The sequence below is a fragment of the Synechococcales cyanobacterium CNB genome (genome assembly GCA_030263455.1).
Lineage (GTDB): Bacteria > Planctomycetota > Phycisphaerae > Phycisphaerales > UBA1924 > CAADGN01.
Genome location: SZOZ01000004.1, coordinates 1 through 57,671, shown reverse-complemented (window position 1 = coordinate 57,671; position 57,671 = coordinate 1). Strand labels below are relative to the sequence as shown.

Below are 57,671 nucleotides of genomic sequence, written 5' to 3'. Positions count from 1 at the left end.
ATCTTCGCGCCCTGTGATCCAGGCCGCGAGCGTCCAGTCGTGCAGCAGCGGGCCGCAGCGCAGGCCCGGCGGCAGCGCGATCAGCGCCCCGGAGGCAACCGGCAGGCGCAGTGCCCACGGCCCGCAGTTGGCGTCGATCGAAGAGGCGGGCGTCGGACCGCGCCGCACCGCCACGCCCGCGAGATCGTGCCCGTTCGCGGGCAGGGGGATCGTGAATCTCGCCGTGCTCAGGCCGGGCACGGGCGTCGGCTCGGGCGCGCCCGTGCCCCCCCCCGCGGCCCGCGTCAGCCAGCCGAGCGTCGCCGCGTCGCGGAGGTTCGCCACGCCGATCGTCGCGACCGCCTCGCCGGTCACGGCCATTTCGCGCCCGGCGTCGTCGATGACCCACGCTGTCGCGCCGGGCAGCGTGTCGAGCCATCGCGTCGCTCGTGCCGCGAGCGCCTCACCCCGCAGCCCCGGGTCGAGCAGGTCGGCGAGAAGCGACTCCAGCGCGGTCCCGTCCTCGGGCCAGACCGGCGCGATCGTGCCGTCGCCGAAGTCCGCAGAGGCGGTCAGCGCGCGGCGCACCCGCTCGGCCGCCGCCGCGTCGGCGTCCCAGAGCCGTGCGAGCGCAACCTGCCACCGCGCCTCCATCTGGCGTGCCAGCGCTTCGAGGATCGACGCCCCCCTCGATTCGCCGGGCCACCCCCCCCCCTCGAAGCCTTCGGCGTTCAGACCCATCGTCGCCAGCCGCCAGCGCCAGCGCAGCGTCGGGCTTCGCTTCTCCGGCTCGATCAGCCGCTGGTAGCGCGCCGACGACCACGCGGCCGCCCCGACCGGACTGGCCCACGCCGGATGCCCCCCCCCTTCGTCGGTGAGCGACGCCGGGACCGGATGCCACGCCGTGGCAAGCCGCACCCCCTCCACGCTCACCGCTCGCCCCTCGGCGTCCGGCGGCAGGTCGAACACCACCGCCCACGCGCCCACGGAGCGAGGCAGCACGCCCGACAAAGGTGGCGTCGCCGACCATTCGCCCGGGTCGGACAGCCAACCGCCCGTCACCGGCTCATGCCGAACGCCGATCCAGACGAGTTCAGCGTCGAGCGCACGCCCGTCATCGAGCCGCACCGACGGCCTGCGACGCGGGTCGATCGCGCCGGAAATCTCGACCGGCACGACCGCTGTGTATCCCGCCAGCAGGTCCACCCGCGGCTCAACGGCCCGCAGGTGCATCGCAACCGACCCGCCGCGCGCGCCATCCCCCGTGCCGCAACCGCCCGCCAAGCACGGCCACAACGCCGCCAGCCCGATCACCATGGCAGCCGCCACCCGACCCATCGCGCCCTCCGTGCCCGTGCCCCCCTGGAGGGCACTCTACCACGCGGAGCGGCGAGCAAAGGGCCAAATCGCCAAAGGGCCAAATCGCCAAACGAGACGAGAGTGCGCCGGAACTGAAGTGGATGAGGTCCGCGCCACGACCGTCGGCCTACCCGCTCTCTCTCCCTACCCGTCCTCTCCGACGGTCGTGCGCTCACCGCACGCCGATCGTTCACCGCGGACGTGCCACCGACCTCGGCTGCTCTGAGCCGAGGTCGGTGCTTTTCGTCATCAACGCCGAACCCCGGAAGCACCGACCTCGCGGAGCCGAAGCCGGCGGCGCGAATCTCTGTGCCAAGTCGCCGATATCCAACGTCACTCTTTGAGTTCTGCTTGAAACTCCTGCAACCACATCTTCAGCTCGTGGCATTCAGAATCGGCAAAGGGCTTGATAACGTGTATCGCACAGATCGCCAAGATGAAATCCATCACCCACGCCAACGCGCAGATGAGGATTCCAATTGCCTTGATCCAGCCCGACTCGCCGCTCAATCCGAACACGAACGCTCCGAGAATCCAAAAAAGCATGGCGAGGGCCAGGTAGACCGGAAAGAGAGTTGCCGTCAGTCTTTCCACTTTGTTCGGTATCGGCCGTGCCTGGGCGAGAGTCCGCTCGTAGTGCCTGAGTTGCTGCTCGGCGTTAGGTGGGAGTGCTGCACGCTCTTCCTGCGAGCGGCTCGCTAGCGCGGCGCGGCATTCCTCGATGGAACTCTTCGCGATTGAAAGCGGCGAGGCCAACATCTCTGAGCAGTGCTTCCCGATCGACGGTCCAAAAGCGACAAACGCGGCGTGACTACCAATCACAACCGCAAATAATGACTCCATGCCAATGTCCCCGTTCAGAGCACAACATCGGCGGGATGGCGCCGAACGCTCAATCGTGTCGGCGCGATTCGCTTTCCGATTTCGGCGCCCCCACGGCAAGAGGCGCGGGCGGTGGGTGCGACGGCGCGGGCGTCGGCGGCACTCCGCTCGGTCAATGTAATCGCCGTGTCAACTGCTTCGATGTGCTCCTTCGGCGCTTTCTGCCTGAAGTGAGCGAAGAGCGGCTGGACGCGGCGGGCGCATCGTGCGGCGAAGGCCACGCGCGCCCAGCGGGGGAGTGCCTGCAGATATTCCTTGGTCGGCAGGTGCGCGCCGTCGGGGCGATCGGGTGTATCGGGCATGGCTGGCCTCCGGCCGCGGCGGGGGACGGGGGAGACGAGGGGGCCGTCCCTCGCCTGGGGAGTATAACGGGGGCGGACGGGAGGAACGCGGCGGGCGCAGAGCGAGGACGTGGCCTTTCCCTGCGGGGCGTGGCCTTTCCAGGCCCCGCGGCGTGCGTCCCACCGCGTCATCTTCGCGCACTTCGCGGCCTTCGCGTTCCGATCCCGCCGATTATCGGCCCGCGCCCGGACCCCCGAGTCGCCGCTGCAACGATCGCAACGCGCGCTTCGGTCCGCGCAGCGCGCGTTTTGGTCAGCGCAGCGGCCGCTTCGACGATCGCAGCGCGCGTTTCGGTCAGAGCAGCGGCGGCTTCGACGAGCGTAGCGAGCGTTTCAGTGAGCGCAGCGGCCGCTCGGACAGCCGCGACGGGGCCTGGAAAGGCCCCGCCCCTCTTCCCTTGATCCCCATCCTCCGCGTCCTCCGCGTTCCTCTCCGCGAACTCCGCGTTCCTTCCTGATCTGCCCATTTGCTATTTGCTATTTGCCCCTTTGGCCATTTGGCCCTTTGCTCCCCGCCCCCTCACCCCCTCCGTCCCCGAACCCCTGTACCATCCGCCACACATGCCGGATCCCAACTCCAATCCCAAGACCCCCGACGAGGCCGCGCAGGCCGCGGAGCGGTTCCGCGCCGATTTCGCAGCCGTCCGCGAGCAGATCGGCCGCGCCGTCGTCGGTCACGCCGACGTCGTCGAGGGCGTCCTGATCGCCCTCTTCGCAGGCGGCCACGTTCTCCTCGAAGGCGTGCCCGGCATCGGCAAGACGCTCCTCGTGCGCACGCTCGCCCGCGCTCTCGACCTCTCGTTCTCCCGCATCCAGTTCACCCCGGACCTCATGCCCGCCGACGTGACCGGCACGACCGTGGTCGTCGAGTCCGAGGCCGAAGGCGGCTCGCGCACCCGCGACTTCGTCTTCCGACCCGGTCCCGTCTTCGCGCAGATCCTCCTCGCCGACGAGATCAACCGCGCCACGCCCAAGACCCAGTCCGCCCTCCTCGAAGCGATGCAGGAGCGGAGCGTCACGGTTGCCGGCACGACGCACCCCCTGCCCGAGCCGTTCTTCGTGCTCGCCACGCAGAACCCGATCGAGCAGGAGGGCACCTACCCGCTCCCCGAGGCCCAACTCGACCGCTTCTTCTTCAAACTGCTCGTCGGCTCGTCCACGCGCGCGGACCTGGCCGAGATTCTGGACCGCACCGCCACCGGCCGCACCACCGAGGTGCAGCGCGTGCTGGAGGCGGGCACGATCACGGCCCACCAGCGGCTGGTGCGACGCGTCGCCATCGCCCCGCACGTACGCGACTACGCCGTGCGGCTCGTCCTCGCCACGCACCCGCACTCGGAGGCGTTTCGGGCCGAGCAGGCACGCGAGCGGTTCGCTACGCCGATGGTCGAGAAGTACGTCCGGCTCGGAGCCTCGCCTCGCGCTGCCCAGGCCCTCGAGCTGGGCGGCAAGGTCGCCGCGCTCCTTGACGGTCGCGCCGCGGTGAGCGTGGACGACGTGCGTCGCGTCGCGCCCGCTTCGCTGCGCCACCGCATCATCCTGAACTTCGAGGCCGAGGCGGAGGGAATCTCCTCCGATGCCATCGTCCGCAACGTGCTCGACACGCTCCCAGTCAGCGCGGCCTGACCCGCATCCCCAGAGCGTAAAGCACCCATTCCACCGCCAGCAGCAGCCCCGCCGCGAGCACGAACCAGGGCCAGATTTCGCGCGGCGCCGCGGGAGTCTCGCCCGGACGCGCCGAGGCCACGGGACGGCCGCTGATCGAGAGGGCATCGGCCGTGCGCAGGAGCGATTCGTTCTCATTCAGCAGGTTGACGGCGATGGGCGCGCCGGACCCCACGGGTCGATGCACGCCCACCCGCGAGATCACGCCGAGGTTCACCGGCTCCCCGCCCGGCACAGGGGGGGGGAGCGACACAGCCTCGTCCGTGCGAAACGCGACGCCCGCCTCCGCCTCGCCCCGCAGCGTCAGCACGTCCACCGCGTTGGCGACGAAGATCGGGAAACTCACGTGAACAGGCCATGTTGATCGCGCCAGTTCGAACCCGACCGCGATCCGCTGCACCCCCCGTTCCCCTACCAAGGCGATCGCCGTGCCGCCCGGTCCCCGGGCCAGCTCCTCGAAGCGCGTTCCCGGCGAGGATCCGTCGTGCGTGAACCATGCCGCAGGCTCGTACCGCACCGCATCGAGCGAGACGTGCCGCATCACCGGGTGCGTTCGCTGCCACGTGAGGAACGACAACAGCCGCGGTTCGGCGGGCGCGACGCGCAGCCCCGGCGTAGGCGGCCCCGGTCCGAACGCCAGCGTTGCCACCGGCGGCAGCGTGCGCGGGCGAGAACCGTCGAACACCACCAGGTCGATCCCCGTCAGCAGCGATGCGCCCAACTCGTCATACCGCGACGCCTCGACCTCGATCAGCGAAGCAGGGTCAAGTTCACGCAGCACGTCCGCCAGCAGCCATTCCCCCGGCGGGTCGCCGTCCGGCCGCACGATGAGAATGCCCGGCCGAGTTGCAGGCGCCAGCATCAGCGACGCGGTGTCGTCCGACGCCAGCAGGTCCGCCCGGTCCAGCCGCACCGTGACGAGCGCTGCCTCGCGCGTCGTGATCTCGAACGTAAGCGAGGCACGCCCGACGCCCGAGCCGTCGTCGTCCGACAGTGCCACGGGCACGCGGTCGTACTCACGCTCGTTGATGAGCAGCACGGCCGGCAGCGCAACCCCCGGCGGCCCCACCAGGCGAGCGAACACCCGCACCACCGCGGGGTCGCGGAAGTCGCGCCGGGCCGCGAGTGCGACGATCCCCACGTTGTCAAAGGGGGGGGCCGGCTCGCCGTCCCGTGCCGGTCCAGCCCTCCGGAACCGCACCTCCGTCGCCGCCACGGCCAGCGGCTCGCCCGCCTCGAACCCGCCGTCGGAGCAGAGCGCCACCAGCATGCGCGCTCCCTCCGTCGTTTCGTCCGAGTCCACCGGGGCGAACGATTCAGCCAGCCGGAGCGCGCCCCGTACGTCCGCCGGCTGGTCCGTCGGCGTGATGCGCCCGAGCGCCTCCCGCACCACTCGCAGGTCCGTCGTCGGTCCCGCGAGCGTTTCCGCCGAAGCCGCGAACGCCACCAGCACCACAACGGGACGCGACGGCGCACGCGCGATCTCGTCGAGGAACGCCGAGGCCGCATGCAGGGCATCCTCCAGCCGCGTGCCCCCGCCCTCCCCGTCGCGGCCGGACATGCTTGCCGAACGGTCGATGAGCATGACGACCATGTCCGGCGCGGTCGCCGCCCCGTGGACCGCCGGTCGCCCCAGCGCGCCCGCCAGCAGCAGCAACGCCGCCAGTTGCAGCAGCAGGAGCCAAGACGGGCGGATCATCCGGAAGGGCACGTTGACCTGCAGGTCGCGCACCGCCCGCGTCCACAGCATCGTCGAACTCACCCGCACGGGCCGGCGCCGCAGTTTCAGAAAGTACAGCAACAGCAGCGCAGGCCCAGCCAGCGCCAGAGCGACAATCGCGGATGCGGGGGCGAGGAAGGTCATGCGTCAGTGCCGAGCGGTCCGTTCATGGTGTGGCCACACGGCTGTCCGTGTGCGGCGGACGGTACCCCTCCGCTACAAGGTACGTCTCGCGCGACGGCCCCCGGCTCGCCTTCGGCTTGAACAGCCGGGCCGACGTGAACCGGCCGCGGGCCTCGCCAAGCAGGGGGGGGGTTTCCGCTCCTTCCAGCGTCTTCATCACCAATCGCCCGCTCGGAGCGAGCAGCCCGGGCAGGGCGTCCAGCAGCGACCGGCACAGCCGGGCAGAGACCAGGTCGTCGCCGTGGCCCGTCGTGCTCGGGGCCATGTCCGAGATCACCGCGTCGAATCGCCCGCCCGCGAGGGTCACGAGGGCCGTGGAGTCCAGCGACCTCACGTCCGCGACCACCGTGCGCACGTTCGCGGGCATCGGGTGCCGGACAGCCGAGAGGTCGAACCCCACCACGACGCCGCGAGGCCCGACCAGTTGCGATGCGACCTGCAGCCAGGAGCCTGGGGCGCACCCCGCGTCGAGCACGCGCTGCCCCGGCCGAAGCAGCCGGAAACGCTCGTTGATCTCCAGCAGTTTGTAGGCCGACCGGGCGAGATACCCTTCGCGCTTGGCGCGGAGGAAATACTCGTCGTGCAGCACGCGGCGGGCCACGCCGGATCGTAGGGTTAGCCGATCGTCTGCCAACAGGCGGCGGGTTTCGGAGAGGCGTCATGCCGAACGCGGGATTGCTGGAAGTCTTCGAATCGCCCGGCGAAGAGCCGTACGTCATCGAACACGTGGCCGAGGAGTTCACCTCGCTCTGCCCCGTGACCGGGCACCCCGACTTCGGCACGGTGACCGTCCGCTACCGGCCGCGCCCGCGTCGCGAGGGCGGCGCATGCGTCGAACTCAAGAGCCTCAAGCTCTACTACCAGTCGTTCCGCTCCGAGGGCATCTTCTACGAGGCCGTCACAAACCTCATCCGCGACGACCTCGTCCGCCTCATGCGCCCCGCGTGGCTGCAGGTCCGCACCGATTGGCGCGGTCGCGGCGGCATCCGCTCCGTCATCCGCGCCGACCACGGCGACGTGCCTGAGGAGTATCGGGGGAAGTGACGGAGGCGATTGGCCGTCGGCCATGTCTCACAGCCCCTGACGCCCCGTGCCTGATCCCCGGCGCCTCTCCGGCTACCATCGACCACGGCGCGGGAGCGCGTCTCGGAGGGCACGGCGGATGCCGAGCGAATCGAACGGGGAGCGGCGCTACATCGCGGAGTTCGGGCCGACCGAGCGCGTCGAGGGTGTCTTCGCCATCACGAACGCCCAGCTCGGCCGCACGCGACAGGACAAGCCGTACCTGCGCTGCCTGCTCAGCGACCGCACCGGCGAACTCCCCGGCCGCATGTGGTCCATCGACGAGGCGACTTTCCGCCGCCTCCCCACCGACGGCTTCGTCTGGGTGCAGGGTGAGACGCAGCCGTACCAGGGAGAACTGCAGTTCATCATCCACTCGATCGACCCGCACGAACCGACCCCGGAGCAGATGCGGGAACTCCTCCCCGTCTCGACGCGCGATCCGGAGGAGATGTTCCGCGAACTCGTCGGCCTGCTCGAAACCGTCCGCCACCCCGCCATGCGTGACCTCGTCGGCGCGTACCTCGAGGACGAGCACCTCATGGAGGCCTTCCGACGTGCGCCCGCGGCGAAGAGCATGCACCACGCCTACCTCGGCGGCCTGCTCGAACACACGCTGAACCTGCTGCGCCTTGCCGACGCCGTCTGCCCGCTCTACCCCAAGATCAACCGCGACATCGTGATGGTCGGCCTCTTCCTGCACGACCTCGGCAAGACCCGCGAACTCGTCTACGACCGGGCCTTCGGCTACTCCGACCGCGGCGAACTCATCGGCCACATCGTCGAGGGAGCGATCATGCTCCACGACAAGGCCCAGCAGGTCATGGCGCGCACCGGCCGTCGCCTTCCTCCCGGCGCGCTCATGGTCCTCCAGCACATCATCCTCTCGCACCACGGCGTCCCCGAGTACGGCGCGGCCAAGGTGCCCTCCACGCCCGAGGCCATACTCGTCTCGATGCTCGACAACGTTGACGCAAAGACCACGATCGCCCTGTGCGCCGCTCGCCCGGACCGGACAGCGGCGTTCGACCTCGGCGGCAACTTCACCGAGCGCCAATGGGCCTTGGACACGAAGTTGTACCGACCGGACCCGCTCGCGGAGGGTTGACCATGTCCGACCAGTCCGCCATCACCGTGAACTTCGGCCGCCCGATGCCGCTCTTCCCGCTGGACGCGGTCACGCTCCTTCCGCAGCAGGTGCTCCCGCTGCACGTCTTCGAGGAGCGGTACCGTCAGATGGTTTGCGATGCCCTCGACGGGCCTGGACAGTTCGCCATGGCCGTCTTCGAGGGCGATCGGTGGAAGCAGGACTACCACGGCCGACCACCGCTCAAGCCCGCCGTCTGCATCGGGCAGATCGTCCAGCACGTGCGCACGCCGGACGGTCACTACAACCTGCTTCTGCAGGGTGTCTGCCGCGCCCGCATCGTCCGCGAGCTTCCCGCCCGCGAGGGCAGGCTCTACCGTGAAGCGATGCTCGCCCCCATCGGCGACGGCGGGGGGGGCGAATGCGGCGAACTCGAACCGATGCGCCGATGGCTCGAAGACGCCCTCGCCGAAGGCCCGCTCGCCGGCATGGCCGCCGCCGAACCGGTACTCGCGCTCGTCCGCGACGAGGACATCCCCACCGCGGCAGTCATCGAACTGGTCGGATTCACGCTCACCAGCGACCCCGCCTTCAAGTACCGCCTTCTCTCGGAAGGCAACGCCGTCAAGCGAGCCGAGATGCTCCGCGTTGAACTCGAGGCACTTTGCAGACTGATCGAGCGAGCCGGTCGCCAGCGACCGGGCGACTGGCCCAAGGGGTGCAGTTGGAACTAGAAGAGTCGGCCTGCGTTAGGCATTCAGCCGCTGAAACCAAGCCTGCAACCTAGCAAACGCTAGCATGTATCGCATGATGGCTGAACCGGCAGGGTGATCCGCCGGTACGAAGTGCTGGGCAGGCAAGTCTCAGGAAAGGAGGCGGCCGTGGGACGGTTCAATCGCATGAAGCAATGTGGCGTGCCGCTTGTCATCGTCGCGGGCATGCTCACGGCCGGGGGGATGGGCGGATGCAGCAACGCGGGTGAGGGCGCGGTCTCGGGGGCCGCCCTCGGTGCGCTCGCCGGCATGGGACTCGGAAGCCTCACGGGCGATATGGGCAAGGGCGCGGCCGCGGGCGCGATCATCGGCGGCGTCGGCGGCGCGATCATCGGCGACCAGAACGAACGGCGCGACAACCGCGGCAGTTCCCGCAGCGACTGGTAGGCCACGATGCGTCCGCTTCGGGCGTGCAACGAACGAGACTCCTTCTTCGGGGACGCGGCAGGAAGCCTGCCGCGTCTTTTTTCCTATCCTCAGAACCCGTAGGGGTCGTCGATCACGTTCCGCCTGCGCCGACCCGTCGGCTCCGGCGCGCCGACCGCCGCCCGGCAGGCCTCTTCCAGACGCTGGTGCATTTTTTCGTGGTCCGGGTGCGCGTCGAGGAACTCAAGCAGGTCGTCGATGCGCCATTGCGGAGGATCGTCCGGCTTCAGGCGCGCGATCGCCGCGTCGCCCAGGGCCTCGGCCGCCATCTCGAACCACGCCGCATGGGGCGCGCCGGTGTCCGAGGGAGGGAGCACCTTCGCCCGGATCGTCTGTGGCCCGACCGCTACCATCGGCCACAATCCCGCCTTCGTTGTCGGCTCGCGGCAGAGCACGAGCGCGGGCACGCGATGTCGGTCAGCGAGCTCGCGCAGCGTACGCGCATCCGCCCCGATCATCGGCGGCTGCACGAGATACCGCCCTGCCACCAGCCCGCGAGGCACGTCCTCAGGGCGGGAGACCACGAACACCCGGCCGGCGTCGATCGCCATCAGCCGCTTCTGCCGGCGTGCCTCCTGCAGCGGCAGGCAGATTCGCGCCATCCGCTCGAAGTCCTCGGCGCGGTGCGCCATGTACAGCGCGCGCAGGCACAGCGACTCGGCCTCGAAGTACTCCGTCCTCGCGAGCGCCTCGGAGGCCCGCTCCATCGTCTCGTCGATCCGTGCGGCGGCGCGTGCGTCGTGCATGGGTCGGAGGCCTTCACTGCTCGCCTTGGGCGTTGCGAATCGCCTCCGCGAGGCCCGTCAGCAGCTCACGCCACCGGCCCGCTTCCTCGCTCAGCTCGTACCGCAGCGCGTCGGCCAGCCCCGAAAGGTCATCCGCCGCCACGCACCGACGCACCTCCTCCAGCTGGCGCGACAGGCTCGCCACCGATTCGTCCACCCTGATCTCTTCCCCCTTCACCACGACCGACGCCTCCGTCAGGTCGAACCCGAGCAGGTGCGAGACCCGCTGCACCAGGTCTCGCACCGCGTCCCACACGCCGAGCGCCACGCCCAGCGCCTGGTACGCCTCCGGCGATCTCCCCTGGTCGATGTGATCGGCGGCGAGCAGTTGCTCCGCCCCGGCCTGCTCCAGCGCATCCGCAGCCTCCATGAGCGTGACGCGCAGGAACACCGCCGGTTCCGCCGAGGTCATGCGCAGTTCCGTGAACGAGCCTGTGTGCGAGGCGGGGTTGTCGAGCAGTTCGCCCGGCACCGGCTCGCCGTCCGCGATCACCTCGACGATCAGCCGCCCCAGTTCCTCCGCGCGCGCCGTCCCGGCGCGCAGGCCCTGCTCCAGCGTCGCGGCGTCGCTCAGCAGCTCGGCCTCGTCGAAGATCACTCGCATGGCTTGCCTCCCGGGTCCGTGTTACCGCTGCGCCGCGACCGGCTCCGGCGCGGCCGCAATCTCCCGTGACTTCGCCTCGTCGCGCCGAACCCGCCGGTTGTGCTTGTGAATCAGCCGAAGGTTGCGGGCGTAGATCACCACGCCGGTGGACTGCCCGAGCACACCGACGATGTCCGTGCGCCAGACGAAGTACGCGAACAGCGTCACGCCCCCGAAGAAACTCATCCACCAGAAGACGGCCGGCACCACCGAGCGGCGCGACTTCTCGCTCACCACCCACTGCACGAGCATGCGCCCGAAGAAGCACGCCTGCCCCGTCAGTCCCACGACGATCCAGACGAAGTTGCCCCACGAGGAGATGTTGAAGAACCCGAGCAGCGTCCGCTCCAGCGCGGGCCGCGCCTGCCATGCCCTCATGCGGTCGTTCACGATCGCCTGGAACCGGCCGTCATCGATCCAGGAGATGGCTTCGAGGTCACGGTCGCCGACGAAGTGGTATTCGAACCCCCCCGCGTCGCTCGCCCGCTGCTCGACGCCGACCCGGGCCGCCCCGAGCGAGAGCTCGATCCGTGCGGCCTCCGGGTCGATGCGCTTGAGTTTCCGCAGCGTGGGCTGCAGAACCAGCCACACGCCCACGAGGAGCAGTACGACCATCGCGATCACCGGCCCCGGCTTCATCGCGAGGCCTCCTGGGGCGTCCGCGCGGCGATGACAGGCGCGGAACCTGCGGCTCGCTCGACCTCGACGCACTCCACCGGCCTCCGGCGCGATCGCATCCACCGGACCGCGAAGCAGTCGATCAGCCCGGGGATCGCCCGCTGCGCGATCCCCATGCCGTACTTCGTCTCGCCCGCCGCACGCGGCCTGTGGTTTACAGGCATCTCGACCACCGTGTAGCCGAGGTGTCGCGCCGTCACCGGGATGAACCGGTGCGCGCCGCGAAACTCGAGCGGCAGTGCGAGGGCGACCTCGCGCCGCATGATCCGCAGCGAGCAGCCCGTGTCACGGATCGTGTCCCCGAGCAGCCATCGCCGGAACACTCGCCCGACCACCGATCCCCATCGACGCACCGCAGAATCGCGCCGCGCCCGCGAGCGATCCCCCTGCACGAGGTCCGCGCCCGACGACCGCATGAGATCGAGCATTGCGGGAAGATCAGCCGGGTCATTCTGCAGGTCCGCGTCGAGTGTCGCGACGAGTGGCCCTCGCGTTGCCCGAAACCCCGCGTGGAACGCCGCCGACTGGCCGTTGCCCTTGCCGGGCGGCGTTCGCAGCATGGACACGCACCGCAGGCTGGGCCTATCCAGCATCAGGTTCTCTACCGTTGCCCGGGTGCCGTCCGTGGATCCGTCGTCCACGATCACGATCTCGTAGCGAATCCCTGCCGGGGCGAGGGCGGCCTCGATCTGGCGGACCAGTTCCGCGATGTTCTCCCGCTCGTTGTGCGCCGGGGCAACGACGGAGAGTTCCGGGAGGGCATGGATTGGGCCGGGCGCGGGCATGATGGGGAGGAAAGGATAGGTCCGGGCTGGGTTGCACCCGGTGTTCGGGGTCATAGGGAGGGCGGCCTACAGTGGAATGAGTCTAAGACGCAGCATCCATGCTTGATTCAGGAGCGCGACTCGATGCACCTGCGACGATCCGACCACGACCACGGCCCCCCGACCGTGCCCGTCAAGTTCATGCTCGAAGACCCGGAGGGCCTCACAGGGACCGAGAAGGCCGAGTGGGACGTCCTCGCCGCCAAGGGCGAACACCTGCTCGAAGTGGCGATCGAGGCCGGCATCAACATCGAGCACGCCTGCGGCGGCGTGTGCGCCTGCTCCACCTGCCACGTCTATGTTGAGAAGGGCATGGACTCGCTCTCCGAGGCCACCGAGGCCGAAGAGGACCGCGTCGAGGAGGCGCCCGGCCTGCAGCGCAACAGCAGGCTGAGTTGCCAGTGCGAGATCGAGGGGGAAGGCCCGATCATCGTGCGCGTTCCGGCATGGAACCGGAACGCGGTGAAGGAAGTGCCGCACTAGCGAGGAGAGCGCACCGATGAGCGACCGTTTTCACTGGCTGGACGTGGACCGCATCGCCGAGGAACTCGCCGGCCGCTTCCCCGACACGGACCCGGAAACCGTCGGCTTCGTGCACCTGCGAGATATGGTCCGAACGCTGCCCGGCTTCTTCGAAGACCCCGCCCACCCCGTGAACGAACGCATCCTCGAAGCCATCCAGGCGGGGTGGACCGAAGAGTACCACGACATGCGCGGCGATGACGACGACGAGTGACCGCGCAAAGCGTCATCCGTACCGCGTCAGCAGTTCCACGATCTTCGGCTGGTTCCGCTCGATTCGCAGCGAACGCCGCAGCGCGTCCAGCGCCTCGTCCAACGCGGCCCGGTCCGTCCGGTCCGACCACAGGTACCTGTTCAGCAGGCACACCGCGATGCCGTTGTGCGCAGGGTAGTGGCTCGGGTCCATGGCGACCGCGGCTCGGAAAGACGCCAGCGCCTGGTCGTAGTGCCCCGCACGGAAGTACGCAGACCCGAGCCGCTCGTGAGCCTGCGCGCTCGGCCGCTGGTGGATGACCTCTCGCAGCGTCGCCGCCATGTCGTCGTAGCGTCCGACCTTGCCGTAGGAATCGGCGAGGTTCAGCATGATCTCAGGCGACATCACCATCAGTTCCGCCGCGTAGTGGTACTGTGTGATCGCGTCCGCGTGCCGGTCCAGTGCGGCGTAGATCGCGCCGAGATTGACCCGCGCCGGACCGTCGGACGGGTCCACCCGCACCGCCTGCTCCGCGTACGGCAGGCCCTGCGCCGCCTCGCCGAGTTGCAGGAACGCCGTGCCAAGGTCGCGGTTGGCGGCGAAGTCCATCGGCCGGATCGCCAGCGCACGAAGGTACGCCCGCACGGCCTCGCTCAGCCGGTTCAGCAGTTGCAGCGTCAGCCCGTGCCCATAGTTCGCGTCGAAGTCCGACGGAGAGAGCCGCACCGCCTCCGCGTAACGCTGCTCGGCGGTGTTGTAGTCGCCACGCTGCCGATAGATTTCCCCGGCGCCGAGGTATGCCACCGTCAGCGTCGGGTTGATCGCGATCGCCCGCTCGAACTCCGCGAGCGCGGCCTCGTCCAGCCCCTGCTCGCGAAGACGCTGGCCGAGGTCCGCCGCCTCCGCGGCCTTGTCGCGCTCCGCTGCGCTGCGCGCCAGCGCCTCCGCGCGCTCTCGCTTCCACCCCGAGCAACCCGTCAGCGGCCCGGCCGCCGCGAACGCGAGCAACACGGCCACAACGCGGGAGTTCGATCGTCTCATGGTGGCGCCTCGGGTTCTCTCAGGATTCCTGCAGCCGTCGCAGCCGGCGGAGGTTGATCGTGTCGTGCGGCGTGCCCCTGGGCGAGTTCCCCTTGGGGGTTTCGAGAATCTTCGGTACGGCACGGAGCGAGGGACGGTTCACCACCGCCGCGAACCCGGACCGCGCCAGCCGGTCGGCCCGCGTCGAGCCGCCGATTGTCCCTTCGCCGATGTGGGCGTGCCGGTCGAGGCGGCTGCCGACCGCTCCCTTGGAATCGTTGAGATGGACCACGCGCATGAGTCCCTCGCCGCAGATCGAGTCGAAATCGTCGAGCACCCGGGCTGCGCTCTCGCGCTCGGACAGGTCGTACCCGCCCGCGTGCGCGTGGCAGGTGTCGAAGCAGAACGCGACCCGTGCAGGGTCCACGCCCTCGCCGAGGATCATCGACCGGAGCCGGGCCAGTTCTTCGAAGGTCCGCCCGAGGTTCGTCCCCGACCCGACCGTGTTCTCCAGGCACGACACCGTGCGATACCCCTTCGTCCGTCGGAAGAGTTCGCGGTACGCCCGGGCGATGCGGGACAGCCCAGCGTCCGTCTCGCCGTCCGTCGCGGCCCCGGGGTGGTGGACCAGGAACGGAATGCCCAGAGCCTCGCACCGCTCGATCTCGACCTGCATCAGGTCGACGGACTTCGCGTGCAGGTCCGCGTCCGGGCTGGCGAGGTTGATGAGGTACGAGGCGTGGCTGACGGTGCGCTCACGCCATCCGAGCCGTGCGACCTCGGCCGTCCAGTCCGCGACCTGTGCGCCGTCCAGCGGAGGCGCCTTCCACTGTTGCTGGTTCTTCGTGAAGACCTGCACGCACTGCATCCCGAGCCGCTCCGCTTCGTGGAGAGCGTTCGTCATGCCACCGGCGATCGAGAGGTGCGAGCCGAACATGGCGGGAGTAAGCGGCGAAGAGGCGGAGTGACGAAGTGGGGGATTGACAACGGGTCGAGCAGTGTAGTCGGCGGCGGCCGTACAACGCGCGGGGCGCTCCCACTCCCGGGGCCGGGCCTTGCAGGCACCGTTCTGCGCTGCTTGTCTCCCCACCGTTCTCGCGCTGCGCTCTCTGTCTCTCGGCGGTGAATAATCCGCCACCCAACGGCGAACACAGGGAGTCAGCGATGCACGAGCGGCTTGACGGGCGGATCGCGGTAGTGACCGGGGCGAGCGCGGGCATCGGCGAGGCCATCGCCCGCGACCTCGCCTCACACGGCGCGCGCGTCGTGCTCAACGCACGCCGCAAGGCGAAGCTCGACGAGGTCGCCGCCCGCATCGGCCCCGACCGTGCCGCCATCGTCCCCGGCGACGCCGCGGACCCCGCGGTCATCAACGCCATGTTCGACGCCGCTCGCCGGCGATTCGGCACGGAGGCCGACCTCGTTGTCGTCAACGCGGGCCGCGGCCTGAACGGCTCCGTCACCACGTCCGACCCCGAGCAGTGGGAGGGGATGATCCGCACGAACCTTCTCGCCGCGGCACGCCTGATGCGCGAGGCCGCCGCTCGCCTGCTGGCCGATATCGAGAACGGCCCCGGCTGGCAGCAGGAAGCCCACGATATCGTCGTCATCGGCTCCAACGTCGGCCGCCACATCTCCCCTTTCAGTTCCATGTACGGCTCGACCAAGTTCGCCGTGAACTCGCTCGCCGAGGCACTGCGCCGAGAGATCGGGCCCAAGGGCGTCCGCGTCACGCTCATCGAGCCGGGCTTCGTTCGCTCCGAGTTCCAGGGCGTCGCCGGCTACGCCGAGGATTGGTTCGCCGGCGTCGTGGACCGCATCGGGCCCGTCCTCACCCCCGAGGACGTCGCCGAACTCGTCAGTTTCATCGTCAGCCGCCCACCCGCCGTCAACGTCTGCGACGCACTCATCAGGCCGACGCGGCAGGACTATCCGTAACGACCGGTGCGAGGATCGCCCACCCGCAGCGTTGCCAGCAACTCCTCATGGATCAGCCCGTTCGTCGACGCCCCGTCCGGCCCGTAGGCCGACGCTCGGCCGTGCCAGTCTGTGTACCGCCCGCCCGCCTCTTCCAGGATCACCGTCATCGGCGCCACGTCCCACGGCTTGATCGACGGCTCCACCGCCGCCTCCGCGCGGCCGGTCGCCACGAGCAGGTGCGCGTAGCAATCGCTCCACCCCCGCGTGCGGGCGAACGCCCGGGCCAGCCGCGCGAACACCGCCTCCCGGCCCGCCTTCGCGAAGTAATCGAACGCCGTCATGACCAGCAGCGACTCGCGCAGCGTCTGTGTCGTCGAGACCCGTGCCGGCGCGGCCTCGCGCGACTCCGGCGTCGTGTGCCACGCGCCGTGCCCGCGTGCCGCGTGCACCGTCTCACCCAGCGCGGGCATATGGATCACGCCCGCCACAGACGCGCCGTCCCGCTCGACCGCGATGAGCGTCCCGTACAGCGGCACGCCGTGCACGAACGACGCCGTGCCGTCGATGGGGTCGATGAGCCATCGGTATCCGGAAGTCCCCGGCCGCTCGCCGTGTTCTTCGCCGAAGACGCCGTCGTCCGGGAAGACCCGTTCGAGGGCATCGCGGATGAGCGTCTCGGCGTCGCGGTCGGCGTCGGTCACGTGCGAGCCGTCGTCCTTCGCATCCACCGCGAACCGGCGCGAGCGGAACGCCCGCAGCGTCAGTTCGCCCGCCTCGCGCGCGCACTCCCGCGAGAACTCAAGGCGAGCGAAGATCGGGTCCACCTCGGGCATGGCGCATGGTAGGGAAACTCGAGTGCCAGGCCCCTCCGACTGTCGCGACCTTGAGGTAGACTCCCCGAGCCGGGGTCTTGAAGGCCCCGCCGCACGAGTGGGGAGAGGTGGGGCATCATGTCGCCCCGCCCGGGAGGCGGCATGAGGCGGGTGGGATCATTCGAGATCGAACGCGACCTCTACCGCCGAGGCTTCTGGACCGTCTCCATCGCCACGCGCGCCGGCGATGCAGGCGGTGCCCGCTACGCCGTCAAGTGGATGGAGCGGCCGGACGACGTGCTCGGCCCCGAGCGTGCCGAGGCATTGGCCGTCGATTTCCTGAAGGCAGCCGAAGCGCAGCGCCTCGCGTGCGCCTCCGGCGGCGAGCACTGGGCGAACGTCGAGGACTACGGCCGCTTCGAAGGCGGCGCCTTCGTCGCGTGGTCGCTCCGACCGCGCTCCGCCGCGGACCTCGCTGCTGGCCGATTCATCTTCAACGACGAGAGCGCGCCTTGGCTGAAGGGCATCGTCCTCGGCGTTCTCGCCGCACTGCGAGAAATGCGCGACGGCGCGGGCCGCGGCCACGGCAACCTCAAGCCCGGCAACGTCCTGCTCGCCACGCGCAACGCCTGGACGCCCGCCGCCGTCGCCCTCTGCGATCCATCCCCGGACCCGCCGAGGGGGGGGCAGCACGCCGACCTCGTCGCACTCGGCCGCCTCATCCACCGGCTGGTCCTCCACCGCGAGTTCGCCGCGCTCGGCGGCTGGCCCATCGAACGATCGGAAGCATGGGACCGGCTCGGCCGCGGCGTGGGAGAGGCCTGGCGAGGCATCTGCGAGCGGCTTCTGGACCCCAACGCCGCCGTGGGATCGCTGCGCATCGAGGAGATTCTCGCCGCCGTCGAATCGGTCCCGGCGCCATGGAGCCGACGCAAGCGCGCCCGCGTGAAATCGGGCATCGGCGTCGCGGCCGCGCTCGTCCTCGCCGTCGCGGGGTGGCAGGGTTATGTCATCGTCGATCGCGCTCTGAACCCGTTCGACCCCGTGCAGTGGCGTGAACTCTGCGAGGCCTGCGATGACTGGCTCCTGCCGCTGAGCGACACCGTGGCGTCGCTCGACGCCGACGCCCGTGCCCTCTGGCAGGCGGACGGGCATCTGCGGACGCGGGTGCTGCCCGTGCTGCAGAACCGGCGCGCGCTCGACCCGGCCGAGATCGCACGCAGGCGCGGTGTCGTTGCTCGCCGCGAACTCATCGATCTTCCCGCGAGGCAGACGCGCGGCTACGGGCGCGATACGCGCGAAGCGCACGAGGCCATGACCGCCATCGCGGATGCGCTCGCGTCCCCGGACTGGGCGTTGCCAGCCTCGCTCGAATCCGCCGCCGCCACGCTCTCTGCGCGCGGCTGGGAAGGCCCGGCGGCCGACGTCCGCCGACTCGCAGAGGGGCTGCGCTCGCCGCCCGGCCCCGGGCTGGGCGAGCGGATCGACCGTGCCCTCCGCGCTGCTTCACTGTCTGAACTGATCGAGACATCGCTCGTGCGCATCGAGGCGGGCGCGAAGGCCGCCTCATCAACCGGCGCGGCCGGCTTCGCCGACTTCGGCGAATCCGCGCGCCGAGCGCTCGACGAAGCCGCCTCCGGCGACGACGCCCTGACGCGCCTCGCTCGCGCCCTGCGCGAATACGCCGCCGTCGCCGACCGACTCGCGTCATTCGTCGAGCGGTCCTGGCCCACGATCGACCGTGCCGCCTTCGACGAGCACTCGCGCCTCGTCCAGGCGCTCCGTGCCGGCGAGCGATCAGCCGATGCCTCGTTCTTCGCCGAACTCGTCTCCGAGGCGTCGCGAGAGGAGTTCCGGGCGCTCCCACCCGAGTCCAACCCGACGCGATCGTGGGAGGCCATCGCCCGGCTCGACCGTGTGCTGCGCGGCCTCGACAGCGCGAAAGGCTCGCCGGATGCCGAGTCCGGACTGCGCGCTCGCATCGACGCCCTCGCCGACCGTGCAGCGTCGATCACCGATCGCGCCGACGAGGCGGGGCGCATGGCGTGGAACTCCTTCACGCGAGAGCGTGTCCTCAGCCTCGTCCGCGAGGTCGACGGCGAGGTGGGGGCGCTCGAACGCGAGGTTTCGGGCGTGGCCGAGGAGATCGCCGCTCTCGAGCGAGCGTGGGTGCGGCGCGAGCGCACGGCCTCGGGACGCCTGAACAACGCCATCCTGGACACGGAGTGGGCGCGTCGCCGCGACGAGCTGATGGCCGAGTACGATGCCTCGGGCGACTATCGCACGCTCCGTGCGCGACTCGACGCCCTCGACGCCGCGCTCCGGGGGCTGGTCGAAGCCGCGGCCGGGTCGGTCAGGCTCGACCCGCCCGAGTCGCTGCTGTACGACAGCGTGCCGTTGCTCGACGCCGTCCGGGTCCGCGCCGGCAGCGCGGCCGAGCCAGCCCTTCGCGTCGCCCGCTGGGAGAACGGCGCGTACGCCAATCCTGAGGAGATGCTGCGCGTCGCGCGCGAAAGCGTCGCCGCGCTCGAAGAGTGGCGTCATGCCGTTCAGGCGATCTTCGGCGAGATGCTCGAAGTCCAGCGAAGCGTCCAGCACCTGCACCTGCTCGACGAGCCGGCCGGTTCGTCCCGTTCCGCTTCCGCCGCGCTCGCCGCCTGCATGGCACGCCCCGAGTTCGAGGAGATCAACGGGCGGCGCGCGTTCGCACGCGTTCTCTCGTGGGTCAATGAACTGCGCACGCTCGGCACCGAGTCCGACCGTGCCCTCCTCAGCCGCGTGGCCAGGACGGGTGGCGAATCGCCCGCAGCTTCCTACGCCGCCTGGCGTCGCCTGGGCGACCTGACCGCGCCGGCGTGGCCGGCGAGAGTGTCCGAACTGGTCGAGGAAGGGGGGGCACGTGCGCACGTTGCCGCTTCCATCGCGTCGGTCGCCGATGACACGCGGCGACGCGCCCTGCAGGCCGAACTCGACGCGCAGGGGCACGAACGCTGGTCGCGGTGCGCCGCCGCGGTGCGCACGGAGGACGACTTCGCCTCGTGTGTCGAACTGCTCGACGGCTTCGCAGTCGTCGAGGGGCGGCTGGACGCGCGCACCCGATACAACATCACGCTCCACAGGTTCCGCGCCTCGCTCGCAGGACGGCCGCCGGACGACGACGCCGAGCGAGCGGCCGCCGTCTTCGTCCCGGCGATGCGCGCCCTCGGAGGCGGTTTCGCCGGGGCCGCCGACGCGCTGAACGCCGCATCCGCCGTCGAGGGCGCCGTGCTGGCATGGAAGCAAGGCCCCCCCCGCGTGAACTTCGCCGCGGTCGGGCCGGGCACCCTCGGCTGGCACGCGGCGCCGGACGCCCGTGACGAGGCCGTTTCGTTCGAATGGCGCGGCGAACGCCGGTCGCGCTCGCGCGGCGCGGTTCCGAAACTGTCCTTCGTCCGCGTGGACGTCAGCGGCGAAGCGGTCTACGTCGCCACCGAGGAGGTCTCGCTCGCGCTGATGCAGGCATGGCTCGGGCCGGATGAATGGACCGAGATCACCCCGCTGCTCGTGCCGACAGCGCTTCAGAACAACGACGTCTGGTCAGGCCCTCGCCTCTGGTCATGGCCCGCGCAGCCGCGCAACGGCCTGGTCTGGAAGCGTGGCCAGACCGCGCTGCGCGACGACTGGCTCCCTCAGAATGTCGAGGTCTCGGCCGCGACACCTCAGTACGCGCCGGGCCTTGGCGATCCCGCCGACCCGGTCCGAATCGCGCCGGCGCACAGGACAACCGAACTGCACCCTGTCCAGCACGTTACCCCCGTCGGTGCGCTGCGCTTCGCCCAGGCGCTGAACTGCCGCCTCCCCACCGAGTCCGAGTGGGTCGCCGCACTCCGGCGGTATGAAGACCCCGATCCCTCGCGCTGGAATCTCCGCGATCGGGCCTTCGCACTCCAGCGGGACCACGTCGCCAGGGTCATCGCGGATCGCATCGCACGCGGTGTGGTGCGCGTCAACTTCCGCTACCCGGACGACGGCGTCTTCGTTCCCGAAGGCACGACAGTCGCGCGCGGCGCGGAAGCAGGCGCCTACGAGACCGACGACGGCGCCCTCTGGTTCCAACCGGTCGATCGAGGCTACGGACGCACGCTCAGGCACCTCATCGGCAACGTCGCGGAGTTCGTCCTCATGGACGCCGGGGGCACGCGCTTCGGCGTCATCGGCGGCTCATCCATGTCCCCCCCCGAGCTGGCTCTCGACCACGCCTACGAGATACCCGCCCGCCAGTCCGCGGACGCGACCTACGCCGACGTCGGGTTTCGTCTCGCCTTCAGCGCGGGTGAGGCCCAGGTGCCCCTCGCCGCGCAACTCGCGCAGGCTATCCGGGACGCACGCCTCGATCTGGGCGGTTGACGGCAGTCTTCAGTCTCGGGCCGTGGCGATCCGCGCACCAGTCCCGCTGCGCGGACCGAAGAGCGCGCTCCCGAGGGCGTCTCCCGCACCGAGCGAGGCACGCGAATCCTTCGCCACGGGGCCGGAGACACGTGCGCTGGAGTGGGATGACGACGAGCAGCCGAAGCCGGCCGCGAGGGCGACGGCGACGGCCGCAAGGGTCAACGAACGGACGGGGCGCTTCATGGTGTGCTCCGAAGCCAGTGGGCGATGTCGAGAGGAGCCGCGCCGTTTCTGGACCGTCCGGGGACGGGATGTCTGTCGATCCTTCGGCCGCCCATGCTCCTGACTTGCAGCGTGCTCGCCCCTCCGCCCGACTCCTCATGCCGCGCGAGCGGACAGCCTGCACAAACCGCGCCGAACGGAAGGTCTCCCATCCTTTCGGACCCTGCGGCAGTGTGGCTGTATGATCCCCGTGCCGGGGCGTGCCCCGGCGGGAGGCCGCCATGAGCGAAGCGCACGGTTCCGGTCGCGTGGACTCGATGGGCGATGCGATGCGTGCCTTCCGCGTCGCCGCTCGTCTCGGCCCCGATGCCGACATCCGACCCGAGCGAGTCGTCGCTCTGGCGGGCACGCTCCTCCGCCTCGCGTACGGCCTCGACCAGATCGCGTGGGGAACGTGGAAGAAGATGGCCCCGACCAGCACGGTTCGCCGCGGCGCGGGACTTGCCGAGGCCGTCGCTTCGGATCTGGAAGGTCGCGGTGCTTCAGCCGACGCCGAGGTTGAACGCCTCCGGATGCTCGTCTTCTCGCTCCTCTCGTCCGTCTCGCAGGTCGGGCACTTCGCCGTGCGCGAACTCGGGAGGCTGGGGCCGGAGCGCATCGAGGACGGCGTCTCCGCCGGAGGGTTCGGCCGCGACTCCGCGTGCTGGCGACGCTACAAGGAACTCGCCGGCGCATACGACGAGGACCAACTCGAAGCCTCCATGCTCGGATCGATGACCGAATACGTGGAGGCAATGCTCGCCGGTGGAGCACGCAGCCAGGTCGCCGCCAGCGGTGCCGACGCATGAAACTTCTCGAACTCACCGAGCCGTACTTCCAGTACGTCTGCCGACTGAACCGGTCGGCACGAAAGGGCGCGCCGCCGGACGAGGCCGTCGTCCGGACGGAGATCCGCGGCCTGCTCTCCGAAATCCGCGGCCGCGTCCTCCGACACGGGCCGCTCGCCACCGAGTACGACCGCATCGAACCCGCGCTCCTCTTCTTTGCCGACGAAGTGATCCGGGGCAGCGCGCTCCCCTTCGCCTCAACCTGGGAACCGATGGCCGCGTCCCTTCCCGATCCGGACGCTTCGCGCGTCTTCTATGTGCTCCTCGAGGAGGCGCTCCGCGACAAAGGCCCATTCGGAATCGAGCGACTCGCCGTTCTCTACACCTGCCTCGGGCTGGGCTTCACAGGCGGGCGATCCCCAGACCAGCTCCGGCGCGTCATGGTTGAAGTCTCCTCACGCCTCCGCCCGATCATGGACGCTGACCCTTCCGCTCCTGTCTGCCCCGAAGCCTACGAGAACGTGGACGGCACGGACCTGATCGAGCCTGCCGGTCGGCCGCTCGTGGCCATCGTGCTCGTCCTTCTCGGGCTGATCGCCGCTCTGCTGGTTGTGAACGGCTATCTGTATGCCAGCGGTTCGCAGGAACTCCGCGAATCGCTCGCGGCGATCGCCGCTGCGCGAAGTGACGCGGGACGCTGATCCCGCCGGAGTCTTCCCGGATGCCCAATACCCCCGCAAAGTCCGGTGCAAAGGGCAGGAAGAAGGCGAACGCGCCAAACCTCCTGCCCCTCAAGATCGGCCTTGCCATCGCCTGCATCGGCGGCATGGGCGGCGTCCTCCTCGTCCTGGTCGGCCCGAAGGGACTGCTCGCAGTCCCGTTGCTCGGCGCCGCCCTCGGCGTCACGCTCCTTGCCTATCGAGGGCTTGTCAAATGGAGCGAGCGACGCAAGAGCAGGCCATTCGAGCGACGCTTGCGCGACGCCGCCACCGTGACTCCGCGCGCCGGCGCGGACGCCGCAAGGCGCGCACGTCTCGAAGACATCCGCAAGCGATTCGAGGAGGGCATCGAAGTCTTCCGTCAGCACGGCAAGGACCTCTACTCCGTTCCCTGGTACCTCATGGTCGGCGAGCCCGGCTCCGGCAAAACCGAAGCCGTCCGGCACTGCGGCGTCGGGTTCCCCCCAGGCCTCCAGAACACCCTCCAGGGCACCGGCGGCACGCTCAACATGAACTGGTGGTTCACCAGCAACGCCGTGATCCTCGACACCGCGGGCAGGCTCATCTTCGAAGACATCGAGCCGGGCACAGGGAGCGAGTGGACAGAGTTCCTCAAAATGCTCCGCTCCGCGCGCCCGAACTGCCCGATCAACGGCCTGCTCCTCGTCCTGCCCGCCGACAGCCTCATCAAGGACTCCGGCGAGGAGATCGCGCACAAAGCGGACCGCATCGCCGCCCAACTCAACGTCATTCAGCAGGCGCTCGGCGTCCGCTTCCCGGTTTTTCTCCTCGTCACCAAGGCCGACCTCATCAACGGCTTCCGAGAGTTCTTCGACTCCATCAAGGATCCCCTCCTCCAGCACCAGATTCTCGGCTGGTCCAACCCCGCGCCCCTCGGCGAGCCGTTCGAGCCGGACGGAGTCGATCGGTTGCTTGACGGCCTGCGCCAACGGCTCCGGCGACGCCGCCTCGGCCTCCTCCTCGACCCCGTCCACACCGAGGACGCCCTGGCGCGACGCTTCGACCAGGTGGACGCGCTCTACGCCTTTCCCGAGGCGGTCATGCAGCTGGCGCCGCGCCTCAAGCGATACCTCGAATCCATCTTCGTCTCCGGCGTCTGGGGAGAGCCTCCCTTCCTGCGCGGCATCTACTTCACCTCGGCGATGCGAGACGGCTCCGCGCTCGACGCCGACCTCGCCGAAGCACTCGGCATCCCCGTGGACCACCTCCCCGAAGGCCGCGCATGGAAGAAAGACCGCTCATACTTCCTCCGCGAACTGTTCCTCAAGAAAGTGTTCCGCGAGCGAGGCCTCGTCACCCGCGCCACCAACGTGCAGCGACTCCAGCGCGCCCGGCGCACCGCGGTGCTCGCCACGGGGCTTGCCGCCGTGCTCGTCGCCATCGCCGTCACATGGGTGTCCGGCCAGCGATTCCGTGAGACGCTCAACGGGCACCAGCGACTCTGGTCGGACCTCCGCGCCGAGTTCGTGCCCGAGGGCGACCGCACTCCCGCGACCATCGTCGTCGAGCGGAGCGGCGGCCGCCCGGGCTTCGACTACGATGGCGACCGTGAACTCCGCCTCGGCCCGGTGCGAACCGCCGTGGCCCGGTTTGCGCCGGACGTTCTGCCCTGGGTCGAGCGCGAGGTCAGCGTTCCCGCGATCTTTGCGCCGGTGGCGCGCGGATTCGGCGACCTCGACGAGATGCGCCGCAGCGCCTTCCGGGTCGCTGTCGAGCGATCGACGATCGTTCCCGTCGTGGATGCCGCGCGGCGTCGCCTGGCCGCCGAGACCGCGGAGTCGTGGACCGATGACTCGACCCTCGCCCTGCGTCAGCTCATCCGTGTCGAAGCCGGCCTGCTCATGGGAAGTGGGGGGGGGCTTGATCTCGGTGTTCTGGCCCGCTACGCACTGGCCGACACGCCGGACGACGCCGAAAGCGCGGCCAAGGCGATCGGCGAGTCCGCCGCGGCCATCGCGTGGTCGTACAGTCCGACGGGCGGCGGCGTGCCGTGGCCCCCCCCCGCGCTGCGCCGAGGAACGCCCGAGACGGTCGCCGTCCTCACCGCAGGCGTGCAGCGGTTCGTCGAGCGGTGGCGCGCCGAAGTGCGATCCGGTGGCGTCGCCGGAGTGGACCGACTCGCCAACGCCCTGGAGACCCTCGAGCGCGCCGAAACCGCCATCCTCGCGGACGAGAGCGTCGCCCGTGCTGGCTCGGTGGAGGAGTTCGATCGTGCCGCACGGGCCTGGGCGGACGCGGCCAAACGCTGCGACGAGTCCGCCCGCGCGGTCGCGGAGGCTCTCGCACAGCTCAACGCGGACGACGCCGAGACCATTCTCGCTGCGGCTGAGCGCGAGGCGCAGTCTCTCCGCGAGCGCATCCGTCTCGCGTTCACCCCCCTCGAAGCCGAGTTGGGCAGGGTTCCCGATCTTGCCGCTCTCCAGGGCGAACTTTCGACTGGGCGAACCCTGCTCCTCGACTCCGAACTCGCCGAGCAGGCGGGGAGGCTCCGGAAGGCCCTGAGCGGAACCGGCGCGCGCTATCTCGCCACCGACGGCAGCGGACTGCCCGTCTTCGAACGCCGTCGGCTCGCGCTGGCTCGCCTTGCCGACTCGCTCGCGCTCGCGGAGACCCGCACGCCGACCGATCTCGGCGCACGCCTCGCGGAGATCGAGCGGCGCACTCGGCAAGACCGCGAATCCATCGCCCAGGCGGGCTTCAACGGGGCGCAGCAGCGCCTCCTTGCCACCCTCGACGCAGCAGCGAAGCGCCAGCGCAACGCCGCCATCGACGCAGCGCTCGTCTCTCTCTCCGGCGGCCCGGATCGGCTTCGTTCGCTCGTCGCCGCGCGCGCCGCCGGACTGACTCCCCTTCCACGCGCGGCTATCCCACTGACTCCCGTGCAGGACGGCGCCCACGATCCGGAGTTCCATCCCGAGGCCGCGGCGTGGCTCTTCGAGACGGTCTCCGACATCGTCTCGCTCACCCACGCAGACGGCTCCGTGCTGCTGGCGGGCGGTGAGCTGTCGGCGCGTGCCCGTGATCTGTTGGACGCGGCGTCCGCCTACGCCGACGCTTACGTCGCGTACTGGGCGATGCAGGCGCCCGCCGCGTCGGCCGTGAGTTTCGGCGTGCGGGCTGACTGGAACAGCGCCCACGGTTCGCTCTCACGCCTCAATGCCATCGACGTGTGCAACGCCCTGCGTGCCGCCGCGGAAGCCGCGCAGCAGGCCTTGAGCGGCGTGCCCGCGTGGGCATCCGAGCAGGCCCGCAAGCGAGCCGCCGACGCCTCGCTTCTGGCGAGTGATGCACGCGCACGGCTCGCCACGGATGGGCTGGTCCAACGCTGCGAGCAAGGGGTTCGGGAATGGGTATCGCTCGGCGGCGACCCCGAGAAGGCCCGCCAGGCCGTGCTCGCCTTGGAGCCTGACGCACTGACCACGCGGTTCCTCGTCGGCGGGAAGGACGCGGGATACTGGGAAGGCGTCTGGATGGCCGCGCTGCGGACCCTCGCTGAATCGGGACAGTCCGAATCACGGGCCGCCATCGACCTGCTCCGCGTCTCGCGCGGCATCCCGCTCTGCCGCGACTCCGACCGAACCCTGGATGCCGGCCGCGTCGCGGATGCGTTCCGTGCCGCCAACGACGTCCGTGCCGCCATCGCCGGTTCTCCGGCGGATCGTTCCGGCGCACGCACACTCGCCGAGGGCGCGCGAACGAACCTGCCCGACATCGACCGCGAGATCGAGCGCATGCGAGGCGGCGTCGTTCTTCCGGGGCAGCGCGGCCAGGCGTGGTTCCAGGGACTCTGCGCCATCCTCGACGCCCTGCACGCACACGACGATCCGCTCTCATTCCAGGTCATCGCGCTCCCCGCGGATCAACATCCCGACGGCCTCCCCCCCTTTGAAGCGTTCGGGCTGTTCGAAGCGGGCATCCGCAAGACGAACCCCGACGGGCGATCCCGGTTCCGGCTGGTCCCCGGCGCGCCGACGGACACGGTGGGCGGCATCGTCGTCCCCGGCGGCGAGATCGAGGTCAGGTTCTACGACAACGAGGCCGACGGCGCACCCGCTGTCGCCTCCGCCATCATCCCCGCGCCATGGACCATGCTCGGGGCGATCGCTTCGTGGGGGGGGCAGCCGCTGCACGGCGAAGGGCTCGACGGCGCCTGGGGCGTCATCATCCTCGCACGACGAACCGGTGATCCCGACTCACGCATCCCTGTTCGCATCGGCCTGCGCCCGAATCGGTCCTTGCCCCATCCCGCGCAGTGGCCCTCGGAGTCCTCGTGGCCGGAGTGATCGAGCGTTCGTGGGCAGCGAGTGGAACAATGCTCAAACGGCTCGGAAAACTCATCGGAGGCAGAGACGGCGGGGGCGCGTCGGTGCGGCTCACCGTCTTCGGCAAGCACCCGGGCTGGGACGATCACATCGAAGACTTCCCGCTCGAAACCGAGGAACTCGCCTGGGTCAAGCGTCGACTCTACACCGAGGGCATCGCCAACAACATCGACTCCGGCGCGTGGGAACGCCTCGACAGCGCCTCGCGTGTCGAGGGCTTCCGTCACGTCTTTGTCTGGCGGTTGCCGAGGGGTGTCGTCGTCGGCCGTCTCTGGTCGTCGACCGACGGCAAAGGCCGGTCGCAGTACCCCATGGTCGTCGCCGCCCATTGCACCGGCGCGCCTCTCGAATGGTCGCTCGACAAGGTCGTCCGTCGCCTCGAATGGTTCGAGGGCAAGTGTGTTCAGGCGCGAGACCGCGCCGCGGTCGCCGAGGCGCTCACTCGGCTCAGCGACGATCTCCGCCGCGCCGCAGCCAAGCGATCGGACCAGTCCCCGCCGGAGTCCTCGCGTGCGGAGCACGCACAGCCCGCGGTCGTCGAGCTTGCCGCGCGTCCGGAACTCGGGCCGGGCCGGATCGGGATGCACAGGCTGATGTACGAGATCGAACGCGAGCTCTCCGCGTTCCGGCCCCTCGGCGCGGGAGGCTCAACGACACGCGCACGCGCGGCCTCCGCCATGCGTGCCAAGTCGCTCCGCGTCCCGCGTTGCGGCGACTCGCCCGTTGCATCGGCTCTGCTCTGGTCGCGCTTCTTCGCCTCGCAGTTGGCGGAAGCCGTTCCCATGCTCCTGCTCCTTCCCATGCGACACAAGTGGGTGGACGCCGTCATCGGCGACCCCACCCCGCAGCAGTTCTTCTGTCTGCAGGCGTCCGAGTCCGCTGTTCCGCTCACCACCGAGGTGCCCTACACGCTCGAATCAGACTTTGTCGCCGGCGTCGAGGAGGCGATCCGTGCGGCGGCAAAGCCGTGAGTCGCCTCCCACGATCGCGGGAGGGGGGTATTGCGGGCAGAAGAGGCCGCTGATACCTTGAGCGGGCGGTCGGGAGGCTGCCCGCGGACCCCAGGCTCCGCGAGTGCGTGGTTCCTCTGTCACGGGGCGGACGATGAAACACGATCGGCATCGGTTCTCAGGGGTGGGCCGGTGTGTCGCCATGCTCTGCGCGGTGGGGCTGATGGTCCTGGGCCGGCACGCCGCGCTCGCACAGGACGCGGATCCTCCCGTTGACGAGCCCGCGTCGGAACAGCAGCCCCAGCCGGGTAACGAAGTGCCGCCGCCCCTCGCCGAGTTCTTCTATCCGGTGAGCGAACTCCGCCTGCGCTACTTCCGCGAACACCCGGAGCACCCGGCGCTCGACGACTTGTACGCGCTCGAAGTCGATCTCGGGATCGACGACGGCGCCTACGTCGCCCCGCGCGAAGGCATCGAGACGGTGCGCATCCGTGTCCGGGACATCGGCGGTCTCGGCGTCGGCGAGGTCTCCGAGAGTGCGATCAATCAGGTTGCGACCGTCATCTTCGAGGAGTTCCGCTCGCGCGGCCTCATCGGTGTCATCGTCGCGCCGAGCGACGAGGAGATCGACCGCGAAACGAACGAGGACCTGCGCGACCTCGACCTGGATCAGTCGCTCACCCTCGACATCTACACCGGCATCGTCGTGCAGGTCCGCTCGATCGCGTCCGGCACGAGATTCCCGAAGGAAGAACGCCTGAACAATCCCGCCCACGCCCGCATCCGCGACAACTCGCCCGTGCAGCCCTGGCGGCCCCGACAAGCCGAGGGCGAGCCTGCCGGGGACGCCGCCGACGAGCCGCGCCGCGACCTGATCCGCCGCGACCTCCTCGACGCCTACACCCTGCGCCTGAACCGCCACCCCGGCCGCCGCGTGGATATCGCCGTCGCCCCAGCCTTCGAGACCGGCGAGGCCGCGCTCGACTACCTCGTCGCCGAGAGCAGGCCGCTCTCCGTCTACTTCCAGCTGTCGAACACGGGCACCAAGGAGACCGACACCTGGCGCGAACGCTTCGGCTTGATCCACAACCAACTCACCAACAACGACGACATCCTCACCGTTGAGTACATCACCGCGGGTTTCTCCCAGGCGCACGCTCTCGTCGGCTCCTACGAGGCGCCGCTCGGCCGCCTCGAACGCCTCCGCTGGCGCGTCTTCGGCAGCTACAGCAAGTTCACCGCCTCCGACGTCGGCCAGGCCGGCGAACGCTTCACCGGCGAGGGCTGGACCGCAGGCGGCGAACTCATCCTCAACGTCCTCCAGGAACGCCAACTCTTCGTCGATCTCTTCGGCGGCGCACGATGGGAGAACGTCGAAGTCAACAACGAGGTCGTCTCCATCCAGGGACGCGAGGACTTCTTCATCCCGCGCCTCGGTGTCCGCGCCGAACGGCGCACGGACGAGTGGACTCTCGAAGGCCAGCTCGCAATCGAGTTCTCCATGTCGGATGTCTCCGGCGCCGGCGCGGACGAGATGACCAAACTCGGCCGACTCGCCCCGGACGAAGACTGGGTCGTGCTCCAGTGGTCGCTCGGCACTTCCTTCTTCCTGGAGCCGCTCATCACGGGGCGCGACGGCGAGCGAACGAGCACCCTCGCCCACGAGATCGCGCTCGGCGTCCGCGGCCAGTACGCCTTTGACAACCGCCTCATCCCCAACGCCGAGCAGGTCGCCGGCGGTCTCTACTCCGTCCGCGGATACCCGGAGTCCATCACCGCGGGCGACACCGTTGTCATCGCCTCGGCCGAGTACCGCTTCCACGTCCCCCGCGCCTTCGAGGTCGAGGAAGAGCCGCGAACCCTCTTCGGCCGCCCCTTCCGATACGCGCCGCAGCAGCCCTACGGCAGGCCGGACTGGGACCTCATCCTGCGCGGGTTCGTCGACGCCGCGCGCGTCGTCAACAGCGACCGCCAGGCGTTCGAGAGCGACGAGGACATGCTCGGCGCGGGCGTCGGCATCGAACTGCTGCTGTACCGAAACGTCAGCGTCCGGATGGACTGGGCCGCCGCCATCGAGGAGATCGAGGGCAAGGTCAAGTCGGGAAGCAACCGTTTCCACTTCGTGTTCACGTTCCTGTTCTGAGTTCCGGGCGCGCCGGCCGCGAAAGGGCGGAGCCATGTCGAAGCAATCGAGAACCCGTCATGACTGCCCCGCCGTGCGACGCCCCGCGCGCGGAGCGCTGTCGATCAGCCCGCTGCTCAGCGTCCTGTGCGGCCCGCTCGCGCTCGCCGGGCCGGACGGACCGCGCGTCGTCCACGGGTCCGCCTCCTTCTCCCGCAGCGGCGCGACCACGGTCATCCACACCTCGCACACCGCCGTCATCAACTACAACGCCTTCGGCATCGCCCCGCACGAGACCGTCCGTTTCGTCCAGCCCGACGCCTCCAGCCGGGTTCTCAACCGCGTCACCGGTGCGCTCCCGACGCACATCGATGGCACGCTCCTCGCCAACGGCCGCGTCTACATCACCAACCCCGCCGGCGTCTACTTCGGTGACGGCGCGATCGTCAATGCCGGCGCCATCTACGCCGCCGCAGGCTCCATCACCAACGCCGATTTCATCCGCGGGATCGACCGCTTCTACGACCTCAAGGGCGAGGTCGTCAACCGAGGCGTCATCCAGGCCGACGCCGCCTACCTGCTCGGCAGGCGCGTCGCCAACTTCGGGTGCATCGTCGCCGACGGCGTCGTCGTCATGGCCTCCGCCGACGAGATTCTCGTCGGCGAGTCCGGCAGCAGCGTCTACGCCCGCGTCAGCAAGCCCGCCCACGGCGCCACCGGCGGCGTCGAGAACGCCGGCGAGGTCCGCGCGCAACGCGCGCGCCTCGGCGCGGGTGACATCTACGGCGTCGTGCTCTTCGATTCCTCCCGCGTCAAGGCAGCCCACGTCACCGTCGAGAGCGCGGCGACCACGCTCGTCTCCGGCGAGATCGACGCCTCCGCCCGCGCACCCGGCACGAAAGGAGGCCGCGTCGAACTCCTGGGAGATCGGGTCGCCGTCAGCAACGCTCGCGTGGACGCCTCCGGCGACGCCGGCGGCGGCACGATCCTCGTCGGCGGTGAGCTCCAGGGGGGGGGCGACACACGCCGCGCCTCGCAGACCGTCGTCACCGCCGACGCCTCGCTCACCGCGGACGCCCTCACCGCCGGCGACGGCGGCGCCGTCATCGTCTGGGCCGACGACGCCACACGCTTCCACGGCTCCATCAGCGCGCGCGGCGGAACGCTCACAGGCGACGGCGGGTTCGCCGAGGTCTCCGGCAAACGCTCCCTCACCGCCAGAGGCTCCGTCGATCTCGGCGCGCCGGCAGGCGCCACCGGCACGCTCCTCTACGACCCCGACGCCATCGTCATCATCGGCGGAACAGCCGACGGCAGCGACAGCCCCGACGCCTCCGCCGCCAACCTCGAAACCGACGGCGGCAACCCCGGCGAAGTCCTGTTCGCCAGCGTCGGCGATTCCACGGAACCGTTCGAGGTCTACCAGTCCGAAATCGAGGGCACAGACGCCAACATCGTCCTCGAAGCCGGCTCCTCCATCACCGTCAGCGGAACTTTCGACAACGCCGAAGTCCTCCTCGCCAACAACCGCAGCCTCACCCTCCGCACACGCAACAAGAGCGGTGACGGCGATTCCCCGGGCGGCATCGACCTCACCGGCAGCACCCACGGCGCGGACCTCGCCTTTCGCACCCAGGGCACCGGTACGATCACGCTCCACGCGGGCTACGACGCCGCCAACCTCGGCAGCGAGCCCGGCAACCTCGCCGCGAACCTCGTCGTCGGCCGGCTCACCACCGCGGGCGGCGCGATCGAACTCCGCGCAGGCTCGTCCGGCGGCGGCTCGGTCAGCCTCCTCGGCGATGTCGTCATCAACGGCACAGGCGGACTCACCGTCTTCGGACCAGCGTCCCTCGGCGCAAACCTCTCGACCAACGGCGGCTCCGTCAGTTTCGCCAACTCCTCCGCGATCACGCTCATCGCCGACTCGACCATCGACACCGATGCCGCGGGCGGCTCGTCCAACGCCGGCAACGTCCTCTTCGCCAGCCCAGGAACCATCAACGGCGCCTTCGCCCTCACCATCGACGCCTCGGCCGACGGCGGCGGCTCCAGCGGCGGCGTCACCCTCGGTACGCTCGGTGGCACGACACCCCTCGCAGCCCTGGACGTCTCCGCCGCCGCGCTCATCCTCTCCGGCGGCATCTCGCTCGACGGCGGAGGTGCCGTCGATCTCACCGGTGTTTCCTCGATCACGCTCACCGCCAACATCGCCATCGACACCGACGCCGCGGGCGGCGCAACCGACGCCGGCAATGTCCTCCTCGCGCCCGCGGGTGCGGTCAACGGATCACGCACACTCTCCATTAACGCCTCGGCCGACGGCGGCGGCGCGGCCGGCTCAGTCTCGCTCGGCGGCGTCGGAACCTCCACCCCGCTCACGGGCCTCACCGTCAGCGCGGCCTCCCTCACCCTGAACGCGAACATCGCCCTCAACGGAGGCGGCAACGCGGACTTCTCCGCGACCAGCGCGATCACCCTCGCTTCGAGTGTCCTCATCGACACCGACGCCACCGGCGGCAACTTCAACGCCGGCGACGTGCTCTTCGCCTCGGCAGGCACGCTCAACGGCGCTTTCAGCCTCACGATCGACGCCTCCGCGGACGGCGCAGGCGCAGGCGGCGCGGTCGCGCTCGGCTCCGTCGGCGCAACGACGCCCCTCGCCGAGATCGGCGTCTCCGCCGATTCCCTCCAGCTCGCCGGCGATCTCCGCGTCAGCGGCGGCGGAGACATCGACTTCACGAGCGTCAGCGCCGTGGCCCTCGTCGGTCCGGTCACCATCGACACCGACGCCACGGGCGGCAACACCGACGCCGGCAGCGTCCTCTTCGCCAACGCTTCCACGCTTGACGGCGCGTTCACGCTCGCCATCGATACCTCCGCCGACGGCACGGGAACCGACGGCGACGTCCATCTCGGCTCCATCGGCTCCGTGACGCCGCTCGCCGGTTTCACCGTCGCAGGCGGACGCGCCACGCTCAACGGCGACATCCGCACCGACGGCGGCGACGTGGACCTCTCCGGACTCAACGCCATCGTCGTCGCCGCCTCTCTCGCCATCGACACCGAAGCAGGCAACGACGATACCGCGGGGAGGGCGCTGCTCGCCGGGCCGACCATCTCCGCCGATGCCGGCGCGCTCTCCCTCACCATCGACACCTCCACCGGCGCGGCCGGTCTCGACGGCGGCGCAATCGAGCTCGGTGCCTTCGATTCCGCCGCGGGCTTCACGGTCGCCATGCTCGCCCTCGCCGACGCCGCCGGCCCGGGCGGCGCAGCGGGCGGTGTCTCTTTCTCGGGCTCCGCGAACCTAGGCGCCATCGATCTCTCCGGCCTCGAAGGCGCCATCCAGGTTCGCGGCGCGGCTTCCATCATCACTTCCAACTCAACGATCGACCTTTCCCCCGCAGCCGCGATCGAAGGCCAGACCTCGGGCCTGGACACGCTCACCCTCAACGCCGGCGCGGGAGACGTGCGCCTGCCGAGCGTCGGACAGTCCGTCCCGCTCGGCGCCCTCACCGTCATCAGCACGGGCGAACTCCGACTCACCGGCAACATCGCCCTCAACGCCGGCGGCAACGCCGACTTCACCGGTGCGCCGACCGTCGTTCTTGCCTCCAACGCCGTCATCGACACCGACGCCACGGGCGGCACAACCAATGCCGGTGGTGTGTTCTTCGCGCCCTCAGGCACGATCAACGGCGCGTTCGCCCTCGCCATCGACGCATCCGCCGACGGCGGCGGCTCGGCAGGCCAGGTCTCGCTCGGCACGGTCGGCAACTCCTCCCGACTCACCGGCCTCACCGTCAGCGCCGCATCCCTTACCCTCAACGGCAACATCTCCCTGAACGGCGGCGGAAACGCCGACTTCACCGGCGTCAGCGCGGTCACACTCGCGTCAAGCCTCACCATCGACACCGACGCGCCCGGCGGCTCGTCCGACGCCGGCGACGTCCTCTTCGCCCCGGCCGGCACGCTCGACGGCGCGTTCACGCTCGCCATCAACGCCACCGCAACCGGCGGCGGCGCGGCCGGTGCGGTCTCGCTCGGTAGCGTCGGCAACTCAACACGTCTCACTGGCCTGACGATCAGCGCCGCATCCCTCACCCTCAACGCCGACATCCGCACCCAGGGCGGTGACGTCAACCTCTCCGGTGCAGGCTCCATCGCCATCGCTTCCACGCTCGAAATCGACACCGCATCCACACCCGGCGTTGCCGGCGGCTCCGTCGACCTTCGCGGCGCTACCGTCTCCGCAACCACCACCAGCCTCAGTCTCACGATCGACACCAGCGCGACCGGCGCGGCGGGCGGCGCGGTCTTCCTCGGCGTGTTCGACGACGCCGCCGGCGCGTTCGTCCACGACCTCACCATCCGCACCGGCGGCTCCGGCGCGGGCAACCTGAACCTCACCGGCTCCATCCGCATCCGCAATGACTTCTCCCTCACCGGCGACGGAAATGTCATCGTCGCCGCCGGCACGGCAGCGATCATCGACACCAACCCGGACGACGTGGGCGACGCCGGTTCGATCGACCTCGGCTCGGGCCGAATCTACGCCGCAGGCGCGGGCGCATCGCTGACCCTCGACGCGTCGACCGCCGACGCCGGCGGCTCCGGCGGTTCCGTCAGCATCGGACCCGCCGATGACGGCGGCGGCGCGGGGTTCTACCTCACCTCGCTCGACATCGACGCCTCCGGCGGTTCGCTCGGCCCGGGCGACCTGGTCCTCAACGGCGACCTTGTCATCGACGGACCGGTCGTCCTCGCCGGCGTCGTGATCCTCGGCGATTCCATCACGATCGACACCAACCCGGACGACCTCGGTGCTTCGGGCCTCGTGGATCTCAGCGGCGCTGTCGTCACCGCGCCATCCGCGGGACGCGACCTCACCATCGACACCCGCAGCAACGACAACGCGGGAGGAGCCGTCCTCCTCGGAGCCTTCGGTGCGATCGGCGGTTTCCATGTCAACGACCTCACCATCCACACCGGCGGCACGACCGCGGGACTCCTCACGCTCACCGCGGGAGTCTTCCTCGACGCCGACGGCGCGGACACAGGCGATTTCACACTCACCGGCGGAGGCGCGGTCGCCATCGCTTCCGGCGCATCCGCAGTCATCGACACCAACTCCACCGCCTCTGCCGACGCCGGCTCCATCAACCTCGGCGCCGGTCTCATCTATGCGCTCGGCCCGGGCACGACGCTCTCACTCGACACCCGCTCCACCAGCGGCGTCGGCGGCGCGATCACCTTCGGCCAGATCGGCCCAGGCCCCGGCCAACGCCTCGAAGGCTTCACCGCCCGATCCAGCGGCGGCGCCGGCTCCGGCGTCATCTCCATCGCCAGCGACATCGACGTCGCCGGCGACATCCTCTTCGCCAGCGACGTGCAGTTCGGCGCATCCATCGGCCTCTTCTCCGGCGGTGGCGCCATCGACTTCAGCGGAGCGACCGTCTCCGCCTCCGCCGCTGGCGTGGACCTCACCCTCGACTCCAGCAACGGCGCCGGCGCGGGCGGCGATGTCCTGCTCGGCGTCTTCAGCAACAACGGCGGGCACTACATCAACGATCTCGCCATCGACACCTCGGGCACGACCACCAACGGCGCGCTCCGCCTCTTCGGAAACCTCCAGTTCGACAACGACGCCGGCAACGCCGCGGACCTCGGCTCGATCACGCTCGCCGGCGGCGGCGACGTCGTCGTCCACACCTCCATCACCATCGACACCAAGGCCGGTGCGACCGGCGACGCCGGGGCGATCAACCTCGGTTCCTCGAACCTCTACGCCGCGTCGCCGGGCCTCACGCTCACGCTCAACACCACGACCGCCGACGCCGCCGGCTCGGGCGGAGCCATCACGTTCGGCCGCGTGGACGACGGCATCGGGGCGGGCGCCTTCTTCTCCGCCTTCACCGCCGACTCCCGCGGCGGCGCATCCGGCGGCGCGATCACGCTCACTGACGATCTCCTCGCCGACGGCGCGATTACCCTCGCCGGCAACGTCCGCATCGGCGCATCCCTCGCCATCGACACCGAGCAGGGCGACAACGGCTCCGCGGGCACGCTCGACCTGTCGAACGCAACCCTCAGCGCGACAGGCGCGGGCTTCACGCTCGCCCTCAACACCTCCACGGCCGCCGCTGCGACCGCGGGCAACGTCCTTCTCGGCCGCGCCGACGATTCCGGTGGCGCATTCCTTACCGCGCTGAACGTCGATACTCGCGCTCCGATCGGCGCCGCCGGCAACCTCATCCTCAACGGCAGTGTCCAGGCCCTCGCCATCGGGCTTGCCGACGTCACCGGCGCGGTCACCGTCGCCGGCGATTCCTCGCTCACCACCAGCAACAGCGACATCAACCTCGGCAACTCCACCGGCATCAACGCCGCGAGCGCGGGCGAGCAGACTCTCGCGCTGAGCGCAGGCACGGGCACGATCACCCTCCCGGGCGTCGGGCAGAGCGCCGCCCTCGGCACGTTCAGCGCGACCACTACCGGCGCAGGTTCCACCATCCTCAACGGCGACGTTACCACCGCCCCCAACGGCGGCGCGGGAACCACCGGCGACCAGGCCTACGCCGGAACCGTCACCCTCGGAGGCACGCGCACGCTCCGCGCCGGCACGGGCGTCATCTCCTTCGCGGACGCTCTCCAGGCAGGCGCCAACGACCTCACCCTGATCGCCGACGGCATCGAGTTCAACGGCGCGGTCTCCGGCACGGGCATCCTCTCCCTCCGCCCCTCCACCGACGCTACCTCCATCGGTCTCGCCGGCGCCGTCGGCACCCTCCAGCTCACCGCCGCCACGCTCGGCAACATCGGCTCGGGCTTCTCCGAAGTCCGCGTCGGCACGCCCGCCACCGGCACGCACACCATCACCATCAACGCCTTCTCCATCGACGCGCCCCTCCGGCTCTTCGCGCCCGACGGCCTCGTCGTCCTCTCCGGCACGATCACCACCAGCGGCGATGCCGTCCGCTTCTCCGGCCCCGTCCGACTCGGCGCAGCCGCCGGCGTCGTCACCACCAACGGCGTACCGGCAGGCGCGAACATCACATTCGACGACTCCCTCATCGGCACGACCGCCGATACCCAGAGCCTCACGCTCGACGCCGGCACCGACGGCGACATCCTCTTCTCTGCCGCCGTCGGCGCGACACGCCTCGGCGCGTTCACCATCACCAACGCACGCCACGTCACCGCCTCTTCCACCTTCGCCGCCCTCTCCATCACGCAGACCGACGGCCAGGGACTCACCACCTTCGCCGACGTCCTCACGGCCTCCGGCGCGGCAGGCGTCAGCCTCACGGGGAACCAGTTCTCCCTCGCCGCCGTGAACGCCCTCGCAGGCGGCGTCAGCGTGCAGTCGCGTACCGGCCTCAGCGCGGGCGTCATCACCGCGGGCGGCGCTGTCAACCTCGCCCTCGACACCGATGCCAACGACGCCGGCGCGACCGGCACGCTCGCCGCCGTCACCGGCACCGGCATCACGCTCTCCGGCAGCGGCGACGACACCTGGACACTCAACGGCTTCCTCAACGCCACTGGCCCCGGCGGCATCACCATCGCCGGCGGCACGAACAACCTCAACGCCGACGTTACCGCCGACGCCGGCCCAGTCACCATCTCCGGCACGACCGTTATCACCGCCGACCGCGAGATATTCGCCGGCTCCGGCACGCTCTCCCTCGCCGCTACCCAGTTCGGCGCGAACACGCTCACCCTCACCGCCGACGAGATCGACCTTACCGGCGGCGCGGCCAGCATCACCGGCACCGGTTCCATCTTCCTCCGTCCCACAGGCGACGCCGTCTCCATCGACGTCGGCTCCCCCGCAGGCGGCACGGGCACGCTGGACCTCAGCGACACCGACATGGCCGCCATCGCATCGACCGTCGCCGGCGTCACCATCGGCCGCGTCGGCACCGGCGCACACGAGTTCAACGTCGGCTCGCTCTCCGTCACCTACCCCATCACCTTCGCAGCGCCGAACGGACTCATCCGCCTCAGCGGCGACATCACCACCACCGGCGACTCGCTTACCTTCACAGGCCCAGTCCGTCTCGACACTACCCTCGCCATCAACACCACCAGCGGCTCGCCCGCGGGCGCGAACGTTACCTTCGGCGGCACACTCAACGCCCTCAACGCGGGTGTCCAGGGCCTCACGCTCAATCTCGGCACCGGCGGCGACGCGGCCTTCAACGCCGCCGTCGGCGCGACCACACGCCTCGGCGCGGTCAGTGTCGTGAACGCTCGCAACGTCACCGCCGCCGCCGCCTTCAACGCGGCGTCCTTCGACCAGGCCGCCGCCCAGGGCCTCACGTCCTTCCTCAACACGCTGAACGTCAACGGCTCCGGCGGCATCTCGATCACGTCTTCCTCCATCAGCCTCGGCGGTACGGTGACCTCCACCGCCGGTGCGGTCACCTTCACCGGTCCCACAAGCCTCGGCGGCGACGTCCTTACCAACAGCCACGCCGTCTCGTTCAACGGCGCCGTCACCCTCGTCGGGAACCGCTCCGTCAACACCGCGAACGCCGGCTCCGGCGCGAACGTCGCCTTCGCATCCACGCTCAACGGCACGACCGACTCCGCCCAGAGCCTCACCATCAACGCCGGCACCGCCGGGGACATCAACTTCACGGGCGTGGTCGGCGGCACGACCCGCCTCGGCGCGGTCACCATCACCAACGCCGACGACCTCTCCGCCTCGGCCGCGTTCAACGCCCTCTCCTTCCTCCAGAGCGCGGGTCAGGGACTCACCCGCTTCCTCGGCTCGCTCAACCTCACCGGAGCGAACGGCGCAAGCATCACCACCGCCTCCATCAGCCTCGGCGGCGCAGTGACCTCCACCGGCGGCCCGCTCACCTTCAACGCGCCAACCAGCCTCGGCGGCAACGTCGCCACCAGCAGCCGCACCGTCACCTTCAACGGGCCCGTCACCCTCGTCGGCAACCGCACCATCAACACCGCCAACTCCGGCTCCGGCGCGAACGTCGCCTTCGCCTCCACCCTCAACGGCACCACGGCCGGCGGCCAGAACCTCACCATCAACGCCGGCACGGCAGGAGACATCACGTTCACGGGAGTCGTCGGCGGTACCACTCGCCCCGGCGCGATCGCCATCACAAACGCACGCAATGTCACTGCCTCCGCTGCGTTCCGCGCGCTCTCCTTCGCCCAGGCCGCAGGCCAATCCGCAACCATCTTCAACGGCATCCTCGACACATCCGGCCCAGCCGGCTTCGTCTTCACCGGCTCCGCGCTCACCTTCGGCGACGACGCCACCGTCTCCGGCGGCGGCGCGATCACCGCCGCCAACTCCGGCCAGTTCACCATCGCCGCCGGCGCGCCCGTCATCGCCTCCGGCGGCCTCGCGCAGACTGGCAGCGGCGCGGTCAGCATCGGCGCAAACGTCGCTGCCACCGGCGCCCCGATCTCCTTCGCAGGCCCCGTCACCTTCACACAGCCGGTCGAACTGCTCGGCGGATCGATCGCCTTCCTCAACACCGCCGCCGCGGGCAGCCGCGCCATCACCCTCACCGCCGACGAGATCGACTTCCTCGGCGGCGCGAACTCATTCACCGGCTCATCGACGCTGCTCCTCCGTCCCACCGCCTCGACCGTCTCGATCGATATCGGCTCGCCCGCCGGCGGCACGGGCACGCTCGACCTGGGCGATACCGACCTCGCCGCTCTCGCCGACGGCTTCTCCTCCATCACCATCGGCCGCGCCGACGGCCGCCACGCCATCGTCATCGGCAGCGCCACCTTCCGCGATCCCACGACCATCCGCACGCCCTCCGGCGGCGGCATCACCGTCGCCGGCACGCTCACCGGAACCGGCAATGCCTCCTTCCTCCTCCACGGCGCCGGCGCGACCACCTCCCTCCACGCTCCCATCATCACCGCCGGAACGAACGTAACCATCGACGACGCGGTCATCGTCGGCGCGGGCGCGCTCATCGACACCGGCGCAGGTCCCGGCAATGTCCTCATCACCGGCACGGTCGATGGTGCAAACGCCCTCCCGATCACCGCCGGCACGGGCACGATCACCCTCCAGCAGGCCGTCGGCGCAACCACGCCCCTCGCTTCCGTCGTGTTCTCCGGCAGCGCGATCGATCTTCCCTCCGTCCGCACCTCGGGCCCGCAGGCCTACACGGGCGCGACCGCGCTCAACGGCAATCTCACCACCCTCACTGCCGGTGCGATCACCATCGACGGCCCGCTCACCCTCGCCGGCAGCGTCGTTCTCGCCACCGCCGGCGCACCCGGCGACGACCTCACCGTCACCGGAACCACCAACGGCGCGCACGCCCTCACCGTCAACGCCGGGGGCGGCGCGGCCACCTTCGCCGGGGCGATCGGCGACTCCGCACGACCAACCTCCATCAACGCCACCGCCGCGGCAATCTCGCTCCCGAGCGTCGATACCAACGGCCCGCAGGCCTACAGCGGCGCGGCAACGCTCAACGGCGATCTCACCGCACACGCCGCCGGCGCGATCACGCTCAACGGCCCCGCGACCATCACCACCGACCTCTCGATCACGACGCGCGGCCAGACCGGCGACAACGTCTCCGCCCAGTCCATCGACGGCCCGCACTCGCTCGCCGTCGCCGCGGGCGAGGCCGACTTCATTGCATCCGGCGCCATCGGCGGCACGAACGCCCTCGCCCGGTTCACCGCCCAGGCTGCCACGATCGACGTGCAGTCCATCACCACGACCTTCGGCCAAACTCTCACCGGCCCTGCCACGCTCCGAGGCAACCTCACCAACCTCGACGAGGCCCCGATCCTCATCGACGGACCCGTCACCCTCGCCGCGCCGATCGCGATCGCCAACACCGGGACCGCGCCCGCCACCGTCACCATCACCGGCACCATCGACGGCCCGCACACGCTCGCCATCAGCGCCCCCGGCGCCGTCGTCTCGCTTGAAAGCGAGGTCGGCGCGACCGCTCCGCCCGCCTCGCTTACCATAACGGCGGCCTCGTTCACACCGCCCCGCATCACCACGGCCGGCCCGCAGGACTACAACGCCGCCGTCTCCCTCGGCACGACCCTCGGCACGGTCGGCACAGGCTCGATCGCTTTCTCCGGACCCGTCTCGCTCACCGCTGACAGCACGCTCGCCACCGCGGGTGGCGCGACCGACGGCATCTCCTTCGGCGGCACGCTCGACGGCGCATTCTCGCTTTCGCTCGCCACGGGGGCAGGCCCCATCACGTTCGCGCAGCACGTCGGTGCGGCCGTCCCCCTCGCCTCACTGCTTGTACCGTCCGCAGGCGCGATCGACTTCACCGCCCCTGTCACCATCGCCGGTCTTGCCACCATGACGAACGCCGCCACGATGACGACCGGCCCGACCGCGCCGCTCGCCATCGGCGGCGCCTTCACCCAGAACGGCGTCGGCTCGACCGTCCTCCTGTCCTCCCTCGACGCCGCCACCGTCTCCTTCGCCGGCCCCCTCTCCCTCGGCGGCAACATCACCTCCGGTTCGGTCTCCTTCGCCTCCCCCGTCACCCTCATTGGCGACCACGTCATCACCGCCGACACTATTCTCTTCGCAGCCGGTGCGAACTCTGACGCCATCCCTCGCCTCCTCACGACGGACGCCGCAACCTTCGTCCGTCTCACCGGCGGCATCGGCGCAACCAGCCCACTCCGTTCCTTCGTCCAGCAGGGCGCGGGCGTCGTCATCCTCGACGGCGACCTCACCACCACCAGCGGCATCACCTTCGCCGTCCCCGTCCTCGTCGCCTCCGATGTCACCATCCAGGTGCTCGGCACGCCCACGCTCGCCGACTCGATCGTCTTTCTCGACACCGTGGACAGCCTCGCCGATCCTCGCTCGCTCACGCTCCTCGTCAACCCTTCCCTCGGCGACACGGCGCCCGGCCTCCCCCTCCAACTCAACCTCGCCCGTGTCGAGTTCCACGCGCCAGTCGGCGCGGCCGCGCCACTCGACAACCTCCACCTCATGTTCTCCGAGTCCCGCGCCGTCAACGGTCGCATCGGCATCCCCGCGTGGGCCACCATCTGGGCGCCGAACGGCATGTCCGCCACACTCGCGGGCGACTTCCGCATGGGACAGAACGAGAAACTCAGCGCCGTCGGTGCGATCTCCCTCACCGCGGGAGGCACGGTCATCCACGGCGACCTCACCGCTCTCACCACCATCGACGTGGCCGCCCCCGCCATCTTCATCCAGACCCGCGAAGCAGGCCCCGTCCTCGCCAACATCGGCGCCGTCGATACCGACGACGGCGTGGACGTGGTCGCCGCCCAGTCCATCGCGTACTCCGTCGTTCCGCAGGTGCTCGGTTCCGGTCCGATCCCCACCTTCGCTACCAACGACGGCGCGGGCGGTTCGGCAACCGTTACCGGCTTCCCCTTCCGCGCCTTCGGCGCGGTAACCGCGGACCTCTTCGCCTCGGGCCTTGACCTCCGCTCCAGCGGACCGACCAACGCGAACGTCTCCGAGGCCATCGCCGGCGCGGCGCCGAGGGAATCGCAGAGTGCTCGCGTCTCCCAGGACACCGCCGTCGGCCGCGCAGCCCGCGACGAACTCCAGCAGCTCGGCCTCGCCCCGCGCGATCCCGACCTCGGCACGCTCATCGAGGCACTCATCGGCCGCGCGCTCTACAACGACGTCCCTCGCGCTGTCGCCGTCTCACGCGCCGAGGTCACGGTGAACCGTCTCTCCAGCGAGGTCGTGCAGGCCGTCCTTGATGCCTATCGCGATCTTGTCCTCGGCGACGCGCCTGGCGAGAGCGACAGCAACGAGGCTCGCCTCGCCGAAATCCAACGGCGACTCCCCCTCATCGCCTCCACCCTCAACGCCGCCCTCGAAGCCTACAGCGAGGCCGAACCGGGAGACGCCTTCGACCCCGAAGGCTTCCGAAGGTTCGTCAACGAGTCGCCCGATTGGGCACAGGCCGCCGACTATCTGAACGGAATCGACCGGCTTCTCCGCAACGTCGAGCTGCTCGGGCTCAGCCCGCGCGAACGCCAGATCGTCCGCAGCACCCTCTTCCGGGACGTCACCGACGGCCAGGCCACCCTCATGCAGCGGCTCGAACAGGTTGCCGGCACGGACCCGCTCGCCGTCGGACGCCGTTGAACGCGAAGCACGGTCCGTCAGCGCGCGTAGTCGCCGTCGTCCCAGATCAGCGTTTTCATGATCTCGTCCGACGGCACGATCTGCGCATGCCCGTCGAAGAACAATGCGTTCGCGCCCACACCGTGACGGCGCGGCGCGACCCGGCGCTGGTTCTCGCTCCCGCTCAGGTGGATCGCCTGCCGAACGTCGTAGAACAACGCGATCACGAAGTCGTCATCGCCCGCCGGCCGGATGCTCGAGTTGTAGTTCACGTTGTTCTTGTCTTCGCTGTAGTCCGTCAGGTACACCCGCTCCGACGGCCGGAAGACCCGCGTCAGCCGCATCGTTTCCTTGAACTTCGCCTTGTTGTTCGAGAGCTTGTCGTACGCGACGAACCACAGCCCGTTGTTCACGTAGTGAATCTGGTGCAGGTCGTCCCGCGGACGCGCCGGGTCCTGGAAATACGGCGCCTTCACGTACCGGTCGCGCAGCGGCTCCTCCCAGCTCGCCGTGTGGTCGACCAGCGGCCTCAACGCCCGCGGCCACGACGGATCGCTCGGCAGGCTCGCCTCGCGCGGGATGTACTCGTCGAACGTGTCCGCGTACACCAGCAGCGCGACGCCCAACTGACGCTGGTTCGAGAGGCACACGCTCTGCCGCGATGCCTCACGAGCCTTCCCCAGCGCGGGCAGCAGGATGCCGATCAGCAGCGCGATGATCGCGATGACCACCAGCAACTCGATCAGCGTGAACCCCCGTGGGCCGAACCGGCCGCGGGCGTCGTCCCGGAGCATCGCACCAGCGTACCAGAAACCGGCGGCCGATCAACCCCACCGCCCTGCCGCCCGCAGCAGGCTCACTGCCCGCCGACGTCGTGCATCTGCGCATCCCCCTGCGTCGCCGGAGGAGGTGGGGGGGGCACCGGAGTATGGGTCGTGCTCGCGGGCGCTGCCGTCTGCGTTTCCGCCGGGGATGGCTTGCCGCCGGGGGGGAACTCCGGGTACGCCCGCAGCGTCACGTCCACACGCCGCGACGACGGCGGCGGTACCGCGATCCGGTTCGTCAGGCGCCCGTACCGGTGCCCCGCGGGCATCAGACGCCACCGCATCACCCCCGACATCCACTCCTCGCTCTGCACCTGCTTGTCGTCGAAGTTGATCACCAACTGCTGACCGACAGGCACATCCATCGCAAACACCGGTTCACCGGTCCGTGTGTCCACCACCGTGATCGTCTGCGGCATGTACGGCTCGCTGACGTAGGTGTACTCGTCGATCGCCGCTCCCGAGCCGCCCGGATCGAAGTACGGCCGGTACGCCAGTCCGCATCCGACCCCGGCACCGATCACCGAGAGAGAAAGCAGCCCCGCAAGAAGAGCGTTCGAGCGGGTCTCCGGGCGGTTCATGGACATCGGCTCGGTCTCCGTCTGGGTGAGTGGCAGTCTAGGGGCTTCATCGTGGGCGCGCCGCCATGCCTACGCGGGCAGTCGCAGCCCGGTTCTGCCGGGTTCCCACGGGACTTATCGGTAGACTCAACCCCATGCCTGAAGCCCGAACCAGCCCGTCCGACCTCGCCTTCCGCGTCGGCCTGGGCTGGGACCTCCACCGCTTGGAGCCTCTTTCCCCCGTCGGGAGTGGTCGTCCCCTCGTCATCGGCGGCGTTCGATTCGAACATGACCGCGGACCCGCAGGCCACTCCGATGGCGACGTCCTCCTCCACGCCCTCACCGACGCCCTCCTCGGAGCGATCGGAGGCCCGGACATCGGCGAGGTCTTCTCCGACTCCGACCCCCGCTGGGCAGGCGCGGATTCCACGGTCTTTGTCGCCGAGGCCCTCCGTCGGGTCCATGCAGCCGGCTGGCGCGTCGTCAACACCGACGCCGTCGTCATCCTCGAACGACCGAGGCTCGCACCCTCCAAGCAGGCCGTCCGCGATAATCTGGCCGGCCTCTTGGGCATTCCGATCGAACGCGTCAACATTAAGGGAAAGACCCACGAGCGCATCGGCCCGATCGGCGAGGGCAAGGCCGTCGAGGCACAGGTCGTCGTGCTTCTGGCCCGTACCTCGTGACCCGGCTTCCTCACCCCCCAATGATCCAGCCGTGCAGCGGCGAGATCCAAACGCAGGCCCAGGCAGGCTCAGAATCGCCGCCGCAGCGACCGCTTCGGGCCTTCGCCGCTACCCCCGCGATCTCGCCGAGTCCATCCGCGATGTCGCCCGCACCCGCACCGACGGCGCTGGTGCGCCACCAGACCTGCGCGGCCTGCATGAGCATGAACTCGCCGCCGCTTGGCTCGGACATGCCAGCGTCCTCCTCCGTCAGGGCGGCGTCACCCTCCTCATCGATCCCGTCTTCTCACGTCGTATCGGCCCTCGCCTCGGCCCGCTCACGCTCGGCCCCGCCCGCCGTTCGTGCCCCGTCGATCCCTCGACGCTTCCACCTGCCGACGCGATCCTCATCACCCACGCCCACTACGACCACCTCGACCGTCCGACCCTCGCCGCGCTCGCCTCGTCGCGCACCACCGTCATCACCGCACGCGGCACCCGCGGCCTGATCCCGCGCGGCTTCCGCCACGTCATCGAACTCGACTGGGACGACGAACGCGAAATCGAGAACCTTGCCGTCCGAGCCATCCGCCCCGCCCACTGGGGCGCTCGCGCCTGGCTCGACTTCGGCCGCGGCTTCAACTCCTACGTCATCGTCTCGGACGACCGTCGAACCATCGCCGCAGGCGACACCGCACGCACCGACGCCTTCCGCGGCGTCGGTCCGATTGATCTCGCCCTTTTTGGCATCGGCGCCTACGACCCTTGGCAGCACAAGCACGCCACGCCCGAGCAGGTCTGGGAGATGTTCACGGCCGCCCCGGGTGCTCGCCTGCTCCCCATCCATCACTCGACGTTCGAACTCTCCGACGAACACCGCGACGAGCCGATGCGCCGCTTGCTCGCCGCCGCCGGCGCGGACCACGTGCGCATCATCGTCGTCGAGCCGGGGTACGTCTGGGCAGCGAGCGAGGATCAGCCCGTGCCCGACCGCCTGCGCAACTGTTGACGCTGCACCGCCGCGCTGATCCGCTGCATCCCCACCAGCAGCGACCTCGGACCGTCCGACGGCAGGCAGAGCAGCCCGTACCGCGTCCGCCCCGGGGTCAGAGGCTTGATGCTCTGCACCCGCGCCCGACCGGCGTACTTCGTCCGCTCGTACTCCACCTCCACCGCCACCACCGCACCGTACCCGTGGTTCCCGCCCGAGATCACCGAGAACCCCGTCGCGCTCACGTCCGTCAGCGGGCACTCCGGTTCGCTCTCGATCGTCGCGCTGAACCCCGTCGTCACCGTGCTCACCCGGTAGCACTCGCGCGATTCGCACGACGCCGCCTCGCCCGTCGTCTGGAACCCGAACGCCCGCGAGGCTCCCTCATCCAGCGAGGCGGTGATCCGCGCCGGCTGTTGCATGAACCCGTTCCGACCCTGGAAGAACACCGCCACTTCCGTCCCCGGCGTCGCGGTCAGCCCGGGCTCGTCGAACCGGGCCACGAACATCCCGTTCCGCACGTCCACCACCTTCGCCGCATGCAGCACCCGCGACCCGGACTCCTCGGGCAGTGTGAAGAAGACGTCTGTGCCCTTCGTGAACATGGAGCACCCCCTGTCGATGCCGCGCGCGGACGCCCGCGAGAGGCGTGTTATGGGGGCTATCGGGCCACGGAAGAACGGAGTTGAGGCTCAGCCGCCGAACCCCGACCGATGCACCCAGGGGGTTTCACGAGAAATATGTCAGCACGACGAACCCCAGCACCAGCATCGCCACGAATGTCAAAAGCGCCACGATCGCGCCGTCCGACCGATCCATGTCCATCATCTCCGCAAGCAACCAGGCGTAGATCATCCCCGACACGCCGAGCCAGATGAACCGGTAGGGCAGCCACGACGTTGCCACAAGCGCGAAGGCCACCACGGCATAAATGCCCATCAGCCTCAGCGCATTCAGATGGAACGGCGCGTTGAACCCGATCCAACCCAGGCAGCACAACCACAGCACGATCATGCCCACGGGCAACGCCATCGCCGTCCCGATCAGGTACGGCACGATGGCGAGCGGCCGACCCGTCAGCATGAAGTAGCCGAGCGTCGCCAGCGTCCCCACCGCGAACATCACGATCGGCTTCGTGTACTCCCGCCTCGCCACGTCCCGCGACACCGTGCTGTCGATCCGCTCGCGGTGCGTCGTTCCCACGATGGTCCCGCACTCCGGGCACCGCGGCGCGTGCAGCCCGGTCAGGTCGTACCCGCACTTCGCGCACGGCAGCCTCACCCGCCCGTCGCCCGCGCGCTTCCCCTCCACGAGCGTCGAACTCTGGATCCCTTTTCGCTCGTCGTACCCGCAGTGGACGCACACCACCGCATCTGCGGAGATACGCAGCATGCACACCGGGCACGCCTTCTCCACCGCGACGTGCGCGTCCTCGATCGGGATGATGTCGTCCACCCCGGCCGCCGCGAGCATCGTCGTGGCCGTTGTTCCCGCAGAGGCAGCCACGGCCGCAAACCCCGACCTCGCCGCCGCCTTCGCCTCGCAGGGCTTGCAGTAGTACCGCCCTGCCTTGTCCTTCACCCGAGGCCGGTCGGAGCAGTCCTCGCCACAGACGGCGCAGATCTTCGCCATGCCGCCGCTCCCAAGGGGTGTCGGCGCCACCCGCCGATCAGACTACCACACTTCCCTCCCCGTTGCACGGCAAACCTTACGATCCGCTCTCAACCGCCCGCTTCACGTCGGCCAGATCCTTGTTCAACGCCTTCCGGCACGCGCCCATCATCAACGCTCCCAGCGGCATCAGCAGTTTCGCCCCGAGACTCACCGCCCGCCCGCTGAACTCGATCTCCACCCGCGTCCCGCTCCCTTCGGGCACGAACCGATGCGCCGTCCGGTACCGCATCCCGTGCGATTCGGCCGTCATCACGAACGACCGCGGCGGGTCGAACTCGACGATCTCCATCTCCTCGCTCGCCTCGCGCCCGAACATCACCCGCGTCTCCCGGAACCGCGTCCCGACCCCGACCGGACCCTCCGTCAGCACCTCGATCCGGGTGATCGCCTCGACGCGGTCCGCCGCCCGCGCCAAGTCCGTGCATGCTCGAAACACCGTCTCCGGCGCCGCCTGGATCGTCACGCTCGCCGTGCAACTCGGCATCGTGCTGCTCCTTACGAGCGACCGAACAGACGCTCCAGATCCCTGATCGTCAGCCGGATCGACGTCGGCCTCCCGTGCGGGCACGACGACGACCGCTCCACCTCTCCACGCAGGTCCAGCAGCGCGCCCAGTTCCGGCTCGGTCAGCCGATCTCCAGCCTTCACCGCCGCCTTGCACGCCATCATGTCCAGCACCTCGCGCAACGTCTCCTCGCCGTCCGGCACAAAGCCTTCCTCCTCCGCCCGGTGCAGCAGGTCCTCCATGAACGGGCCGGCCTCCACGCCGCGCTCAAACAGGAACGTCGGGAACGCATGAATCCCCACCGAACGAGGCCCCATCGGCGCCGCGTCCACGCCGATCCGCTCCAGCAGCGGCCCCAGGTCCGCCAGCCGCGACACACGCTCCGCGGGCGCCTCCACGACGATCGGCGTCAGCAGTCGCTGGCTCTCCAGCGGACCGCTCGCCACGCGCTCCAGCAGCAACTCGAACATCACCCGCTCGTGCAGGGCGTGCTGGTCGATGATCACCACGCCCTGCTCGTCCTGAGTCACAATGTACGAGTTGTGCACCTGCAGCGCACGGTCCACCGGCCTCGGCACGGCGATCGGCGGTGCGCCCGCCCCCGGGACGCCATCACCCGCCGGACTCGGTGCACCCGCCGCCTCCACAGCCGATCGCACCGCCTCGTACGAGAACCGTCCCCCCGTTTGTGCCGGAACCTGCCGGCCGAAGTACTCCACGAACGACGACACCCGCGCCTCCGGCGTCGTCCCCGTGAAATGCGCCGACGGCACGCTCGGCGTCAGGTCCGCCGCACGCAACGCCTCCCGCACCGCCCCCAGCACCACCGAATGCACCAGCCCCTGGTCCCGGAACCGGACCTCCGCCTTCGCCGGGTGCACGTTCACGTCTACCGCTTCCGGCGGCAGTTCCAGCATTACTACCACCAGCGGGTGGCGTGTCGGGTCGATCAATCCGCGGTACGCCTCGCGCACCGCGTGCTGCAGCGTCCGATCCGCAACCGCGCGACCGTTCACGTACAGGTGCTGCGCCGTACGCGATGCCCGCGCCACGCCCGGCCGACCCGCCAGCCCCCAGATCGCCACGCCCGGCGGCGGCTCAGGCCCCACCCCCCCCAACTCCACCAACTCGCGCTCCAGCTCACGCCCCAGCACGTCCAGCGCGCGGTCGCGCACGCTCTGCTCCGGCGGCAGGTCCAACAAGGTCCGCCCGTCAGCACGCAACTCGAATCCGACCGCCGGGTGCGCCAGCGCGAGCGTCCGAACCAGGTCCACGCACCGCGCCTGCTCAGTTCCTAGCGTCCGCAGGAACTTCCGTCGCGCAGGCGTGTTGTAGAACAGATTGCGCACCGCGACAGCCGTTCCAGGCGCGCCGGCCGCTGGCTTCACCTCCGACGCACGCCCACCCTCGACCTCGATCACCGATGCACCCTGTTCCTCCAGCGTGCGCGAGCGCAGGCTCAGCCGCGAGACGGACGCGATCGACGCCAGCGCCTCGCCCCGGAACCCCAGCGTCGCCACGCGCTCGAGGTCCGCCGCACCCCGCAACTTGCTCGTCGCGTGCGGCGCGACCGCCAGCGGCAGCTCCGCCGACGGGATGCCGCACCCGTCGTCGCTCACGCGCACGAGTTCGATCCCGCCCTGCTCGAGTTCGACGATGATCCGCCGCGCCCCGGCATCCAGCGCGTTCTCCACCAGTTCCTTCACCACCGATGCCGGACGCTCAACCACCTCGCCCGCCGCGATCTGGTCCACCACAAGCTGCGGCAGGGCGACAATCCTTCGTCTCGTCGCGGCCTCGGTTTCCGGCGGGGCGTCCAGGCTCATCACCCGATTCTACCGAAGCTCCGGCCCGGTACACTTCGCCCATGCCCGAGACCGTCTTCGCCAGGATCATCCGCGGCGAAATCCCCTGCCATCGCGTCTACGAGGACGACCACGTCCTCGCCTTCCTCGACGTCAACCCGCTCAGCCCCGGCCACGTCCTTGTCATCCCCAAGGAACCCGCCGCGACACTCGACGCACTCTCCGACGAGTCCGCCGCCGCGATCGGCCGCGTCCTGCCGCGCATCTGCCGCGCCGTTCTTCAAGCCACCGGCGCACAGGCATTCAACGTCCTCCAGAACAACGGCGCCGACGCCCATCAGGCCGTCATGCACGTCCACTTCCACGTCATCCCACGCTTCCCCGGCCAGAGCGCGGGCGGACTCGGCATCGTCTGGCGACCGCACCCCCTCAATCACACCGACGGCGCAGCCCTCGCCGCGAAGATCGCCGCTCAACTCGCGCGATAACCTCTACGGCTCGACGACCTGCCCGAACCGGATCGCCCGGATCGTCTCCTCGAGATCACGCAGCTGCTCCGCCGTCTCCGCGCGCTGACGCAACAGCGCCTCGCGCTGGTCCGCCGGCAGGTCGCGCTGCCGCAACGCGGCCTCGAACGCCAAAATCCGGTCCACGAACCACTGCCGCTGCAGCTGCAGCGCCTCGATCCGTGCCATCGCATCGCGTTCGCCGCGCTCCAGCGCCTCAGGGCGAACCACCACCCGCCAGCCCTCATCCTGCAACGCCTGCCGGGGCAAGCCGCCGGCGATCAACGCGGTCCCCATCCCGGGATGCTGCGACACACGGACCGGGCCGCGTCGGGACGACCGCGCATCCAACTCCGGAACCAACGGCTCCCACTCGCCCGGCTCCAGCCCCGCATCGATCACCATCGAAGGCTTCATCGCCCGCTCACGCCGCAACTCCCACGCTCGAGCCATCACGGCGTAATCCGGGACCATCGGCTGCTGAAGGTCCGCGAATCGACCCAGCCGAACCTCGACTCGCATCGGCTTCCCGTCGCGGACAATCTCCAGCGGCACCGCGTCGCCAGGCTCGTACGAGAGGATCACCGCGCGAAACGTCAGCGTGTCGGACAGCCTCACGCCGCCCGCCGACCGCACCACGTCCCGCGGCCGAAGCGAGACCGAGGCATCGAACCCCCCGACCGTCGCCGCGATCTCCGTGCCGTCGCCGTTCTGGTTCCCGAACTGCACCCCCAGAGCGCCCCGCTGCGTCCGCTGAAAACACATGAACGCTACCCGGTCCAACCGTGCCACCTGCTCCGGCGTCAGGGTCGGATCGTTCAACAGCGGTTCGATGTCCGCCAGACGGAGCCCTTCGAGGCTCATCAGCCGCATCGTCGCGGCCTCGCGAGCCTCCAACGACACCGCGTCGAGGTCGCGGATCACCGTCCGCAAGTCCCGAGGGGGCGTCGGCGACTGCCCGGACGCTGCCGCCGCTACCGACACAGCCAGCCAGGCCGCCAAACCCGATCGACGGACGGTCGCTGCGGTCATGCGGCCTCCTCGGGCGTCGCCCGATCCCTAAGTCTGCGCAGCCCGCCGGCACGGGTCAACAGGCCTGTCGTTCCCCGGACGCCGCCCGGGCCACCTCCACGGCGTTCGCCCGGAGCCAGTCCGCTTTCCGAAGCGCCATGGACAGGAACTCCCCGGCGTCCAGCCCTCCGAATGTTCCCGTCACCGCGATCGGCGCGATCGTCTCGGAGATCAGAGCCTCCACCATCAGGTCGGGGATCGCGTGGGGCGCCTCCGGCGCACGACCCGCCTCGGCACGCCATCCGGCGAAGAACGCCCCCAACCTGCCAAGGTCCAGCTCCGCCGGCCATGACGCGGGCTTGCCCGGCCCGCGCGTGATCGAGAACTGCAAGCCGCCCGCCGCCGCGTCCGCGAGCGTCGGCGCGACGCACGCCGAGTCGAAGTCCACCACCGCCGCCACGCGCCGCGACCGGAACACCATGTTGCCCGGGTGCCAGTCCCCGTGCACGACCTGCACCGGCCATGCGCCGTACCCCGCCCGGTCCACGGCATGCGAAGCCGCCTCGTAATGGTGTCGCAACTGACGAAGCGCGGACCGCGAACGCGGGTCCGTCGGCAGCCGTCCCCCGTGCCGCAGCGCATCGACGACTGCGGGGCGTGCATGGAACGATCCCACGAGGGGGGGGAACGTCGGCATGAACCCGTCGAGCAGCCGGTGCAGCCGAGCCAGCAGCGCGCCCGCGTCCGCCGTCGCCTCCGCAGACCGGTCGTACTCCTCGCCGGGCACGTAGCGGAACAACTCGTAGACGTGCCCCCCCGCCTGCACGAGCGTGTTGTTCGCCGCCCGCGTCCCGATGATCTCCGGCGCGGGGAACCCCGCCGCGTGCAAGTGCAACTGCAACTCGTGCGAGAACGCAACGCGGTGCGGGTCGTCTCGCCCCGGCGCGCGCCGCTTGAGCAGCAGCGGGCCGCGCGACGTGCGCAGCAGAACCTTCGGGGCACGCCGCGACCCGCGCGGGAACTCATGCACCGATTCGATCACGCCCAGGTCGTAGTGCGAACACACCACCGCCAACTCGCCCATCGAGAAGCGGTCGCGACCGTTGTTCTCGCCGTTGCGTGCGGGTTCCACGGCGTGCATTCGCCCCAGGGTTCCCCGCCACTCCGTGGCGGCTCCGCGCCCTACGTTCACTCGACGTTCTGGACCTGCTCCTTGATCCGGTCGATCAGGCCCTTGATCTCCACGATCAGCCGCGAGATCAGCGCGTCCGACGACTTGCTCGCGATCGTGTTCGCCTCGCGCAGCATCTCCTGCGCCAGGAAGTCCAGCGTCCTGCCCACGGGCTGGTCGTCCGGCGCGCCGAGCAGGTCGCCGAACTGGTCGATGTGCGCGCTCAGCCGTGCGACCTCCTCAGCGATGTCCGTCCGCTCCGCGTACGTCGCCAACTCCCGGATCAACTCCACCGGCTCGACCTTCACCCCCGCCGACTCCAGCATCGAGTCGATCCGCTGACGCAGCCTCGCCTCATAGTCCTGGATCACCTGCGGCGCGCGGGCCGCGATCTGCTCCAGCCGCGCTCCGATCTCCCCGGCGTGACGGCGCAACTCCTCTTCCAGCATCGCCCCCTCGCGCCGGCGCATCGAGATCGCATGATCGCAAGCCAGGTCCGTCAGCCGCGAGAACTCCGCCCGTGCCCGCAGCAGCCGGTCCTCCTCGTCCGCCGGCGGCTGCAGGACGCCCGGCAGTGCGAGCAGCGACCCAACGTCGATCTGCAACTCACCCGCCGCCACCGCCTTCACACGCCGCAACTGCTCCACGTAGCGGTCCAGCGCGCGGTGGTTCACGTCCAGCGCTGCCGTCTCCGACGAATCCGTGCAACTCGCCGTCAACGTCACCGTCCCGCGGCTGATCCGACGCCGCAGCAGCGACTCCAACTCCGCCTCCAGCACCTGCAGCGTCTCGGGCAGCCGGATGACGGCCTTGAAGTACTTGTTGTTCAGCGATCGCAACTCGACGAAGAAATGCACGCCGTCCACCTGCGACGACGATTCTCCGAACCCCGTCATGCTCCGGATCACGCGCGACTCCCAACCCCACGGCCCGACTCACACGCCCGCCGTCGGACGGACGCGCCTCCGGAGTCTAATCAAAGCCTCTCTGCCGCGCCTCGCATCACTCCGGCTTGTTCCCGCTCTCATCCCCGCCCTCCGGCGAACGGACCGGCTGGTCCCCATCGACCGGACTGGCCGCGGGGACTTCGGGCACAGGCTGGGCGGTCGGCGGCGGGGTCTGCCCCGTCGGCAGGTCTTCGACCGGCGCGGTCGTCTGGGCCGCTGGCGCAGTTACGGGGATCGGCCCCGAAGGCCGGCTGACGAATACCAGTGTGACCGCCATGACCAGCCACAGCACGAAGAATCCGATCGTCGCGATCGTGAGCGCATCGCCCGTCCGCGCGCCGAACGCCGTCTCGCCTGAGCCGGACCCCGACCCGAACGCGCCGCTCAGGCCGCCGCCCTGCGGGCGCTGGATCAGCACCGTCAGGATCAGCAGGAGTGAGCAGCCGAGGAACGCCACCCCGAGCAGGCCGCTCAGGATCGGCGAAGCGGCGAGCAGGGCGGGAACGGTCAGCGTCGAGTGCATCTGGCGTTGGCTCCGGGCGGTCGATCGATGATTCGGGTTTTCGGCCGCGCGATGCCGGCGTCCGACCAGCGGAGCCGGGCGGGAGTCTAGGCGATCGGCCTCGCCACCCTCGTCTCGGCCGCCCGCACGATGGCGCAGAAGTCCGATGCCGAGAGCGACGCTCCGCCGACCAGCCCCCCGTCCACGTCCGGCCTGGCGAGCAGGGCCTCGGCGTTGTCCGGCTTGAGCGACCCGCCGTAGATGATCCGCATCGCCGCCGCCGCCTCGCGGGAGAACACGGACGCCACCACGGCCCGCACCCTGGCATGGGCGTCCTGGGCGTCGGCGGGCGAGGCGTTACGTCCCGTGCCGATCGCCCAGACCGGTTCGTATGCGATGACCAGCCGCGCGGCCTGTTCCGCGCGGACCCCCGCGAGGCCGGCGCGCAGTTGCCGCTCGTTCACGGCGTCCGTCTCGCCGCGTTCGCGCTGGTCGAGCGTTTCGCCGATGCAGAGCACGCAGGTCAGTCCCGCGTCGAGCGCAGCGCGAGTCTTGCGGTTGACGAGGTCGTCGCTCTCGCCGATGACGAGGCGGCGTTCCGAGTGCCCGGTGAGCACGGCGGAGACGCCGCAGTCGATGAGCATGGCGGCCGACACCTCGCCGGTGAACGCGCCGTTCTTCTCGTGGTAGAGGTTCTGTGCGCCGAGAGCGACCCGGGAGCCTTGCAGCGCGTCGGCGATCGTGCCGAGGTAGGGGAACGGCGGAAAGACCGCGACCTCAACCCCTTTGCACGCATCCGCTCCTTGCGCGACCGCGCGGGCGAGCGCGACGCCCGACGCGCGGTCGGTGTTCATTTTCCAGTTGCCGCCGACGAAGGGAGTGCGCATGGCGGGAGGATACCCGCCGGGGTCAGAAGCGGTTCGATCCTGGGGGTACGCTGCGCGGCGCGGGCTGTGCTTCTGGCGGCACGAGGCCGAGCAGGACTTTCAGGGTCTGCTCGGTTTCCTTCGGGTCGCTCCAGACCTGGCGTGAGGCGACGATGCCCTGGGCGTCGAGCACGAACGCGCGGTTGGGGAAGCCAGCCCACGCGGTCGCCGCCTTGTTTTCGAGGTCGTCGACGAGCACGACGGATCCGAGGGCGAGCTTGTCCTTGGCGAGGGCGGCGGCCTTGGCGCGGTCCTCGGCGGTCGCGTGCTGCGCGAGCGAGATGCCGGCGCGGGTGTTCGCGGTCAGGGGCCTGGCGTCGCTCGGGTGGGCTTCGCGGGTGTAGACGAAGACCCAGTTGACGCGGTCGCCGAACTGCTCGCGAACCTTGGCGAAGTCGGCGACCTTCTCGCGGAAGCGCGGGCAGGTGTAGCTGCCGAACTCGACGACGGTGGGCTTGCCGCGGAGTGAGGCGAGCGGGACGATTTCGCCGGCGAGGTTGCGCAGTTCGAAATCCGGCGCGGGCGAGCCGACTCGGACGGGCCGCTGTCCCTGAGCGCCCGCGCCGCGGGCCGGCGCGCCCAGGCCTCCCATTCTCATGCCCAGGTCGGCCTCGGTGACGTAGGCGTCGAAGAGCTCGCGCTGCTCGGGGTCGAGCAGTGCGCGGCAGTCGTTGAGGAACGACTCGTTGATCGGCTTCATGGCCGCCTGCATCCGCTGGAAGAGCGCTTCACGATCCGCGCCTTCGGGCGCGAGGCGTTCGCCCGGCTCGCGCGGGGGCATGAGTTCGCGCATGGCTTCGCGCTGGGCCACCCGGTAGGCGTCGTGCCTGGCGACGAGTTTCTGCCATTGCTCCTCGGTCGGGTTGACCGCGCCTCGGAGGTGGGCGAGGAACTCACCCCCAACGCGGCCTTCCGGCTGCTGGCCGAACTGCCGCTGCCCCCCGGGCTGGCCCTGACGTTCCGGCTGGGTGAGCGCGGCGGAAAACCCGAGCGACACCGCGAAGGTGGCGATCACGACCAGGGTGGTTCGCATGGGGAGCCTCCTCGAGAGGATGGTACCAAGCCCAACGCGGGAGCGGTTCCGATATTGCCAGGGGATGGGAAGGTCAAAGACCAAGGGGAACGCCCCGTGGCTGTAGACTGACCGCCATGAAGGCGATCCTTTTCGCGGCATTGGCGGGTGTGTGCTGGGGTGTCGGGGAGTTGTTTACAAAGAGCGTGCTGCACACGGGTCGCGTGGGGCCGATCACGGCGATCGCGGTGCGCAGCACGGTTGCGCTGCCCGTGCTGTGGGCGGCGTGGTTCGTGGCCGTGCGGGTGCTGCGGGCCGAGCCTGCGGACTGGCACCGGGCTGGCGCACCGACGCTGCTCAAGCTCGCGCTCGGGTCTGGCCTGGTGGCTGGGGCGGCGGCGATGATCTTCTTCTACGCCGCGCTGCACCTCGGCGAGATTTCGCGGGTCAAGCCGATCGCGTTCGCGCTTGCCCCGGCGGTTGCGGCGGCGTTGGCGGTGGTCGTGCTGCACGAGCCGATGACGGCGCGGAAGGCTGGGGGTGTTGCTGCGATCCTGCTGGGGATCGTGCTGCTGACGGGGAAGTGAGGGAGTCGGGGGAGACGAGTTTCTGGAGTCGGCGCTCACGCGGAGGCGCGGCGGCGCGGAGCGGGAGAGGAGCGGGTGCGGGAGACTCGAGATCGGAGTTCCGGAGCGGGTCGTTCGGAGAGGTTGTGTGCGACCCGCAAGGTTCCGCCGCGTGGTGAGCGGGAGACGGATCCGCCATGGCGCGGCGAGAGCCGGGGACAGCGGGCATCGGAGAGGCGCAGCCGGTGCGAGGCGTGGCCGGGGCGTTGCGCTCGCTCGCGCTGCGTGCTCCGTCTTGGCGCGAGCGTGATGACGGATTGAAGGAGCCGGTGACGGCACGGAGGATGGTGGTTGCTGCGCGGCGGCGTTCGGTGGGGTGCTCCTCGGTTGCGAGGGCGAGCTTCTCGAGTTCGTCCACGGCGGTGATGGCGGAGTCGAGGAGTCGGAGTTTGAGCGTGCGTTCCAGC

Annotated in this window: 44 protein-coding genes (1 of these 44 running past the window's edge); 19 read left to right on the top strand and 25 right to left on the bottom strand. The window is 70.0% G+C overall.

What is annotated here, in order from left to right; translation table 11 throughout:
* From FBT69_05395 to FBT69_05385, 3 genes are all read right to left on the bottom strand, one after another.
* Positions 1 to 1,317 carry the 5' portion of a hypothetical protein gene (locus tag FBT69_05395; GenBank protein MDL1904237.1) on the bottom strand. Its footprint begins 462 nt before the window's first position, so only the first 1,317 of its 1,779 coding nucleotides appear in the window; its start codon is at positions 1,315 to 1,317; the stop codon falls past the left edge of the window.
* A 354-nt stretch (positions 1,318 to 1,671) separates the two neighbouring features.
* Positions 1,672 to 2,181 carry a hypothetical protein gene (locus FBT69_05390; GenBank protein MDL1904236.1) on the bottom strand — a complete coding sequence of 170 codons (510 nt, stop codon included), beginning with the start codon at positions 2,179 to 2,181 and terminating at the stop codon, positions 1,672 to 1,674.
* Between the two features lie 14 nt (positions 2,182 to 2,195).
* Entirely contained in the window at positions 2,196 to 2,522 is a 327-nt protein-coding gene (locus tag FBT69_05385; GenBank protein ID MDL1904235.1) for a hypothetical protein, read from the bottom strand.
* 600 nt (positions 2,523 to 3,122) lie between these two features.
* On the opposite strand from FBT69_05385, the gene FBT69_05380 reads away from it, so the two are divergent.
* Complete coding sequence (locus FBT69_05380) at positions 3,123 to 4,187, top strand: AAA family ATPase (GenBank protein ID MDL1904234.1); 1,065 nt, start codon at positions 3,123 to 3,125, stop codon at positions 4,185 to 4,187.
* On the opposite strand, the gene FBT69_05375 is transcribed toward FBT69_05380, so the two are convergent.
* Entirely contained in the window at positions 4,174 to 6,090 is a 1,917-nt protein-coding gene (locus FBT69_05375; GenBank protein MDL1904233.1) for a VWA domain-containing protein, read from the bottom strand. The two genes, FBT69_05380 and FBT69_05375, sit on opposite strands and share 14 nt — an antisense overlap.
* A gap of 22 nt (positions 6,091 to 6,112) precedes the next feature.
* The gene (locus tag FBT69_05370; protein ID MDL1904232.1) at positions 6,113 to 6,766 is read right to left on the bottom strand and encodes an RlmE family RNA methyltransferase; all 654 of its coding nucleotides are present in this window, start codon (positions 6,764 to 6,766) and stop codon (positions 6,113 to 6,115) included.
* 23 nt (positions 6,767 to 6,789) lie between these two features.
* Here FBT69_05370 and queF point away from each other — a divergent pair, with 23 nt between their 5' ends.
* From queF to FBT69_05350, 4 genes are all read left to right on the top strand, one after another.
* The gene (gene queF, locus FBT69_05365; protein ID MDL1904231.1) at positions 6,790 to 7,173 is read left to right on the top strand and encodes an NADPH-dependent 7-cyano-7-deazaguanine reductase QueF; all 384 of its coding nucleotides are present in this window, start codon (positions 6,790 to 6,792) and stop codon (positions 7,171 to 7,173) included.
* Positions 7,174 to 7,291: 118 nt separating this feature from the next.
* Positions 7,292 to 8,299 carry an HD domain-containing protein gene (locus FBT69_05360; protein ID MDL1904230.1) on the top strand — a complete coding sequence of 336 codons (1,008 nt, stop codon included), beginning with the start codon at positions 7,292 to 7,294 and terminating at the stop codon, positions 8,297 to 8,299.
* Positions 8,248 to 9,012 (top strand): hypothetical protein, encoded by a 765-nt coding sequence (locus FBT69_05355; GenBank protein MDL1904229.1) that lies wholly within the window; start codon positions 8,248 to 8,250, stop codon positions 9,010 to 9,012. Before FBT69_05360 ends, FBT69_05355 begins: the two co-directional genes overlap by 52 nt.
* 204 nt (positions 9,013 to 9,216) lie before the next feature.
* Positions 9,217 to 9,438: a hypothetical protein gene (locus FBT69_05350; protein ID MDL1904228.1), complete on the top strand. Its 222-nt coding sequence runs from the start codon at positions 9,217 to 9,219 to the stop codon at positions 9,436 to 9,438.
* A gap of 89 nt (positions 9,439 to 9,527) precedes the next feature.
* Here FBT69_05350 and FBT69_05345 read toward each other — a convergent pair whose 3' ends face one another.
* The 4 genes from FBT69_05345 to FBT69_05330 all read right to left on the bottom strand — a co-directional run bounded on the left by FBT69_05345 (position 9,528) and on the right by FBT69_05330 (position 12,368).
* Complete coding sequence (locus FBT69_05345; protein MDL1904227.1) at positions 9,528 to 10,223, bottom strand: hypothetical protein; 696 nt, start codon at positions 10,221 to 10,223, stop codon at positions 9,528 to 9,530.
* A 13-nt stretch (positions 10,224 to 10,236) separates the two neighbouring features.
* Positions 10,237 to 10,866: a hypothetical protein gene (locus tag FBT69_05340; protein MDL1904226.1), complete on the bottom strand. Its 630-nt coding sequence runs from the start codon at positions 10,864 to 10,866 to the stop codon at positions 10,237 to 10,239.
* A gap of 21 nt (positions 10,867 to 10,887) precedes the next feature.
* Positions 10,888 to 11,283: a lipid A biosynthesis gene (locus tag FBT69_05335; GenBank protein ID MDL1904225.1), complete on the bottom strand. Its 396-nt coding sequence runs from the start codon at positions 11,281 to 11,283 to the stop codon at positions 10,888 to 10,890.
* A gap of 257 nt (positions 11,284 to 11,540) precedes the next feature.
* On the bottom strand, positions 11,541 to 12,368 hold the full coding sequence (locus FBT69_05330; GenBank protein MDL1904224.1) for a glycosyltransferase family 2 protein: 828 nt from the start codon (positions 12,366 to 12,368) through the stop codon (positions 11,541 to 11,543).
* A 180-nt stretch (positions 12,369 to 12,548) separates the two neighbouring features.
* Between FBT69_05330 and FBT69_05325 the strand changes: the two genes are divergently transcribed.
* A complete protein-coding gene (locus FBT69_05325) occupies positions 12,549 to 12,890 on the top strand; it encodes a 2Fe-2S iron-sulfur cluster binding domain-containing protein (GenBank protein ID MDL1904223.1) in 342 nt (113 codons plus the stop codon).
* A gap of 16 nt (positions 12,891 to 12,906) precedes the next feature.
* Complete coding sequence (gene iscX / locus FBT69_05320; GenBank protein ID MDL1904222.1) at positions 12,907 to 13,143, top strand: Fe-S cluster assembly protein IscX; 237 nt, start codon at positions 12,907 to 12,909, stop codon at positions 13,141 to 13,143.
* 12 nt (positions 13,144 to 13,155) lie between these two features.
* Here iscX and FBT69_05315 read toward each other — a convergent pair whose 3' ends face one another.
* Both FBT69_05315 and FBT69_05310 read right to left on the bottom strand, forming a co-directional pair.
* Entirely contained in the window at positions 13,156 to 14,163 is a 1,008-nt protein-coding gene (locus FBT69_05315) for a tetratricopeptide repeat protein (GenBank protein MDL1904221.1), read from the bottom strand.
* A 19-nt stretch (positions 14,164 to 14,182) separates the two neighbouring features.
* Positions 14,183 to 15,079, bottom strand: a complete 897-nt coding sequence (locus tag FBT69_05310; GenBank protein ID MDL1904220.1) for a deoxyribonuclease IV — start codon at positions 15,077 to 15,079, stop codon at positions 14,183 to 14,185.
* A gap of 227 nt (positions 15,080 to 15,306) precedes the next feature.
* Between FBT69_05310 and FBT69_05305 the strand changes: the two genes are divergently transcribed.
* Positions 15,307 to 16,080, top strand: a complete 774-nt coding sequence (locus FBT69_05305; GenBank protein MDL1904219.1) for an SDR family oxidoreductase — start codon at positions 15,307 to 15,309, stop codon at positions 16,078 to 16,080.
* Here the strand turns inward: FBT69_05305 and FBT69_05300 are convergent.
* Positions 16,071 to 16,895, bottom strand: a complete 825-nt coding sequence (locus FBT69_05300) for an inositol monophosphatase family protein (GenBank protein ID MDL1904218.1) — start codon at positions 16,893 to 16,895, stop codon at positions 16,071 to 16,073. The two genes, FBT69_05305 and FBT69_05300, sit on opposite strands and share 10 nt — an antisense overlap.
* Before the next feature lie 141 nt (positions 16,896 to 17,036).
* On the opposite strand from FBT69_05300, the gene FBT69_05295 reads away from it, so the two are divergent.
* Positions 17,037 to 21,260, top strand: coding sequence for a hypothetical protein (locus FBT69_05295; GenBank protein MDL1904217.1), 4,224 nt, complete (start codon positions 17,037 to 17,039; stop codon positions 21,258 to 21,260).
* Positions 21,261 to 21,269: 9 nt separating this feature from the next.
* Here the strand turns inward: FBT69_05295 and FBT69_05290 are convergent, their stop codons facing one another.
* Positions 21,270 to 21,485 carry a hypothetical protein gene (locus FBT69_05290; GenBank protein ID MDL1904216.1) on the bottom strand — a complete coding sequence of 72 codons (216 nt, stop codon included), beginning with the start codon at positions 21,483 to 21,485 and terminating at the stop codon, positions 21,270 to 21,272.
* A gap of 260 nt (positions 21,486 to 21,745) precedes the next feature.
* Between FBT69_05290 and FBT69_05285 the strand changes: the two genes are divergently transcribed.
* From FBT69_05285 to FBT69_05260, 6 genes are all read left to right on the top strand, one after another.
* Complete coding sequence (locus FBT69_05285) at positions 21,746 to 22,312, top strand: hypothetical protein (protein MDL1904215.1); 567 nt, start codon at positions 21,746 to 21,748, stop codon at positions 22,310 to 22,312.
* Positions 22,309 to 22,992 carry a DotU family type IV/VI secretion system protein gene (locus FBT69_05280; GenBank protein ID MDL1904214.1) on the top strand — a complete coding sequence of 228 codons (684 nt, stop codon included), beginning with the start codon at positions 22,309 to 22,311 and terminating at the stop codon, positions 22,990 to 22,992. Before FBT69_05285 ends, FBT69_05280 begins: the two co-directional genes overlap by 4 nt.
* A 20-nt stretch (positions 22,993 to 23,012) precedes the next feature.
* On the top strand, positions 23,013 to 27,314 hold the full coding sequence (locus FBT69_05275) for a hypothetical protein (protein ID MDL1904213.1): 4,302 nt from the start codon (positions 23,013 to 23,015) through the stop codon (positions 27,312 to 27,314).
* Positions 27,315 to 27,343: 29 nt separating this feature from the next.
* Positions 27,344 to 28,324 carry a hypothetical protein gene (locus tag FBT69_05270; GenBank protein ID MDL1904212.1) on the top strand — a complete coding sequence of 327 codons (981 nt, stop codon included), beginning with the start codon at positions 27,344 to 27,346 and terminating at the stop codon, positions 28,322 to 28,324.
* A gap of 133 nt (positions 28,325 to 28,457) precedes the next feature.
* Positions 28,458 to 30,446: a hypothetical protein gene (locus FBT69_05265; protein MDL1904211.1), complete on the top strand. Its 1,989-nt coding sequence runs from the start codon at positions 28,458 to 28,460 to the stop codon at positions 30,444 to 30,446.
* A gap of 34 nt (positions 30,447 to 30,480) precedes the next feature.
* Positions 30,481 to 43,560 (top strand): filamentous hemagglutinin N-terminal domain-containing protein, encoded by a 13,080-nt coding sequence (locus FBT69_05260; GenBank protein MDL1904210.1) that lies wholly within the window; start codon positions 30,481 to 30,483, stop codon positions 43,558 to 43,560.
* A 17-nt stretch (positions 43,561 to 43,577) separates the two neighbouring features.
* Here FBT69_05260 and FBT69_05255 read toward each other — a convergent pair whose 3' ends face one another.
* A complete protein-coding gene (locus tag FBT69_05255; protein MDL1904209.1) occupies positions 43,578 to 44,333 on the bottom strand; it encodes a DUF1559 domain-containing protein in 756 nt (251 codons plus the stop codon).
* Between the two features lie 62 nt (positions 44,334 to 44,395).
* On the bottom strand, positions 44,396 to 44,950 hold the full coding sequence (locus tag FBT69_05250) for a hypothetical protein (protein MDL1904208.1): 555 nt from the start codon (positions 44,948 to 44,950) through the stop codon (positions 44,396 to 44,398).
* Between the two features lie 128 nt (positions 44,951 to 45,078).
* On the opposite strand from FBT69_05250, the gene ispF reads away from it, so the two are divergent.
* Both ispF and FBT69_05240 read left to right on the top strand, forming a co-directional pair.
* Positions 45,079 to 45,609, top strand: a complete 531-nt coding sequence (gene ispF / locus FBT69_05245) for a 2-C-methyl-D-erythritol 2,4-cyclodiphosphate synthase (GenBank protein MDL1904207.1) — start codon at positions 45,079 to 45,081, stop codon at positions 45,607 to 45,609.
* 31 nt (positions 45,610 to 45,640) lie between these two features.
* The gene (locus FBT69_05240; GenBank protein MDL1904206.1) at positions 45,641 to 46,597 is read left to right on the top strand and encodes a hypothetical protein; all 957 of its coding nucleotides are present in this window, start codon (positions 45,641 to 45,643) and stop codon (positions 46,595 to 46,597) included.
* Here the strand turns inward: FBT69_05240 and FBT69_05235 are convergent.
* From FBT69_05235 to mutL, 4 genes are all read right to left on the bottom strand, one after another.
* On the bottom strand, positions 46,564 to 47,184 hold the full coding sequence (locus FBT69_05235) for a hypothetical protein (GenBank protein ID MDL1904205.1): 621 nt from the start codon (positions 47,182 to 47,184) through the stop codon (positions 46,564 to 46,566). The two genes, FBT69_05240 and FBT69_05235, sit on opposite strands and share 34 nt — an antisense overlap.
* A gap of 124 nt (positions 47,185 to 47,308) precedes the next feature.
* Positions 47,309 to 48,211, bottom strand: coding sequence for a rhomboid family intramembrane serine protease (locus FBT69_05230; protein MDL1904204.1), 903 nt, complete (start codon positions 48,209 to 48,211; stop codon positions 47,309 to 47,311).
* 76 nt (positions 48,212 to 48,287) lie between these two features.
* Entirely contained in the window at positions 48,288 to 48,737 is a 450-nt protein-coding gene (locus tag FBT69_05225; protein MDL1904203.1) for an SRPBCC family protein, read from the bottom strand.
* Between the two features lie 11 nt (positions 48,738 to 48,748).
* Positions 48,749 to 50,584, bottom strand: a complete 1,836-nt coding sequence (gene mutL, locus FBT69_05220; GenBank protein MDL1904202.1) for a DNA mismatch repair endonuclease MutL — start codon at positions 50,582 to 50,584, stop codon at positions 48,749 to 48,751.
* A 41-nt stretch (positions 50,585 to 50,625) separates the two neighbouring features.
* Here mutL and FBT69_05215 point away from each other — a divergent pair, with 41 nt between their 5' ends.
* Positions 50,626 to 51,051 carry an HIT family protein gene (locus FBT69_05215; GenBank protein MDL1904201.1) on the top strand — a complete coding sequence of 142 codons (426 nt, stop codon included), beginning with the start codon at positions 50,626 to 50,628 and terminating at the stop codon, positions 51,049 to 51,051.
* 3 nt (positions 51,052 to 51,054) lie between these two features.
* On the opposite strand, the gene FBT69_05210 is transcribed toward FBT69_05215, so the two are convergent.
* The 6 genes from FBT69_05210 to FBT69_05185 form a co-directional block, all read right to left on the bottom strand.
* Positions 51,055 to 52,101, bottom strand: a complete 1,047-nt coding sequence (locus FBT69_05210; GenBank protein ID MDL1904200.1) for a PDZ domain-containing protein — start codon at positions 52,099 to 52,101, stop codon at positions 51,055 to 51,057.
* 55 nt (positions 52,102 to 52,156) lie between these two features.
* A complete protein-coding gene (locus FBT69_05205; protein ID MDL1904199.1) occupies positions 52,157 to 53,221 on the bottom strand; it encodes a hypothetical protein in 1,065 nt (354 codons plus the stop codon).
* Between the two features lie 47 nt (positions 53,222 to 53,268).
* Positions 53,269 to 54,159: a YicC family protein gene (locus FBT69_05200; GenBank protein ID MDL1904198.1), complete on the bottom strand. Its 891-nt coding sequence runs from the start codon at positions 54,157 to 54,159 to the stop codon at positions 53,269 to 53,271.
* Positions 54,160 to 54,253: 94 nt separating this feature from the next.
* Complete coding sequence (gene secG, locus FBT69_05195) at positions 54,254 to 54,721, bottom strand: preprotein translocase subunit SecG (GenBank protein MDL1904197.1); 468 nt, start codon at positions 54,719 to 54,721, stop codon at positions 54,254 to 54,256.
* An 86-nt stretch (positions 54,722 to 54,807) separates the two neighbouring features.
* Positions 54,808 to 55,587: a triose-phosphate isomerase gene (locus tag FBT69_05190; protein ID MDL1904196.1), complete on the bottom strand. Its 780-nt coding sequence runs from the start codon at positions 55,585 to 55,587 to the stop codon at positions 54,808 to 54,810.
* A 22-nt stretch (positions 55,588 to 55,609) separates the two neighbouring features.
* The gene (locus tag FBT69_05185; protein MDL1904195.1) at positions 55,610 to 56,800 is read right to left on the bottom strand and encodes a redoxin domain-containing protein; all 1,191 of its coding nucleotides are present in this window, start codon (positions 56,798 to 56,800) and stop codon (positions 55,610 to 55,612) included.
* Between FBT69_05185 and FBT69_05180 the strand changes: the two genes are divergently transcribed.
* Positions 56,776 to 57,225: a hypothetical protein gene (locus tag FBT69_05180; protein MDL1904194.1), complete on the top strand. Its 450-nt coding sequence runs from the start codon at positions 56,776 to 56,778 to the stop codon at positions 57,223 to 57,225. The two genes, FBT69_05185 and FBT69_05180, sit on opposite strands and share 25 nt — an antisense overlap.
* The last annotated feature ends 446 nt before the right edge of the window (positions 57,226 to 57,671 follow it).

Excerpts from the sequence above, each read along its gene's own strand:
- FBT69_05390 (MDL1904236.1), bottom strand. The coding sequence starts at position 2,181 with ATGGAGTCATTATTTGCGGTTGTGATTGGTAGTCACGCCGCGTTTGTC.
- FBT69_05385 (MDL1904235.1), bottom strand. The coding sequence starts at position 2,522 with ATGCCCGATACACCCGATCGCCCCGACGGCGCGCACCTGCCGACCAAG.
- FBT69_05380 (MDL1904234.1), top strand. The coding sequence starts at position 3,123 with ATGCCGGATCCCAACTCCAATCCCAAGACCCCCGACGAGGCCGCGCAG.
- FBT69_05375 (MDL1904233.1), bottom strand. The coding sequence starts at position 6,090 with ATGACCTTCCTCGCCCCCGCATCCGCGATTGTCGCTCTGGCGCTGGCT.
- queF (MDL1904231.1), top strand. The coding sequence starts at position 6,790 with ATGCCGAACGCGGGATTGCTGGAAGTCTTCGAATCGCCCGGCGAAGAG.
- FBT69_05360 (MDL1904230.1), top strand. The coding sequence starts at position 7,292 with ATGCCGAGCGAATCGAACGGGGAGCGGCGCTACATCGCGGAGTTCGGG.
- FBT69_05355 (MDL1904229.1), top strand. The coding sequence starts at position 8,248 with ATGGGCCTTGGACACGAAGTTGTACCGACCGGACCCGCTCGCGGAGGG.
- FBT69_05350 (MDL1904228.1), top strand. The coding sequence starts at position 9,217 with ATGCTCACGGCCGGGGGGATGGGCGGATGCAGCAACGCGGGTGAGGGC.
- FBT69_05345 (MDL1904227.1), bottom strand. The coding sequence starts at position 10,223 with ATGCACGACGCACGCGCCGCCGCACGGATCGACGAGACGATGGAGCGG.
- FBT69_05340 (MDL1904226.1), bottom strand. The coding sequence starts at position 10,866 with ATGCGAGTGATCTTCGACGAGGCCGAGCTGCTGAGCGACGCCGCGACG.
- FBT69_05335 (MDL1904225.1), bottom strand. The coding sequence starts at position 11,283 with ATGAGGGCATGGCAGGCGCGGCCCGCGCTGGAGCGGACGCTGCTCGGG.
- FBT69_05330 (MDL1904224.1), bottom strand. The coding sequence starts at position 12,368 with ATGCCCGCGCCCGGCCCAATCCATGCCCTCCCGGAACTCTCCGTCGTT.
- FBT69_05325 (MDL1904223.1), top strand. The coding sequence starts at position 12,549 with ATGCTCGAAGACCCGGAGGGCCTCACAGGGACCGAGAAGGCCGAGTGG.
- iscX (MDL1904222.1), top strand. The coding sequence starts at position 12,907 with ATGAGCGACCGTTTTCACTGGCTGGACGTGGACCGCATCGCCGAGGAA.
- FBT69_05315 (MDL1904221.1), bottom strand. The coding sequence starts at position 14,163 with ATGAGACGATCGAACTCCCGCGTTGTGGCCGTGTTGCTCGCGTTCGCG.
- FBT69_05310 (MDL1904220.1), bottom strand. The coding sequence starts at position 15,079 with ATGTTCGGCTCGCACCTCTCGATCGCCGGTGGCATGACGAACGCTCTC.
- FBT69_05305 (MDL1904219.1), top strand. The coding sequence starts at position 15,307 with ATGCACGAGCGGCTTGACGGGCGGATCGCGGTAGTGACCGGGGCGAGC.
- FBT69_05300 (MDL1904218.1), bottom strand. The coding sequence starts at position 16,895 with ATGCCCGAGGTGGACCCGATCTTCGCTCGCCTTGAGTTCTCGCGGGAG.
- FBT69_05295 (MDL1904217.1), top strand. The coding sequence starts at position 17,037 with ATGAGGCGGGTGGGATCATTCGAGATCGAACGCGACCTCTACCGCCGA.
- FBT69_05290 (MDL1904216.1), bottom strand. The coding sequence starts at position 21,485 with ATGAAGCGCCCCGTCCGTTCGTTGACCCTTGCGGCCGTCGCCGTCGCC.
- FBT69_05285 (MDL1904215.1), top strand. The coding sequence starts at position 21,746 with ATGAGCGAAGCGCACGGTTCCGGTCGCGTGGACTCGATGGGCGATGCG.
- FBT69_05280 (MDL1904214.1), top strand. The coding sequence starts at position 22,309 with ATGAAACTTCTCGAACTCACCGAGCCGTACTTCCAGTACGTCTGCCGA.
- FBT69_05275 (MDL1904213.1), top strand. The coding sequence starts at position 23,013 with ATGCCCAATACCCCCGCAAAGTCCGGTGCAAAGGGCAGGAAGAAGGCG.
- FBT69_05270 (MDL1904212.1), top strand. The coding sequence starts at position 27,344 with ATGCTCAAACGGCTCGGAAAACTCATCGGAGGCAGAGACGGCGGGGGC.
- FBT69_05265 (MDL1904211.1), top strand. The coding sequence starts at position 28,458 with ATGAAACACGATCGGCATCGGTTCTCAGGGGTGGGCCGGTGTGTCGCC.
- FBT69_05260 (MDL1904210.1), top strand. The coding sequence starts at position 30,481 with ATGTCGAAGCAATCGAGAACCCGTCATGACTGCCCCGCCGTGCGACGC.
- FBT69_05255 (MDL1904209.1), bottom strand. The coding sequence starts at position 44,333 with ATGCTCCGGGACGACGCCCGCGGCCGGTTCGGCCCACGGGGGTTCACG.
- FBT69_05250 (MDL1904208.1), bottom strand. The coding sequence starts at position 44,950 with ATGTCCATGAACCGCCCGGAGACCCGCTCGAACGCTCTTCTTGCGGGG.
- ispF (MDL1904207.1), top strand. The coding sequence starts at position 45,079 with ATGCCTGAAGCCCGAACCAGCCCGTCCGACCTCGCCTTCCGCGTCGGC.
- FBT69_05235 (MDL1904205.1), bottom strand. The coding sequence starts at position 47,184 with ATGTTCACGAAGGGCACAGACGTCTTCTTCACACTGCCCGAGGAGTCC.
- FBT69_05230 (MDL1904204.1), bottom strand. The coding sequence starts at position 48,211 with ATGGCGAAGATCTGCGCCGTCTGTGGCGAGGACTGCTCCGACCGGCCT.
- FBT69_05225 (MDL1904203.1), bottom strand. The coding sequence starts at position 48,737 with ATGCCGAGTTGCACGGCGAGCGTGACGATCCAGGCGGCGCCGGAGACG.
- mutL (MDL1904202.1), bottom strand. The coding sequence starts at position 50,584 with ATGAGCCTGGACGCCCCGCCGGAAACCGAGGCCGCGACGAGACGAAGG.
- FBT69_05215 (MDL1904201.1), top strand. The coding sequence starts at position 50,626 with ATGCCCGAGACCGTCTTCGCCAGGATCATCCGCGGCGAAATCCCCTGC.
- FBT69_05210 (MDL1904200.1), bottom strand. The coding sequence starts at position 52,101 with ATGACCGCAGCGACCGTCCGTCGATCGGGTTTGGCGGCCTGGCTGGCT.
- FBT69_05205 (MDL1904199.1), bottom strand. The coding sequence starts at position 53,221 with ATGCACGCCGTGGAACCCGCACGCAACGGCGAGAACAACGGTCGCGAC.
- secG (MDL1904197.1), bottom strand. The coding sequence starts at position 54,721 with ATGCACTCGACGCTGACCGTTCCCGCCCTGCTCGCCGCTTCGCCGATC.
- FBT69_05190 (MDL1904196.1), bottom strand. The coding sequence starts at position 55,587 with ATGCGCACTCCCTTCGTCGGCGGCAACTGGAAAATGAACACCGACCGC.
- FBT69_05180 (MDL1904194.1), top strand. The coding sequence starts at position 56,776 with ATGAAGGCGATCCTTTTCGCGGCATTGGCGGGTGTGTGCTGGGGTGTC.
- FBT69_05185 (MDL1904195.1), bottom strand. The coding sequence starts at position 56,800 with ATGCCGCGAAAAGGATCGCCTTCATGGCGGTCAGTCTACAGCCACGGG.